General features: G+C 33.4%; 45 protein-coding genes and 1 tRNA gene (2 of these 46 cut by a window edge). 21 read left to right on the top strand and 25 right to left on the bottom strand.

Annotation, left to right across the window (positions count from 1 at the left end; all coding sequences use genetic code 11):
- Positions 1–1,191, bottom strand: partial view of a GEVED domain-containing protein gene (locus F0000_RS03480; protein WP_149623310.1) — the 5' portion only. It extends 1,797 nt beyond the left edge of the window; the window shows 1,191 of its 2,988 coding nt (coding positions 1–1,191); its start codon is at positions 1,189–1,191; the stop codon falls past the left edge of the window.
- Positions 1,192–2,553: 1,362 nt separating this feature from the next.
- On the opposite strand from F0000_RS03480, the gene F0000_RS03475 reads away from it, so the two are divergent.
- Positions 2,554–4,251, top strand: a complete 1,698-nt coding sequence (locus tag F0000_RS03475) for a T9SS type A sorting domain-containing protein (protein ID WP_149623309.1) — start codon at positions 2,554–2,556, stop codon at positions 4,249–4,251.
- Positions 4,252–4,443: 192 nt separating this feature from the next.
- Here the strand turns inward: F0000_RS03475 and F0000_RS03470 are convergent, their stop codons facing one another.
- The 5 genes from F0000_RS03470 to F0000_RS03445 form a co-directional block, all read right to left on the bottom strand.
- Complete coding sequence (locus F0000_RS03470; RefSeq protein WP_149623308.1) at positions 4,444–4,809, bottom strand: cupin domain-containing protein; 366 nt, start codon at positions 4,807–4,809, stop codon at positions 4,444–4,446.
- A gap of 17 nt (positions 4,810–4,826) precedes the next feature.
- Positions 4,827–5,219: a thioesterase family protein gene (locus F0000_RS03465; RefSeq protein ID WP_149623307.1), complete on the bottom strand. Its 393-nt coding sequence runs from the start codon at positions 5,217–5,219 to the stop codon at positions 4,827–4,829.
- Positions 5,220–5,622: 403 nt separating this feature from the next.
- Positions 5,623–6,978, bottom strand: coding sequence for a magnesium transporter (mgtE, locus tag F0000_RS03455; protein ID WP_149623306.1), 1,356 nt, complete (start codon positions 6,976–6,978; stop codon positions 5,623–5,625).
- Positions 6,979–7,064: 86 nt separating this feature from the next.
- Entirely contained in the window at positions 7,065–7,931 is an 867-nt protein-coding gene (gene rsmA / locus F0000_RS03450) for a 16S rRNA (adenine(1518)-N(6)/adenine(1519)-N(6))-dimethyltransferase RsmA (RefSeq protein WP_149623305.1), read from the bottom strand.
- Between the two features lie 227 nt (positions 7,932–8,158).
- Positions 8,159–8,470: a DUF4286 family protein gene (locus tag F0000_RS03445; protein ID WP_149623304.1), complete on the bottom strand. Its 312-nt coding sequence runs from the start codon at positions 8,468–8,470 to the stop codon at positions 8,159–8,161.
- Between the two features lie 2,085 nt (positions 8,471–10,555).
- Here F0000_RS03445 and F0000_RS03440 point away from each other — a divergent pair.
- The 3 genes from F0000_RS03440 to F0000_RS03430 all read left to right on the top strand — a co-directional run bounded on the left by F0000_RS03440 (position 10,556) and on the right by F0000_RS03430 (position 18,775).
- On the top strand, positions 10,556–13,585 hold the full coding sequence (locus F0000_RS03440) for a TonB-dependent receptor (RefSeq protein WP_149623303.1): 3,030 nt from the start codon (positions 10,556–10,558) through the stop codon (positions 13,583–13,585).
- A 29-nt stretch (positions 13,586–13,614) separates the two neighbouring features.
- Positions 13,615–15,150, top strand: coding sequence for a RagB/SusD family nutrient uptake outer membrane protein (locus F0000_RS03435; protein WP_149623302.1), 1,536 nt, complete (start codon positions 13,615–13,617; stop codon positions 15,148–15,150).
- A gap of 235 nt (positions 15,151–15,385) precedes the next feature.
- The gene (locus tag F0000_RS03430; RefSeq protein ID WP_149623301.1) at positions 15,386–18,775 is read left to right on the top strand and encodes a VCBS repeat-containing protein; all 3,390 of its coding nucleotides are present in this window, start codon (positions 15,386–15,388) and stop codon (positions 18,773–18,775) included.
- An 89-nt stretch (positions 18,776–18,864) separates the two neighbouring features.
- On the opposite strand, the gene F0000_RS03425 is transcribed toward F0000_RS03430, so the two are convergent.
- The 7 genes from F0000_RS03425 to F0000_RS03395 form a co-directional block, all read right to left on the bottom strand.
- Positions 18,865–20,658, bottom strand: coding sequence for a tetratricopeptide repeat protein (locus tag F0000_RS03425; protein WP_149623300.1), 1,794 nt, complete (start codon positions 20,656–20,658; stop codon positions 18,865–18,867).
- Between the two features lie 94 nt (positions 20,659–20,752).
- Positions 20,753–22,024 (bottom strand): serine--tRNA ligase, encoded by a 1,272-nt coding sequence (serS, locus tag F0000_RS03420; protein ID WP_149623299.1) that lies wholly within the window; start codon positions 22,022–22,024, stop codon positions 20,753–20,755.
- 170 nt (positions 22,025–22,194) lie between these two features.
- Positions 22,195–23,517 carry an HTTM domain-containing protein gene (locus F0000_RS03415; protein ID WP_149623298.1) on the bottom strand — a complete coding sequence of 441 codons (1,323 nt, stop codon included), beginning with the start codon at positions 23,515–23,517 and terminating at the stop codon, positions 22,195–22,197.
- Positions 23,514–24,446: a bifunctional riboflavin kinase/FAD synthetase gene (locus tag F0000_RS03410; protein WP_149623297.1), complete on the bottom strand. Its 933-nt coding sequence runs from the start codon at positions 24,444–24,446 to the stop codon at positions 23,514–23,516. Before F0000_RS03410 ends, F0000_RS03415 begins: the two co-directional genes overlap by 4 nt.
- A gap of 212 nt (positions 24,447–24,658) precedes the next feature.
- Complete coding sequence (pth, locus tag F0000_RS03405; RefSeq protein ID WP_188112010.1) at positions 24,659–25,297, bottom strand: aminoacyl-tRNA hydrolase; 639 nt, start codon at positions 25,295–25,297, stop codon at positions 24,659–24,661.
- A gap of 84 nt (positions 25,298–25,381) precedes the next feature.
- Entirely contained in the window at positions 25,382–25,990 is a 609-nt protein-coding gene (locus F0000_RS03400) for a 50S ribosomal protein L25/general stress protein Ctc (RefSeq protein ID WP_149623296.1), read from the bottom strand.
- 28 nt (positions 25,991–26,018) lie between these two features.
- On the bottom strand, positions 26,019–26,960 hold the full coding sequence (locus F0000_RS03395) for a ribose-phosphate pyrophosphokinase (RefSeq protein WP_149623295.1): 942 nt from the start codon (positions 26,958–26,960) through the stop codon (positions 26,019–26,021).
- Positions 26,961–27,108: 148 nt separating this feature from the next.
- On the opposite strand from F0000_RS03395, the gene F0000_RS03390 reads away from it, so the two are divergent.
- The 3 genes from F0000_RS03390 (at position 27,109) to F0000_RS03380 (ending at position 29,875) form a co-directional block, all read left to right on the top strand.
- Positions 27,109–27,190, top strand: a tRNA-Leu gene (locus F0000_RS03390).
- 1,404 nt (positions 27,191–28,594) lie between these two features.
- Positions 28,595–29,137: an RNA polymerase sigma factor gene (locus tag F0000_RS03385; protein WP_149623294.1), complete on the top strand. Its 543-nt coding sequence runs from the start codon at positions 28,595–28,597 to the stop codon at positions 29,135–29,137.
- Positions 29,138–29,875 (top strand): tol-pal system YbgF family protein, encoded by a 738-nt coding sequence (locus tag F0000_RS03380; RefSeq protein ID WP_149623293.1) that lies wholly within the window; start codon positions 29,138–29,140, stop codon positions 29,873–29,875.
- On the opposite strand, the gene F0000_RS03375 is transcribed toward F0000_RS03380, so the two are convergent.
- From F0000_RS03375 to F0000_RS03365, 3 genes are all read right to left on the bottom strand, one after another.
- Positions 29,859–32,705 (bottom strand): CHAT domain-containing protein, encoded by a 2,847-nt coding sequence (locus F0000_RS03375; protein ID WP_149623292.1) that lies wholly within the window; start codon positions 32,703–32,705, stop codon positions 29,859–29,861. The genes F0000_RS03380 and F0000_RS03375 overlap by 17 nt on opposite strands.
- Before the next feature lie 54 nt (positions 32,706–32,759).
- Entirely contained in the window at positions 32,760–33,419 is a 660-nt protein-coding gene (locus tag F0000_RS03370; RefSeq protein ID WP_149623291.1) for an aminoacyltransferase, read from the bottom strand.
- A 78-nt stretch (positions 33,420–33,497) separates the two neighbouring features.
- On the bottom strand, positions 33,498–34,067 hold the full coding sequence (locus tag F0000_RS03365; RefSeq protein WP_149623290.1) for a DUF3109 family protein: 570 nt from the start codon (positions 34,065–34,067) through the stop codon (positions 33,498–33,500).
- Positions 34,068–34,180: 113 nt separating this feature from the next.
- Between F0000_RS03365 and F0000_RS03360 the strand changes: the two genes are divergently transcribed.
- Together F0000_RS03360 and F0000_RS03355 are read left to right on the top strand one after the other, a co-directional pair.
- On the top strand, positions 34,181–34,753 hold the full coding sequence (locus tag F0000_RS03360) for a MarC family protein (protein WP_149623289.1): 573 nt from the start codon (positions 34,181–34,183) through the stop codon (positions 34,751–34,753).
- Positions 34,754–34,954, top strand: a complete 201-nt coding sequence (locus F0000_RS03355) for a hypothetical protein (RefSeq protein WP_149623288.1) — start codon at positions 34,754–34,756, stop codon at positions 34,952–34,954.
- Between the two features lie 691 nt (positions 34,955–35,645).
- On the opposite strand, the gene F0000_RS03345 is transcribed toward F0000_RS03355, so the two are convergent.
- The 3 genes from F0000_RS03345 to F0000_RS03335 form a co-directional block, all read right to left on the bottom strand.
- On the bottom strand, positions 35,646–37,223 hold the full coding sequence (locus F0000_RS03345; protein WP_149623286.1) for a S41 family peptidase: 1,578 nt from the start codon (positions 37,221–37,223) through the stop codon (positions 35,646–35,648).
- Complete coding sequence (locus F0000_RS03340; RefSeq protein WP_149623285.1) at positions 37,223–37,654, bottom strand: dCMP deaminase family protein; 432 nt, start codon at positions 37,652–37,654, stop codon at positions 37,223–37,225. Before F0000_RS03340 ends, F0000_RS03345 begins: the two co-directional genes overlap by 1 nt.
- 86 nt (positions 37,655–37,740) lie before the next feature.
- On the bottom strand, positions 37,741–38,325 hold the full coding sequence (locus F0000_RS03335; protein ID WP_149623284.1) for a HupE/UreJ family protein: 585 nt from the start codon (positions 38,323–38,325) through the stop codon (positions 37,741–37,743).
- Positions 38,326–38,545: 220 nt separating this feature from the next.
- Between F0000_RS03335 and F0000_RS03330 the strand changes: the two genes are divergently transcribed.
- The 12 genes from F0000_RS03330 to ureG all read left to right on the top strand — a co-directional run bounded on the left by F0000_RS03330 (position 38,546) and on the right by ureG (position 51,878).
- Positions 38,546–39,361, top strand: coding sequence for a mechanosensitive ion channel family protein (locus tag F0000_RS03330; RefSeq protein ID WP_149623283.1), 816 nt, complete (start codon positions 38,546–38,548; stop codon positions 39,359–39,361).
- Between the two features lie 990 nt (positions 39,362–40,351).
- On the top strand, positions 40,352–41,641 hold the full coding sequence (locus F0000_RS03325) for a hypothetical protein (protein ID WP_149623282.1): 1,290 nt from the start codon (positions 40,352–40,354) through the stop codon (positions 41,639–41,641).
- 8 nt (positions 41,642–41,649) lie between these two features.
- Positions 41,650–42,225 carry a HupE/UreJ family protein gene (locus F0000_RS03320; protein ID WP_149623281.1) on the top strand — a complete coding sequence of 192 codons (576 nt, stop codon included), beginning with the start codon at positions 41,650–41,652 and terminating at the stop codon, positions 42,223–42,225.
- A 39-nt stretch (positions 42,226–42,264) separates the two neighbouring features.
- The gene (gene urtA / locus F0000_RS03315; protein WP_368668066.1) at positions 42,265–43,581 is read left to right on the top strand and encodes an urea ABC transporter substrate-binding protein; all 1,317 of its coding nucleotides are present in this window, start codon (positions 42,265–42,267) and stop codon (positions 43,579–43,581) included.
- 214 nt (positions 43,582–43,795) lie between these two features.
- Entirely contained in the window at positions 43,796–45,445 is a 1,650-nt protein-coding gene (urtB, locus tag F0000_RS03310; protein ID WP_223148866.1) for an urea ABC transporter permease subunit UrtB, read from the top strand.
- 2 nt (positions 45,446–45,447) lie between these two features.
- Positions 45,448–46,527 carry an urea ABC transporter permease subunit UrtC gene (gene urtC / locus F0000_RS03305; RefSeq protein ID WP_149623279.1) on the top strand — a complete coding sequence of 360 codons (1,080 nt, stop codon included), beginning with the start codon at positions 45,448–45,450 and terminating at the stop codon, positions 46,525–46,527.
- Positions 46,524–47,279 carry an urea ABC transporter ATP-binding protein UrtD gene (gene urtD, locus F0000_RS03300; protein WP_149623278.1) on the top strand — a complete coding sequence of 252 codons (756 nt, stop codon included), beginning with the start codon at positions 46,524–46,526 and terminating at the stop codon, positions 47,277–47,279. The genes urtC and urtD overlap by 4 nt, the downstream gene beginning before the upstream one ends.
- 10 nt (positions 47,280–47,289) lie before the next feature.
- Positions 47,290–47,985, top strand: a complete 696-nt coding sequence (gene urtE / locus F0000_RS03295) for an urea ABC transporter ATP-binding subunit UrtE (protein ID WP_149623277.1) — start codon at positions 47,290–47,292, stop codon at positions 47,983–47,985.
- Between the two features lie 9 nt (positions 47,986–47,994).
- Positions 47,995–48,744, top strand: coding sequence for an urease subunit gamma (ureA, locus tag F0000_RS03290; protein WP_149623276.1), 750 nt, complete (start codon positions 47,995–47,997; stop codon positions 48,742–48,744).
- Positions 48,745–48,748: 4 nt separating this feature from the next.
- Positions 48,749–50,461 carry an urease subunit alpha gene (gene ureC, locus F0000_RS03285; RefSeq protein WP_149623275.1) on the top strand — a complete coding sequence of 571 codons (1,713 nt, stop codon included), beginning with the start codon at positions 48,749–48,751 and terminating at the stop codon, positions 50,459–50,461.
- Entirely contained in the window at positions 50,461–51,135 is a 675-nt protein-coding gene (locus tag F0000_RS03280) for an urease accessory protein UreF (RefSeq protein WP_149623274.1), read from the top strand. Before ureC ends, F0000_RS03280 begins: the two co-directional genes overlap by 1 nt.
- Positions 51,136–51,149: 14 nt before the next feature.
- Entirely contained in the window at positions 51,150–51,878 is a 729-nt protein-coding gene (gene ureG, locus F0000_RS03275) for an urease accessory protein UreG (protein ID WP_255452603.1), read from the top strand.
- 202 nt (positions 51,879–52,080) lie between these two features.
- On the opposite strand, the gene F0000_RS03270 is transcribed toward ureG, so the two are convergent.
- The 6 genes from F0000_RS03270 to F0000_RS03245 form a co-directional block, all read right to left on the bottom strand.
- Entirely contained in the window at positions 52,081–52,917 is an 837-nt protein-coding gene (locus tag F0000_RS03270; protein ID WP_149623273.1) for an urease accessory protein UreD, read from the bottom strand.
- Between the two features lie 778 nt (positions 52,918–53,695).
- Complete coding sequence (locus F0000_RS27600; RefSeq protein WP_188112009.1) at positions 53,696–53,833, bottom strand: hypothetical protein; 138 nt, start codon at positions 53,831–53,833, stop codon at positions 53,696–53,698.
- Positions 53,834–53,965: 132 nt separating this feature from the next.
- Positions 53,966–54,451 (bottom strand): lipocalin family protein, encoded by a 486-nt coding sequence (locus F0000_RS03260; protein ID WP_149623272.1) that lies wholly within the window; start codon positions 54,449–54,451, stop codon positions 53,966–53,968.
- A gap of 92 nt (positions 54,452–54,543) precedes the next feature.
- Complete coding sequence (locus F0000_RS03255) at positions 54,544–55,740, bottom strand: serine hydrolase (RefSeq protein ID WP_149623271.1); 1,197 nt, start codon at positions 55,738–55,740, stop codon at positions 54,544–54,546.
- A 329-nt stretch (positions 55,741–56,069) separates the two neighbouring features.
- A complete protein-coding gene (locus tag F0000_RS03250; RefSeq protein ID WP_149623270.1) occupies positions 56,070–56,699 on the bottom strand; it encodes a hypothetical protein in 630 nt (209 codons plus the stop codon).
- Positions 56,700–57,351: 652 nt separating this feature from the next.
- Positions 57,352–57,671: the final stretch of a DUF5916 domain-containing protein gene (locus F0000_RS03245; protein ID WP_149623269.1), read on the bottom strand. 2,416 nt of this gene lie beyond the right edge of the window; 320 of the gene's 2,736 nt are visible here — the last part of the coding sequence; the start codon falls outside the window, past its right edge; it ends in the stop codon at positions 57,352–57,354.

Raw genomic sequence — 57,671 nt, 5'->3', positions numbered from 1 at the left:
ATTTCTCAGTTCAATCCAGCGTATCCCAGAGGTGTCATTACCATCAACATCCACATTAAATGTAATTAGCCAGGAATTGTGATCTGCAAAAGATCGATAATTTGCTGCATATGATATCACTCCTCCAAGGGCATCAATTTTCTGAGTGGTTCCTGGTTGTTCTATATCTCCAGATCCGAATCTTGCAAACACACTGTCAAAAGGAGCTGTAGCCACTTCTAATGGTTGTGAAATTGTAGAATTTGCAGGGTTAGCAAAATCTATATCAATTTCCCATATTTTAAGATGATCTTCGGTGATAGCAGTACTCCAGCCATCATCTTGCAGATATACGATATATCCGGGAACATCAACAGGAAAGTCAAACCCTACCAGATTTGCAGGTTCCGGACTAAAAATTGTAGTGGGATTACGCCTAATACCAGGAAGATCGAAACCTATAATCTGAGGATCACTTCCACCTGCAATCATTACCTCTCTCTCCAATGCATATGTAGTATTACCGGATGCCTTGTTCGCTGTCAAATAATAACCATCTGGCCAGATAGAATAATGGGGGTAATCTGGAAAATCATCCAAAGGAAACTCATATACATTATAAGCACCTGTAGGATCAGGGGTATCAGACACAGCAATGATTAATGCATTATCTGATTTTCTAAACTGACTTACAAAAAAGCGATCTGCCAGATGATCATACAATATAATGGGATCACCATCATTATTTCCAGTGCCTAAAAAATCAGCTAGTGAAGTAGGACCTGCTAGTAAATTCCCATTTTTATCAAAAATTTTGATCGCTATATTTACTCCATGTACATAATGATTAGGACCTGCTGCTCCCGATGGATCTGGCGGCAATTTCCCTCCTGATTCATTGATATTAGTTCCTTCAAAATTTACAAGTAAATTTTTAGTAGCAAAAACTCCAAATTTTTGCTGTCTCGACGGATCCGGACCTAATGGTAGAGCGTTTTGATTTACTTTTTCATTTGCTCTCAAATTATTTGATACTATAGTTACCTCTTTTACACTTTTTGAGTGACCCTTTATTGTTGGGTACTCTTTAAATACTTTTGTTTTTCCTATAAAAGTACCTTTAGCAATACTAGAAGGACCTCCTGATTGTTGCGCAGAAATTGTAGTTACTATGCCAATTGCACATATGACATAAAAAAAGATTTGTCTCATTGAAAAAATTTAAATTCATTTATTTAATGGATAAAAAGCAGTTAAACGTTTTTGATGTAAACAAAAAATAAAGACTTTTAATTCAGGAAAAAGATTTTCCAGCTCCATATTATTATTTATAGAGTAAGAAAGCTTCATAAAGAATTGTATGTGAAAAAATTTGTTCTAATCAGTTAATAGTTTAATAATCTACATTACACCATTAGTTAAACGTTTATAAGAGCTTTAACCCTAGCTTTTTATTGAAATTTTAGTTCAAAAAGTGGTTCAATTTTTGTAATTGTGGGTTTATTTTTCAAGGCATAACTTCACTAAGTCTATAAAATCAAGATATTTATTACTAAAAAACAGTACTATTATTAAGGTTTTAACATTTTTAATACCTACTTATCATTCTTACTGTTTTGATATTTCTTTTAGTTATATTCTATTTTAAATCATCTAATTTGATCTTTATCAAAAAGTGTTACCTGTTTTATCCTGTTTTTTTAGTCACTTCATATAAATATTTTGGGGTATTCTAAAATATTTTCCTATCCTGGTATAGTAGTAAGTCCCATTTTTCAAATGAAATTAACTACTAAAATCATTTCTTCTTATTTCCGTTTACCGTGATGCTATCTAAGGCTGGTGTAATTATAAATTTTATTCGCTTTTCATTTTTAGTCCTATGAAATGTAAATGAACACTTATTAATTATTAAGAACTCTTGTATTTAAAAAGATCAAAACCCTTAGAAAAACCAATGTAATTACCATAATTATCTTATTAATACATTCCAGATAAGAGTAAACTATCTCAGGGCAATCCCACGAGGCATGTATTGAAAAAAAAATGATTTCGAGGCAAGCCTCCATTTAAATCTCGATTATCGAGTAAAATCACTATGTAATCAAAAACACAAATACAACGAAAACCATCTACATCAAAACTTTCTAACCGTGTTATATGCAAAGCATTGAAAAATCGTCAAATTAAGGATTTATATTTTAACTAAAAAAAAGTAATCTTAAGACTACTTTTACATGTGCCATAAATGAAATTAAATATTAACGAATTTTAAATATTATTCAATTTTATAACATAATTTTTAATATAATTTCATATAAAACTATAAAAATAAAATTATTATGCTTCTTTAAAACCCTTATAGAATATAGGTTTTTAAATTTAATTTATAAATTTTATCCTTTTTTTTTGTATTTAATCTATTTTTTTCAGTAGATTTGAAATCAACATTTTACGTTAAAACCGTAATAAAAATACGTTATTTAATTACTAACCCAGAATAGAATTAATCATCACAAACTCAATTTAACTCTCCACACTACAATATTCTATTTCTAATAATTCATCATAATTATGAAAAATAATTACTTGTTAAGTGTTTTTTTAATTTGCACCTGTCTTTTTACCTTTGGGCAAGATTGGTCAGGAGTTCCTATTCCTGCCAACGCTGGATCAGGTAAGCAATGGCAATTACAATCCAACTTTTCTGACGACTTCAATTATAATGGAAAAGGGAATGCTAACTTTACTAATAAATGGGTAGATTACTACATGCCTGATCCGGGATGGCCTGGTCCGGGAGAAACCAATTGGGTAACCGGGAACTCTAATGTTTCTGGAGGATTTCTAGAAATAAGAGGAACACAGGGTTCTGGAAGCAAAGTAAACTGCGGTGTTATCTCTTCTAAAACCAAGATAAAGTACCCAGTCTACATGGAAGCCAGAATTAAAGCATCTAATATATTAAATTCATCCAATTTCTGGTTACTGAGTCAAAAAGACAATAACAATCCAGGCTGGTGGCAAGAACTTGATATTCTAGAAGTGTATGGTGGCGATACAAATCAATTTTTCAGTAAGCAAATGTCCACAAATTTTCATATCTGGAAATCAGGAAACGATCATACATATCAAACGTTTTTTAAAGTTAATCCCAATCAAAGTCTAGCTCAAAATCCTTATTGGAGAGACGGATTTCATACTTTTGGATGCTACTGGAAAAGCCCTACTGATATTACATTTTATATCGATGGAGTCCCTACATCAAAAGGAGAACATTTTGTTGACGGGCGATACAAAAATAACTTAAACGGTAGTTATAATCAGGCAATATTGCAAAATCCAAACCCGAATGTATCCTCCACTCCTCTAAACAAAAGTCAGTGGGAGAATCAAATTACCAAGGAGTTATTCATTATTATAGATACAGAAAGTCATCACGGAAGACCTATTTCTCCATCTTATGATCTAAATAACTCAGCAAAAAATGTAATGCTCATAGATTGGATTCGTGTTTATAAACCTGTTGCTTCTTCTGGCGGCGGCGGTAATAGCGGTAATCAAATTATCTCAGACGGAACATACTACATCACTTCCCCTCAGAATTCTCAACGCTTACTTGCTCCTTCTTGGGCTAATTATAATGCTCGTATGATCAATCCAGGTAATTATAATGATCAAAGATGGGTATTCATACACCAAGGAAACAACGAATACACAATTAGAAATTCTGGTACAGGAAGATATTTACAGGTAGATAATTCAGCCTGTACTAACAATGCAAATGTATCTACTGGAACTAGCTCTAGTGGCAATAACAGAAAATGGAAAATTGCACAAAACGGAGGTAATTATTCGATTAAACCAGTGCATTGTAGCAACCTGGGAATGGATAGACACAATGGAGCAACAAATGCTAATGCACAAATATTCTGGTTCAACAGCAATAGCAATAACGAAAAATGGAATATTCAATTCTATTCTTCTGCTAAAGCATCTGGATCAGACGTTACCCCAGAAAGCTTAGCCAATGGAAAAGTAATGCTATATCCAAATCCTGCGAAAGATATTCTTAATATCTCTCTCGGAAATAGTTCAACATATAATTCTATCCAAATAATTGATATGCTAGGTAAGGTTCATCAAAAGCAAACCATAAACAACTCTGATTTTAGCGGACAATTAAAAATAGCGAATCTAAATGCTGGAATATATTTTGTCAGACTAACAGGAGATACCGAAAGTAAATCACTGAGATTTGTAAAACAATAAATACTTAGGAATATTCATATAGTACTAATAGTAAAATAGTTTGAAAATCCAGTAGGTTATTGCTTACTGGATTTTTTACTATAAAAGATTACTTTTCAGAATTTTTAACTTGATTTACCCATATCTAAACTCTGGGACAAGTAAAATACTAAACACCACACACAGTTATACAAAAAACATACTTAAAACCTTTTAAATATCAACATACTGCGAAACAGTTCGTTCAGTACTAGTTTCTCCTGTATGCTTGGTAGTTGCTTTTTCAAATAATAAAAGATGGACCTCTTCTCCATCTTTTGCAGAAGGACAGTGCTCTATCCCTTTTGGCACTACAATAAGTTCCCCAGCTTCAACTTTTACCGTTTTATCTCTAAACTTCATAAATAGTGTGCCCTTTATAACCTGAAAAAGTTCATCTTCCTTTTCATGTGTGTGCCAGACAAAATCTCCTGATATTTTTGCTAGATATACCTGATTATCATCTATGGTAGCAATCCTATGAGGATGCCACTGAGCATCAAATTTAGATAACTTTTCTTGAATATTTATTGCTTTCATATACTATTTTAAACATCTCAAAACAAGGTAACAATTTCATCAGTAATCCTGGCAGGTCTTAACGTTTCTTTATAGAGCAAACACCAAGAGGTCTTTGCAGAAACAATTACCTTCTTAGTATAGGTATTTATTATTTTTGTATGCCGCTCACTTTTCACCCCGCGGTAATGATCAATCCAGGTCTGGAGTGTAATCTGATCCCCTTCAAACGCCGGATGATAATACTCTATAAAATGACTCAACACTACCCACACATAAGTATCTCTCATTTTTTGAGATGTTTTTTCTTCCCAATGTTCTTTAGCAATATCTTGAACCCATTGTAAATATTGCACATTATTAACATGGTTGATGTCATCAATTGCAGATGCTGGTACTATAATTTGAGATTCAAAAATTTCTGTTTCCATAGCTGATCAAATTACCGATTTTATAGTCCTTGAAAGTAGCAAAAACGAAAATAAAAAAACGTTAAAACTGCTATAGACTAAGGACGTTTGATATATATTTACCTTACTAACTTAAAAACAAATAACACATGAAAACAATTTTTTTCAACATTGAAGGTATTAAGGTTCTTACCAAAGAAAGCCAACGTCAAATCAAGGGACTTGGAGGAAACGACTTATCCTTATGCGGCTGTTCTTGTAGTGGATCCGTTACTGGTCCGTCCTACTGTAATACAATTCATGCTTGCCCGCAAATTTATACCTGCCTACAGACTTCTTAGCACCTGTTACCGTCATATGATTTTGGAATTGCAAATATCGTATGACGGTGTTTTCCCTAAATACCTCTCTCTTTCACCCGTACTCAGAAACCCAGAATCAACTTTGCTATATAGAAAAATAAAAAAATTCCAAAAATATCATTACTGGTGGTTATAAAAGGTCCTGTAGCAATTGCCGGATCAATACCTCTTTTATCTAGTACTATCGGAACAAATGTTCCAATTAGTGCTGCCACTATAATAACACACATAAGCGCAACAGCTATGGTTATACTAAAGAAAATATCATAGTTCATGATAAAACCAAAAATAATAATGAGTAGCGCCAAAGCAATACCGTTGATAAGACTAAGGCTTATTTCTTTTAACAACCTACTCAGGAGACTTCCTTTTACCACATTATTTGCCAAGCCTTGTACAATAATCGCAGAAGACTGAACTCCTACATTTCCTGCCATTGCAGCAATCAAAGGGGTATAAAAAAAGAGGCTTTTATTTTTAGGATCAGTCATTAATTCCTCAAAACCTTCCATAATAAACACACTCCCCAGCCCTCCAAAGAGCCCAAGTATAAGCCAGGGCAGCCTTGCTCTTGTTAATTCCCACACATTATCATCTGCCTCTACATCTTGTGAAATACCCGCAGCCAATTGATAATCTTTTTCGGCCTCATCTTTAATAAAGTCTACCATATCATCAATAGTCACACGACCTACCAAAATACCATTATCATCAATTACGGGAATAGCTTCTAAATCATATTTTTGCATAATTCTCGCTACCTCCTCACCTTCTGTATCTACTCGCACAAAATCTACCTTAGGAATATATACTTCACTGATATGAGTTTTTGCCGTAGCAGTCAATAAATCTTTAAGAGATAATCTTCCCTTCAGCCTTCCCTCTTTATCCACTACATATATAGAATGTACTCTGGTAACATTTTCTGCTTGTCTACGCATTTCCCTAACACAGCCGGCAACCGTCCAGGTTTCTTTTACCTTTACCAACTCTTTTGCCATTAAACCACCTGCCGTATCTTCCTCATACTTCAGCAATTCTTTAATATCTTCTGCTAATTTCTCATCTTCAATTTCAGCAATAACTTTTTCTGCTCGTACTTCTGGAAGTTCTGCTACTATATCTGCAGCATCATCAGTATCCATCTCCTCCAATTCTTCTGCAATTTCCTTTATCGAAAGGTTTTCCAGAATACGTTCACGAAAATCATCTTCTAACTCCATCAGGGCTTCTGAAGTCTTTTCGCTATCTAAAAGTTTTATTAAATATGTTGCCTGGGGTAAGTTGAGTTCTTCGAGTATCTCTGCAATATCAGCAAAATGAATTTCACTAAGCATTTCCTGCAAATGAGCATCATCTTCAATTTGTATAAATTGCTTTACTTCATCAATAAGTTCATTGGAAATCTCGAATGACATAGGATACTTATTTATAGATTTCTTTGCAAACGCCCACAAAGATAATCAAAGAATTGAATTGAGTTTTATGATAGCGTTAAATGAAGCTAGCCCTTTAGCTTTTCAATAATAGAGGTTAACTCTATAAATTGAGTGACACTTAATTGCTCTGGTCTTTTAGACAATAAATCCATCTTTCTTATCTCATCTGATAACTGAAATGTTTTCAAACTATTTCTCAGTGTTTTTCTACGTTGACCAAAAGCTGTTTTTACAACTGTAAACAAAAGTTTCTCATTACAAGACAATGCATAATTAGTTTTCCTAATCAATCTTAGCACGCCGCTATCAACTTTGGGAGGAGGGTTAAAAACATCAGGAGGCACTGTGAACAAATATTCTGCATCATAAAACGCCTGTGTAAGAACTGACAAAATACCATATGCCTTACTACCATGCTTCTCACAAATACGCTGAGCAACTTCTTTCTGGAACATCCCAGTAAACTCAGGAATCTGATCTCTGTTTTCAATTGTTTTAAAAAGAATTTGGGAAGATATATTATAAGGAAAGTTACCTGTAATCGCATAAGGCTCTTCACCAAATAATGTTTTTAAATCATATTTAAGAAAGTCGCCTTCTATGACCTTAAACTTCATTTTTCCCTTTCTAAGTTCAGGGTACTCCAAAGCAAAACTTGTAGTAAGATATTCGATAGATTCTACATCCAGATCCATCGCAATAAGATCTACATCTTTTTGTAAAATATATTTAGTCAGCACACCCATTCCTGGACCAATCTCTATTACATTCTTATATCCATTCAATGTCAAGGTATCACCGATATCTTTTGCCACCATCTCATCCTGAAGAAAATGCTGACCTAAATGTTTTTTGGCACGTACAGCCGTTTCAGGATATGTTTTCCTATCTTTTGATACGCTATGATGATGTTTTTTAAATTTGGAAGACATATAATTCGGGATTAGTTCAATTGCTTTTTAAAATAGTATTGTTAATCTTAACCTCTCTTATGATTTAAAAAAAAATGAAAATTTTAATCTATTATCCCACATAAAACAGTGAGACTCACCTTATTTTTTTTACTCACCCCAATAACAATTCTATCATAGAGTATACCAATAATGATGACATCCTGATAAAAGAGAACCTAAAAAAACAAAATTAGCAGATAAAATCTTTAATATTGTTCGCTTATAATTTCCAGTTCAGTTCTAAAAGCTACAAATTTACCGACAAAACGATTGGTTTTTGCTTGTAACTCGATAGCGTCTTCTTCATAATAACGATCCAGAGTCTCCTTACTATCTGTTGTGTATTGTATAGAATATGTATATCCTCCCATTTCTTCTTTTACCAAAACCCTTGTCATCAGGGCTTTACTAAACTTTTTTGTCGCTAACATATCAGGAATATGTTCATTTTTCATCCAATCCAACCACATATCATGAGCCGTTTCTTCTATATTAACTGTAACATTATATATATACATTTTGTAACTATTAACAATTTGATATCGCAAAAAAGCAAAGTTACGAAGAAGTAAACTACCTCGGGGCAAGCCCGCGAGGCATTTATTGAAAAAACATTTTGATTTCGAGGTATGTCTCCTTCAGCATTTAAATCTCGATTATCGAGTAAAGAGAATTAATTCTATACTAGGCTGCAATTAACCAAAAACTCGATGAGTCCCACGTGCATCAGTTTGAATGAAGTTCTGATAAGGCTTTGTACTAAAAAAAAGTGTTTTTGGGTTTAAAAACTATTCTTGCCACATTTCCACTTTGCAAAAGTGCCGTCATTAATTTATGATTTAACTTACTGTATTACAATTAACATTTCCAATTCTTTCGCCTTTCTGATAAAATTTTTGCAAGATATCTCGAATTGATGGTTTTTAATCTTCTACATGAATAATCTAACCCATAACCCAGATTATTACTGTCTCCTACAACTTGGTTGTTACATGTCTACTGTAGCAAGAAAACCAACTATGATTTTTAATTTATTACATCACTTCTGGTTTTAAAAAACTCAAACAAAAAGCAGCTATTTTATTTTGAAATACAAACCAAAAAAAATTACAATTAGAGATTTTAAATCAAAATTGAATTGTAGTATCCATAAAAAGTTACCCTAAAACATGTTTGCTTTTGCTGAGAAAATATAAATAAGTCAAATATTGTTTTTTTCAAAAATATTGGTCATACTAACCAATACTCAAAGAGCAATTCGCTACGAAGGGATTATTCTGCAAAAATCTGAATACTAAATTTTGTTAAAAAAAGAAAATCAATTATATTTTTTTCAATCCAATATGAACAAAAAAAGCATTAATTCATCCTTTAACAGATTTAACTTTTAATTTTGAATTCATAGTGTTTTTGATATCAAAAAAAGCTTTATTTTTTTTCTTTTTTAACAATAAATCCAGAAAAAAACCTTCTTTTAAAGCTTTGTTATAACCTCAATTTAATCTAATTGTTAAATTTTACTCTTCTATCACAATAAAAATATTTTTTTAACAAATCCGCTTACACTATTGATAAATAAGGGTTCCACATACTTTTATAATGGTGTTTTGGTAAAAAAAAAATAATGTTCAGTTAAAGTCTAGTTTAAATTAACCGTCAGAAATACGCGGGATGCTTATGTTTATATTACGAAACCAATAATTTTTTAAGATTAATCTTGCTGAATCAGCTAAAAGATACTTCCTAAAATCCATTTATTTTAGAGAACTATATATTGCAATGATTTAGCTGGATTTTTTATTTAAAAAATATGAATTTGTTTTTAGGGATTTCTATGAAACAACTGTTTTATATACTAAATACAGCATCTTAAAACTTAAACATAATGATCTCGGAAAATAGGAAATAAAAATGATTATAAATAACTAAACTAGGAATAAATATTTTAACAATTGTTGAATCTAGTGTTATTGTTAAATATTCTTAAGGCATCTATTAAAAAAGAAAATTACTATATACATATGTAAAATCTTAGAAACAGTATACGTATTAAAATCATCTGACAAAAATAATTCATAAAATGAAAATTTCAACCTATTAAATCCATAGCATTATTTAAAGAAATATCAATCAAAGTTTTAGGACAAAAATTTCTAATATTAAAAAACTTAATAGACACATTCTATACTCCAAAAAACAAAGTACATAAACGCTGAGATCTTAAAGTATTAAAAAGACAAAAAAAATAATAATCATAGAACTTATTTTCGAGTTTATAGCGAATTTAATGAGAATTATGTATTTTAGAAAAATTTTTCATAAACAACATAAAGCACATTGTATGATCAAAAAGTACATTTGATGATTTACCCTCTGAAATCCAACAAACTATGACAGTATTTTGTATTATCAAATTTATTCACCACTAATAATTAAATAATAAATAAATGAATGACTATGTAGATAAAATGAATTGATGAAGTTTCGTAAAGTTAGCAGTAAAAATATTGAGAAACCATTAACGTAAAAAAAAAGAGGGTTTTAGAAATATCCCAAAAAATTTCTTTTAAGTTTAGAAAATAACTAAAATCATACAATAAATTATGAGAGAAAAACTATTTAAGTGTACTATAGGAGGACACTTTATGAAAGGAATATTTATAATGTTGCTGTTTAGCCACCAGTTGTATGCACAACAGACAGTAACCGGACAAATTGTTGATCAGAGCAATATTGGAATTCCAGGCGTAAATATAGCCCTTCAAGGAAAATCAATCGGTGAAATAACCGATTTTGATGGTAATTTTAGTATCAATGCGTCCCCAGAAGACGTCCTGGTCATTTCCTACATTGGATATATAACTGAAAAAATTACCGTGGGTAGCCAAACTAATATATTCGTACAATTAAAAGAAGATGTAGCAACTCTGGATGACGTAGTAGTAATTGGATATGGTACCAGAAGAAAAAGTGATCTTACAGGAGCCGTATCACAAGTAACCGCAAAATCCTTTGAAAGCCAGCCAATTACTCGTGTAGAAGAAGCTATACAAGGTAGAGCCGCTGGGGTAACAGTAGCCAGAAACAACGGTGCTCCCGGTGCAGGTGTAAAAATAAGAGTAAGAGGTGTTAATTCTATTACTGGAAACAACACTCCTCTTGTAGTTATTGATGGTATTTTTGGAGGAGACTTAAGAACCATAAACCCTAATGATATTGCTTCTATAGAAGTACTTAAAGACGCATCTTCATTGGCAATCTATGGATCTAGAGGTTCTAATGGTGTTATTTTGGTAACGACTAAAAAAGGTGCTGGAAAAACTAAAATAAGTTTAGAACACTTTACCTCCATATCGGATGTTTCTAGAGAAGTGGATGTGCTTAGTTCAGCAGATTTTGCAACACTAAAAAACAGAGATTTATTAGCTGTAGGAAGTCCAGCTAGATATACGGATGAACAAATTAGCGGTTTTCAGAACAATCCTATAGACTATCAAGATGAATTGTTTAGGACAGGAGTTAGCAACACCACACAAGCATCTATAAGTGGAGGTGATGAAAAATTTAAATATTTTATCTCTGGTAACTATACCGATCAGGAAGGTATTATACTTTCTACCGGCTATGAGCGATATTCTATACGATCGAATTTTAACGCAAAGATAAATGACAGACTAAGTATTGGTCTAAATTTGTTTGCCAGTAGAGAAAGTTTCCTAAACAATGTAGATTCTTTTAACCGTTTTAAAGGAGGACTAGTTTTAAGAGCACTTACTTGGGATCCAACAGTTCCCGTACATGATGAAGACGGTAATTTTATTTTGACATCAGATATCGCTAATAATGGTTTTAATCCAATAGCAGCGCTATTGAGAAGTCAAATTGAAACTGTTAATGATCGTTTTAATGCCAATTTTGACATTAAATATAAGCTTTTAGATGGGCTTACCTATAACTTAATAGCTGGTGCTAATACTTGGAATAGTGCCACCCAATCTTTTAGAGTAGAAGGAGACACTTCTATTCCAGACTCTAATCATACCTTTATCAACTTTAATGCAGGCCGATTCACGGCATTTCAAATAAGTAATATTATAAACTGGAAAAAAAGCTTTGGTGACCATAACTTTGATATAACAGGAGTATATGAATTTCAAGGGGACGAAGGCACAAGTAACGGATATTTTACTAACGATGTTTTAGCTGGAGGGTTTTTCCTTTCTGATAATGGAGACCAGTTGAGAGAAAACTTCTTTAATAACAAAGGAGTTAACTCAATTCAGTCGTACTTAGGTAGACTGCAATACGATTTCAACAAAAGCTTATTTTTGACTGCCTCTATTAGAGCAGATCAATCTTCAAGATTCTCTGGTGACAACAGAACAGGGTATTTCCCTTCTGCTGCTATAGCCTATAGTTTCAACAACATGAGTTTTATTGCAGATGGAAGCACTTTTAGTAACTTAAAATTTAGAGGAGGATACGGAGAAGTTGGAAACCAAAATGTCCCAGGTCCTGCAAGGTTCGCTTTATTAGGAAATGTATCTGCTTCTGGAGATGGAGTGGGTGTCGATAATGGAGTAATATCTACTCAAATAGGAAACCCAGATTTAAAATGGGAAACAACAACGCAATTCAATGTAGGATTAGACTTAGGTTTTTTGAATAACAGAATTGATATAAGCGTAGATTACTATCAGAAAAACACGATTGATCTTCTGTTGCAAACCAGAGTTGAAAATTCTGCTTTCACTAGATTCGAAAATGTCGGTGAAGTAGAAAATAAAGGTATCGATTTTTCTATTTCTGCCGACATCATTGATACTGATAATTTCACCTGGAATTCTAACTTTGTAGTTTCTCACGTTAAAAATGAAGTTATAGAATTAGATGATGGTCGCAATCAAATTATCGGAAATATAACATCTATTGATGGAACGACAAATGCGCTGAATGTAATTGAGGTGGGGCAACCATTAGGGCAATTTTATGGATTGACATATTTAGGTACCTGGAAAAGCACAGATGACATCCCTCTTAATGACCAAGGCACTGCTATTGCTCAACCAGGAGATGCAAGATATCTTATGGATGAGAATGGTGATAATGTGTTTGGTGGTATTGGAAACGGTACTCCTACACTAACCTGGGGATTTAACAATACTTTTGACTACAAAAACTGGAATTTAAATATCTTTGTTCAAGCAGCACATGATTTTGACGTATATAACCAGGTAGAAGGAGCATTGAATGGAGGAACAGGAGATTTCAGAGATAATTTATCTCCTAACAGTTTTAATGCGTGGACTCCAGACAACGAAACTGAGATTCCTAGAGCAGGTAGTACTAATCTTTTAAATTCTTCACGTTATATAGAAGACGGTAGTTATATTCGATTAAGTAATGTAACTTTGGGATATAATTTCGGAAGTTTTTTCAAAAATTTGGACAGCGCACAGGTATATGTTAGTGGGCAAAATGTATTCTTAATAACAGACTACAGTGGATATGATCCTGAAGTTACTTCTAATCCAGTACAAGGCGGCAGCAACGCAGATGTAGGTTCTGGAATTAATTTAGGAGCTTTTCCTAATCCAAGAACTTTTACTTTAGGAGTTAAATTAGGATTTTAAAAAATAAAAACAAATTAAAAATATTAAAAATGCAAATAATACAATTTAATACAGTTTTGAAACAGTTATCTGGATATGCTGTTTTCTTAATAGTGTTTAGCATGCTATTGCAGAGTTGTGCTGATTTGGATCCCAATATTGAAGAATTCACTGAAATACCTGGGAAATATGAAGATATCATTGATGCACAAGAAGGTATAACAGGAGTTTATAATCAATTATATAGCGCGACTAATTTTAACGACGCCTATGCTCCGTCTTGGGGAGGGGATGATATAACAACAAATTTCGGAGCCAATAAAGAGGATTTTAGACAATTTGACCAACGAAATGTAGAATCTACGAATGCTCGTCTCAATAATAATTGGAGAAATTCATTAAATATTATTAATAATGCGAACATCGTTATCGACCGTGCAAATGATTTGGTTGGTAATGATACTGTGGATCAACTAATATTAGAAAGAATAATCGGAGAAGCCTATTTCCTAAGAGGGATGATATTTCAACATCTAGCAAGAATTCATGGAAGAATCATACTTCCCATAACAGTTGACCCTATCATATACTCGTCTTTATCTTCACAAATAGAAGTATATGAACAAATCGAATCAGATTTTTTAGAAGCAGAAAGCAGACTTCCTGATACGAATCCAGATTCTGTAACTGGAGCAACCAGACCTAATAAAGGATCTGCAAGAGCATTGCTAGCAAGGTTATATATGGATTGGGCAGGTTTTCCCGAACGTGACACTTCTAAATATACAGATGCTCAACAAAAAGCAAGCCAGGTAATAAATAATAAAGGCGCTCATGGTTTTGAATTGGTATCTGATTTTGGAGATTTATGGAAAGTAGAAAATAGATTTAATACAGAGGGTGTATACACCATTCCTTATTGCAACGCTTGTGGATTAGGAAATTTCAAATATGGAATTCTAGGGTTACCTGGTGATTTAAGTGGTTGGCAAGAATGTCTAGCAGAAATCAAATTCTTTGAAGATTTCCCTGCCGGACCAAGGAAAGAAGCTACGTATAGAACAGATCTTGAATGGGAAAGTTTTAATGATCAAAAGAATCCTGTATTTGCAAAAATTACGGGTCCAATCGGAGATTTAGCACCGAGAGCATTCTTAACCGATAGAAGTGATTTTTGGATACGATATGCAGAAGTATTACTTATTTATGCAGAATCCTCTGGACGATCTGGAAATGTTACTCCAGAAGCCTGGGAAGCCCTGAATATGATTAGAAGAAGAGCAGAAGGACTACCATTTGCTACTCCGGATCCTAGCGTTGATCTCACTACCGGTGATATTGCAGAATTAGCAGTAACAGAACGTAAATGGGAGTTTGCAGGAGAGTTTTTACGCTGGTATGACTTAGTACGATTAGAAAGAATAGAACAAGCACTAGGAGACAGACAACCACAAGTCTCTATAGACCCTGCTACAGGTTCAATAATTGATGAACGTAATCCAATTTTGGGGAGCTTAGGAACAGATAACTATTTTGCTCCTATTCCACAAGCAGCGATTGATGACAATCCTAATTTGGGGAATTAAGATATTTTTTGAGTTAATCATAACTCTAAACGGGAAGATTTAAAAAATCTTCCCGTTTTTTATATCCTAATATTTTAGGAGACTTATTTTGATAAGAATAAAAAATTACGGATTTTAGAGCTTAAATCTTGATTATCCGTATGTTTTATTTCAGATTCCTAAATAGAATTATAATTATCTATATCCTGAAACAAAATATATCGAATACATATAGCTTTTAATAAATCACACTATGATGTATAAAGTAAAATTATCTTTCTTCAATTCTTTTATAAGAATATCTCTTTATTTCATCTTTTCTGTGCTTTTTGCTTTTTGCTCAAAATCGGAAAATGTAACGGATATTGAATCCGTAACAGAAAATACAAAAGAGGAAAAACTCTTTTCCCATGTTCCCTCCTCTCAATCCGGAGTAGATTTTAAAAACACCCTCATAGAAACCATCGAATCTAATTATTATGAATACATGTACACCTATATAGGCGGAGGAGTAGCATCAGCGGATTTTAATAATGATGGATTGATCGATCTTTTTTTTACATCAAACAGTCACGACAATAAACTATATCTTAATAAAGGGAATTTTGAATTTGAAGATATTACCCAAAAAGCAGGAATCCTGAAAAGAGACGGTTTTGACACAGGGGTAACTGTTGTTGATGTAAATAATGATGGGTTTATTGATATTTATGTATCTCGCGGGGGCTGGAAAGATGAAGATAATAAATTTGCCAATATGTTATATATCAATAATGGAGATCTCACCTTTTCAGAAAAAGCGGCATCTCTTGGGTTGGCAGATACAAATCGTACAATTAATACAACCTTCTTTGATTATGACAATGATAATGATTTGGATGCTTATGTATCCAATACACCAGACATTACTGGTAAAGTTAAAATAGTAGATATCCAACGTGTACAAAAGGATAAAAACAATCTAAAATTAAAAGGGAATGATCGGTTATACGCCAATGATGGCACAGGGCATTTTACAGATGTTTCGGATAAAGCTGGTATTCTTCCTGATATCGGCTTTGGTTTAAATCCACAAGTTGGCGATCTTAATGATGATGGTTGGCTGGATATATACATTTGTAATGATTTTAACGTCCCCGATTTGGCATATATCAATAATCAGGACGGTACTTTTAGAGATGCCAAAGATGAACTATTCAAGCATATGTCTTTTAATAGTATGGGGAGTGATATATCAGATATGAATAATGATGGTTTATTTGATCTAATGACGCTGGATATGAATCCCGAGGATTACATTAGATCCAAAACTACCATGGCAATGACCTCTACCGAAAGCTTCGAACAAATGGTTGCCAATGGATATCATTATCAATATATGCATAATATGTTGCAACTCAATAATGGCAATAATACGTTTAGTGAAATCGGTAACATGTCAGGAATTGCCAATACTGATTGGAGTTGGTCCATATTATCTGCCGATTTTGATCTGGATGGTTACAATGACATTTATATTACCAATGGCGTCTATAGAGATGTAATTGATAGAGACAAAAATAATGAGATCCTGCAAACACTGAGAATTAACCAGAGAAAACCTACTCCAGAGGATTTTTTAAATTTCACAAAGAAATTACCACAACAAAAACTTACTAATTATTTTTTTAAAAACAATGGAGATCTTAGTTTTACTGACACCTCAACAGAATGGTCAAATATGACACCTACATTTTCTAATGGCGCTACCTATGCTGATCTTGATAATGATGGTGATCTGGATATCGTAGTTAACAACATTAATGAAGAAGCTACGCTTTTAAGAAATAATTCAATCCAGTTAGAAAAAGGAAATTATTTAGAAGTTCTGCTTGAAGGCCCAGGTAATAATAAGCATGGTATTGGAGCCAGTGTAACTATGCATTTTACAAATGGCACCAAACAAGTGCGTCAACATATAAACACAAGAGGATTTTTATCATCGGTTTCTAATAGATTACATTTTGGAATACAGAAAGAAAACACAATTTCTGAAATAGAAGTCTTATGGCCCGATGGACACCAACAAATAGTATCAGATGCAAAGCCCAATCAACTGTTAACCATATCGTACTCCAATACTGGAGAGACAAAAAAAGAAATTGCAAAAAACAATAATCAGCAATTATTTAGTAAAATAGCTTCTCAATACACTCATATCGACCCTTATTTTAACGATTACAACCTACAGGTACTACTACCTCATAAGCTTTCACAAACTGGTCCTGCAATAGCCAAAGCCGATATTAACAATGATGGACAGGAAGATATCTTTCTGGGTGGTGGACATAAACAAGCTGGACAGTTATTAATAGGCAGAAAAAACGGATCTTTTTCATCCATCAAAACAATAGACTTTGAAAAGGACAAACGTAGAGAAGATATTGGCGCTTGTTTTTTTGATGCGGATAATGATGGTGATCAAGATCTATATGTTGTAAGTGGTAGTTATGAATTTGCAAGAACTCCAAAACTTCTACAAGACAGATTATATCTTAATAATGGTAAAGGGAAATTCACTAAAACACAAGAAAAACTGCCCAGCATGCCTTCTGCAGGATCTGTAGTTGTTGCTAGTGATTATGATAATGATGGAGACATGGATCTGTTTGTAGGAGGAAGAGTAATCCCTGGAAAATATCCATACTCCCCTACTAGTTACTTATTAATAAACAACCAAGGTACTTTTGCTATCGGTAATCAGGAATTTGCTCCTGAAATCACAAATGCAGGAATGGTTACTGATGCACAATGGGTCGATATTAATAATGACAACTCCTTAGATCTTATTATAACCGGAGAATGGATGGGTATTGAAGTATTTATTAATAAAAATAACAAATTAGTCAAGGACGAGGCATATCAGATGTTATCCGAGCAAACGGGCTGGTGGAATAAGATTCTGGTTACAGATATTGATAAAGATGGAGACAAAGATATTATAGCTGGCAATCTGGGACTTAACCATAAATTCCATGCGACTAATGAAAAACCTTTTCATATTTACACAAGTGATTTCGATTTTAATGGGGTAGAAGACGTTATGCTTGCTAAGTATTATAATGACAAACAGGTACCAGTAAGAGGCAAAGTTTGTATGACACAGCAGATGCCTCATCTGGCAAACAAAATACCTACGTTTAATGAGTTTGCTAATAAAGATTTAACAGACATTGTAGGAAAACGCTTGAAAACTGCATTGCATTATGAAGCTGTAGAATTTCGGTCTGGAATTTTTATCAACGATGGAATTAATCAATTTAATTTCGTGCCTTTTTCATTAGAAGTACAACGATCTCCAATCAACAGTATCGTATTTCATGATTTTGACGGAGATAATATTAAAGATTTAGTATTAGCCGGCAATAATCATTTATCAGAAGTAGAAACTACCAGATCTGATGCAGGAATCGGATCCTATCTAAAAGGTATCAGCCCTGGAGAGTTTACGTACATAGCAAATACAAAAACTGGTTTTTACGCTGATAAAGATGTACGAAATATACTGACTATAAATTATCCGGATTACACATTACTTTTTGTTGTAAACAATAATGATCAACACGATCTATATAGAGTCAACCAACAATCTCTTTATTTGCCATAAATTGACATTTAAATCATGAAAAATATCGAAAAGCAAATCAGTCAGGGCTTTCGAAATAAATAGATAAACACAATAACAAGAAAAAAATCTTAATTAATTGCATCTCCTCGTAATGTCCTATATTTCTTTCTGGCATTAACAAAATAGATACTATCCGCATGATTAAAAATCAGCTTTTCATATAACTCTTTAGCCTTTTCTGGTTCTCCCAGGACATTTACATATAATTCTGCAAGCCAATAATATGCATCATCTACAAGTATATCTTCATTATAAAACTCAATGATTTTTAAATAATTAACCTTTGCTTTTTCGTACTGCTTTTCTTCTTCATATAATTTAGCCTGTCTCAAAAAAGTTTCATCTTCTATTTTCTCTCCTCTATGTTTTGTGAGTATTTCCTGATATTTAGCAATCGCTTCTTCATTTTTATTTTGAAATGCTAATAAATCTGCTTTTGCAAAAATCTTAAGAGCGGTTTGTGTAGAATCTTCTAATGAATTATCGCTGATGATTAAACTAAGCTCCATAGCATCATTTGCTATCAATTGAGAAGTCGAAGATTTCAGGACATCTAATTGAGTTTGCGCCCAGGCAAAATCCCCTTTATAGTAACTGGTTTTAGCTACTTTAAACCTTGCATCCTGAGCCAGGAAATTATTTTTAAGTGCGTTTTGCACTTGGGTATAGTAAATAAGAGCTTGATTAAATTTTTGATCTAATACCAGAATATCTGCAATTTTCATTTTAGTTCTCGAAGTCTGAAATCTTGATAATTTCTCCCCTTTTAATAACCGTTTTAGAAAATTAATAGCCTCTGTTTTTTTGTTTTCATTAAAGGCTAGAAAATGAGCATAATCAATCTGCAATCCTATTGTCTCACTAGATTTACCATACGTATCAAAAACCAGATTATACTGCTCATTAATCTTCTTATACTCACTTTTATCGGCAACATCTGTTTTTGCCTTAAGAATTATTTTATGAGCCGTAAGTTTTATATCACTAGAGGCATCTGGAGCTTGTAAAATATAATCTAATATTTTAGTTGCCGATTGTATATCTTTTTCGCCGATTGCTATACGCGCTAAACTTATAATCCCACGTAATCCCTGATCTTCTTTTCGCTTATAGATTGCTTTTTCTTGCACAAAAGCTTTTTTAAACTCTTTTTGCTGAACAAAAAGCCAACTCAGAATTTCATTATAAATAATATCAGGGTTTTGTTGTAGTTTTTTTATCAGTAATTTTCTGAAAATAACATTTGATTCATTCAAAGGATCGTCAGATAGATATCGGCTAAAATTTCGTTGGACAATATTTTTATAATTGGGCTGTAGCTGTAGTAATGAAAGATAACTATTAAACATTTTTTCTAATTTACCTTGTTCGCCATATATTTTTGCCAATTGCAAATTAAAATTAGAACCCGGATTAGATGCCATTCCTTTTTCATAAATCAAAGCAGCCTCGTCTAGTAAATTATATTTTTCGAATGTTTGTGCGAGCGGATATGCCTGATTTACATCTTTATTACCAAAACTATCTAGAACCTTGTTATAATATGCTTTAGCTTTTTCGGTATTACCCTGCACTTCATAGTGATGACCCAACTCAACCTTTAGTTGTGCATTTCTAGGTCTCCTTTCTATTTGTTTTTTTAATATATCTTCAGCCTCAACAAATTGCTCTAATTGCTGATGAGATTCTACCAATCCCAAAAGATAATTGATCCGATTTGGATTTCTTTTATATAATTTTTGATACACAGACAGCGCTTTTTCATATTCGCCCTGATGCATATAATTTTTTGCCAGTTGTTCGGATTGACCAACTACTGGAACAGTAAGAAGAAATATCATTAACAAAAGAATGGGGCGCATTTTACAAGTTTTTTTGTAAATATAGTAAAATGCGCCTTATTTTGTTGTAGGGTATTGTTAAACTGTATTTAACTATTAACGAACCAAATAAGAATCAATCAATATACTCAAACCCGCAATAAGGGATCAATACATCTGGTATTTTGATGCCTTTAGGAGTTTGATAGTTCTCCAGAATTCCTGCAAGTACTCTAGGCAATGCTAATGAGCTACCGTTTAATGTATGCGCCAATTGGTTTTTTCCATTAGTATCTTTGAATCTTAATTTTAAACGATTAGCCTGATACGACTCAAAATTTGATACAGAACTTATCTCTAACCAACGATCCTGCGCTGTAGAGAATACCTCAAAATCATATGTCAATGCTGCAGTAAAACCAATATCACCCCCGCAAAGACGTAAAATACGATATGGTAGTTTCAGTTCATTAAGAATTTCTTTTACATGATCAACCATTCCATCTAACGCCTTATAAGAGTTTTCCGGTTTTTCGACACGTACAATTTCTACTTTATCAAATTGATGAAGCCTATTTAATCCACGTACATGCGCTCCATAAGAACCTGCTTCTCTTCTAAAACAGGGTGTATACCCAGTACAGCAAATAGGTAACTCTTTTTCTGTCACCAATTCATCTCTAAACATATTGGTAACAGGTACTTCTGCGGTAGGAATCAAATATAGATCATCTGCTGTTACATAGTACATCTGGCCTTCCTTATCCGGTAATTGCCCCGTGCCATAGCCTGAAACTTCGTTAACAAGGTGCGGAACCTGATACTCTCTATATCCAGCAGCAGTATTTTTATCTAGAAAATAATTAATCAAAGCACGCTGTAATCTGGCTCCTTTTCCTTTATAAACAGGAAATCCAGCACCTGTAATTTTGACACCTAGCTCAAAATCAATAATATCATATTTCTTAGCTAATTCCCAATGTGGCAATGCTCCTTCTTCCAGCACAGGAATATCACCTTCCTTAAATATTTCTTCGTTATCATCTTCACTTTGCCCATTGGGTACAGAATCATGAGGAATATTAGGAATGGTATACAAAAGATTGACAAGCTCTTCCTTAATTTCAGGAAGCTTTTCTGAGAGTTCACTCATGCTTTCTTTTATTTTGGAAGCTTTCTCCCTTAAAATACCTGCCTTTTGTTGCTCTCCATTCTTAAAAAGAACACCAATCTCTTTGTTCAGCTTATTCGAATCTGCTTTGATGTTATCAAGTGATGTCTGTGTGGCTCGCCTTTCTTCATCTAGATTAATTACTTTTTCCAGCACTGGTGCAGCATTAAAATTTCTTTTAGCTAGTGCGTCAATATAATTTTCTTTATTTTCTATAATTTGTTGTACTAGTAACATGATATCTTTTTTGGGCTAATTCACCTATTTATTAATAGTTCGGACTATCTACTTGATCTCTGAAAAAATACAGAGAATTTTGCAATACCTATATCGCAATTAAGAAACAAATTTAAATAAAAGCTTGGTTTTAGGAAGGAGTTATAAGAATGAATTTCAAAAAAACATATCTACTCATTTTCATAGGTAATTATCCAGGGGTTAGTTGTAAAATAATTCCAAGCTACACTAGCCAAATCAACTTCGGGGTCAATCAGAACTTTGCTTTCTTTGCCATTTATAGAGACTTTACTTTTTACATAGATAGCTACGTCTTTTTCCTGATTATTATACTCTTTTTTGAGTCGCTGAGCAAATTGCCACATAGCATCGGGTTTTGTAGAGACTAACCGAAGTTGCTTTTTTGAAAGATATTTATTTTTATCTACTCGTTTTCTCTTGGCTTTGGGGTCATTTTTATCAACAATATAAAAATTGGTATATCCCGATCTACCTCTTAACATCATACGCCAACTAAGTTTATGTCCTTCTTCTGTCCATAATACATCTCCAGGAATAAACCAATGCCGTATCGGTAGTGATATTTGTATAATGAACCATACAAACATTAGCGGGATCAAGATTTTTTTATAAGAAGGCACTGCTATTTCATTAGCTGTATAAAATTCTTTTTTTTTCATAAAAACATGGTGTATCCTTTCCTTAGAGAAAAAGAACACACTAAATGCTAAGGATAAATATGGAAAAATACCTATCTGAAACACAATAGAATTAAATAAATGAAAAAATATACTCACACAAAAGGCAGTCATTCTTGTTTTTCTCCAGAGTAACAGAGGAATGATTAGCAAATCAAATAAAATTCCAAAATATGTAATGAATACGTGGATCCAGTGTTGCTGCAACAGTGTACCAACAATAGGGTAATTTATTCTTGATGCCATTAAGTTTCTGGCAACTGTATAATCCAGCCAATCGGGATACAACTTGGCTACAGAAGCATAGGTGTATACAATCCAGAGTTGTATTATAATGATAAGGACGCACCAGCGAGGCATCGATATTTTTTTTAAGGATGGATTTAGTTTTACATCAACAGAAAAATAGTTTCCAGCCGGTAGCATGCTCATAAGAACACACAATAACAATAGCAGATAATAATGATTATTATAAGATGATTTTTGCATATAGTACACTCCTGCCCAAAGTATTGTATAGGCTATCATGCTCCATCTGTATTTATATCCGATCATTACCAAAACTCCAAAAACACCCATTAAAGCAAAATAATAATACATGCCATTTCCTGGAAGGGGTTGCAAAAAATCAAATCCAATAAAATTAAAGGTAAATTGCGGCTCAATCAGTGTTCTATGCACCCATCCTGTCATTATGGCTCCAAATGACTCTGCAGCAATAAGGAAGCCAAAAAAAATTCGAAAAATGACTAAAGCACTGTTGTCTATATATGTAAACAACCAACGATTGATCATAGTATGGAATTTATATATTCCCGAGAGAAATTTTCATCTTGTTGCATCGCCATTTTTAAATCTTCTACAGAATCAAATTTTTTCTCATCTCTTATACGTTTTAACATTTCAATTTGTATTTTCCTGTCATACAAGTTAAAAGAAGCATCAAAAAAGTGAGTTTCTATCGTTTGATGCGTGCCATTTACTGTGGGGTTATTACCTATGTTCATCATCCCATAACAAGTTTTATTCTCAATCTCGGATTTTACAATATATACTCCTTTTTTTGGAATTAACTTATAGTTCTCCTTTATATGCAAATTAGCAGTAGGATATTCCAGCGTGCGTCCAAGCTCTTTACCTCGTACTATTTTCCCTGTCAACATAAAATTATAACCTAAGTACACATTGGCCTTTGTAATATCTCCGTCAAGTAACGCTTCTCTGATTTTAGTAGAACTCACAGCTACATTGTCTATATCCTGCTTAGAGATCTCTTCTACAGTAAAATCATTTTGGATACCATATGACGCCAGGTCTATAATATTCGAATTACGATTTCGACCAAATCTATGATCATACCCAATAATTACATGGCGCACATTAAGTTTTTCGACAAGCATTTTTTCCACATACTCTCCTGCACTAAGACGTGAGAATGCTTTAGTAAACGGATGAATGACCAAATTATCTAATCCCGTCTTTTCTAGTATCTGTATCCGTTCATCAATGGTATTAATAAGTTTAATATTCGTGTCTTTTTGCAAAACCATTCTAGGATGAGGAAAAAAAGTAAGAATAACTGATTCCAGGTTATTTTGCATTGCAGCTTCGACTAGCTGTTCGATTATTTTCTTATGTCCTATATGCACTCCATCAAATGTCCCTATAGTTACTACCGATGGTATTTTATTATCGTAAGTATCTGCGTCTGTATAGCGTTTCATCCTATTTTATTTATTGATTTTGTAAAAGTCAGATGAAAATTACTGAAGATCATTTTGATCTATATTGATTTGATCTTTATATCTCATGGTAAGAACTGTAATTTTGGTAAAAATATTCTATGCTCAGGGTAAAAATTATGCTTTGCCACATTTAATTAGAATAGTATAGTTTATACAATATAAAATTAAACAAATGTTGTGAGATCTACTACTTATTTTCCGTTAAAGGTATTCATCGTATTTGCTAATCCTGCCGTAGTAAAGGATTTGACAAGTTCAATCCCCTTGTCTAATCGCTCTGGCATAGCGGATTCTTCTTCAGAATTCCATTCTCCCAATACATAATCTACCTGCCTACCTTTACTAAATTCTGCACCTACTCCAAACCTAAATCTACAATATTTAGAAGTATTTAACTGAGCTTCGATATCTTTAAGACCGTTATGACCACCAGCACTTCCATTAGCTTTTAATCGTATTGTCCCAAAAGAAAGATTTATATCGTCTGTTATCACTAGTAAATTTTCAATGAGAATTTTCTCTTTAGTCAACCAATACCTAACTGATTTCCCACTAAGATTCATATACGTATTTGGTTTTAATAAAAGAATCGTCCTTCCTTTATATTTATAAGTGGTTAAATCTCCTAGTTTTTCAGTTTCAAAAGTCAGCGATTCTGAATTTGCCAACGCATCCAAAATCTTAAAACCTACATTATGACGTGTATTAGCATATTTTGGTCCTATATTACCAAGACCTACAACAAGAAATTTTTTCATAAGATCTTCTCGAGTTTCTTCTTTTACGATTGTATGTTGTTTAGACACTAATTTTCTGAATACAGAAATCATAACAACTTAAGTTTATCACAAAAATAAAAAAGCATCCTGAATAATTCTCAGAATGCTTTTTTTATATAATTTTTTCAAAAAAGATTATGCTTCAGCTTCTGCAGTAGCTTCTGTATTTTCTTCTTCGTCATCACTGTCTTCAACAGCATTACGAGAAGTTCTCACTTGACATACTACTGTATTATCAGGATGTAAGATTTCAAAATCTTCAGCGGCTACATCTGTTACATACAGTTTGTTTCCAATTTTAAGATTTGTAATATCGCCCTCGATAAGATCAGGAAGCTTAGAAGCTAATCCTTTTACCTTAATTCGACGCAAGTTAAAACGTAACACACCTCCATTAAGCACTCCTTTTGCCGCTCCGGTTGTTTTAAATGGAAGTTGAACAGTAATTGGTTTATCATCAAATATCTGAACAAAATCAATATGTAAAATTCTATCTGTTACCGGATGAAATTGGATATCCTGTAGGATCGCATTTAATTTTGTACCATTATCCAACTCAATTACCACGGTATGAACGTCTGGAGTGTACACTAGATTTTTAAAAGCGATTTCTGGCGCTGCAAAGTGTACAATAGTGTCTCCACCGTAAATTACACAAGGTACCTGTCCAGCATTACGTAAGGCTTTTGTTGCTTTTTTGCCTACGCTTTCTCTTTGAGATGCATTGATTGTTAATGATTTCATTTTTAATATATTAATTAATAGTTATTATTTACATTACGAATTTAGAACTAATTGATTGATTATTATGAACTCTATCCATAACATCTGCAAATAAATTTGCACAACTCACTACTTTAATCTTTCTACTTTCTCCTTTTAAAGGAATAGAATCAGTAACAATTAGTTCTTCTAATTTTGATTTTTCTACTCTCTCATATGCATTACCTGATAATATAGGGTGCGTACAAATTGCTCTTACACTTTTTGCTCCTCTCTCCATCATAAGATCTGCTGCCTTTGTCAGTGTTCCTGCTGTATCAACCATATCATCAACCAATACCACATTCTTACCCGTTACATCTCCAATCAACTCCATATGCGAGATTACATTTGCTTTTGCTCTTTGTTTGTAACAGATTACAACATCGCTCTGTAATGCTTTTGAGTAGGCATATGCCCGCTTAGAACCTCCCATATCAGGAGATGCAATCGTAAGATCACTTAGATTCAACGATTGTAAGTGGGGAAGAAATATAGTTGACGCAAATAAATGATCTACCGGTTTCTCAAAGAATCCCTGAATTTGATCTGCGTGTAAATCCATGGTAATGATTCTCGTCGCTCCTGCAGTTTCAAGCATTTTAGCAATTAATTTTGCTGCAATTGGTACTCTTGGTTTGTCTTTTCTATCCTGACGTGCCCACCCATAGTATGGCAAAACCGCTGTTATATGCCTTGCAGAAGCTCTTTTGGCAGCATCAAGCATTAACAACATTTCCATTAAGTGATCCGATCCTGGATGTGTAGATCCAATAATAAATACTCTAGACCCTCTTACAGATTCTTCAAAAGAAGGTTGAAACTCTCCATCACTATAGGTTGAGGTTATTACATTACCTAATTTAGACCCATAAGCCGAGACTATTTTTTTTGCTAATTCCGTACTTTGACTACACGTAAAAAACTTAGCTTCTGTAATTACATTAGGCATAGAGGTAAATTATTGTTTTATAATGAGTTAAATCTTTTCCTAAAAACAAGGTGCAAATTTAGAAATTTATTTCAACTCTGACTCTTATTTTATTACTTATTTTATAGCTCTAGTAAAAAAATAATTATTAATTTTGCCATCCGTTACTGCTCAAGTGGTGGAATTGGTAGACACGTTGGATTCAAAATCCAATGTCGCAAGACGTGCGGGTTCGATTCCCGCCTTGAGTACTAGAAACCCTGATAAATATTTATTTGTCAGGGTTTTGTTTTTATTTAAGGGCAACGAATAGGCAAATTTCGAGAATAATCCATAATCTGCCTTGATCCAGTTTTTTCTCTGATTCTATATTTACAAAACACTACTGTACCTGTATAGGTATAAAAAAAACGATCCCCAGGTTAACTACTCCTGAGGATCTAATTGAAACTTAATTATAATATTTAACACAAACTCAACTTATATATAATTATGAAGGTTTCAATCTCATTATTTTTATTTGAATAATATAGTATCTACTTTGTAACATCTGAAAAACATATTCATTTCTTTTATTATATAAACAAATAACTTCAAAAATACCCTAATTAAATTACGGCAAATTTTTCAATAAAACTCAAAATAATTTTTCAGAACTATTTAGTTAGGGTCAAATTCATTTACACAAATATCATTAGTAAGATACATCCTTACATTTGAAAAAAATATCTTGATATAAATATAATAACCCTACAAAATTATCGTATGTCTAATCTCCCAAAGAAGAATATACTTACATAATAACTTTAGTTTTTTCTAAAGATTGTGTTATTACAGGTAAAATCCCAATTTTACCTTATGAACAAACCTTATTCTGTAGATGAATTTTTGACAAATTGTGTTCAATTTTTGAATATAAAAATGGTGGTCTAGCAGATTGGTAGGAAAATAAATATTTCATTTATTAGGTTTTAAGATGGTTAATCCTTTTTTGTGGTCTAAAGGTACTTGTTTTTAAGGAAAATTCCCCGGTATTTTAAAAAAATAATTAAAAATGATTTTTACATAATCCAACTTATATCTTATTCTGATTTTCAAATCTAAATTTAGAAAAAAGTTTAAACCACTCCGGTACATCAATAATAAGAGTGCACATAGTATTTCTTATTTACGATTTATATTTTGAAGTATAAACGAAAAGAGCAAATTTTAATGCGTAGTTTCAAATCATAATATAGTATCAATGACTATTTTCTTATCCAATTTTTTTTTCAGTTTTAATCGTTTTTATCCAAAATAGCACTTAAGATTATTGCGCCAAATACACTACAAATCAATCCACTACCTCCTATTTGGTTAGTTTTAAATTTCCCTTAGTGACTGTCTATTTGGTTTTATCTGTTTGTGTATTTCCTATAAAAAAGGTTAACTTTAATACCAAATAGTATCTATAATATGCTTTGAATTTGCTTATTTAAAATTTTTTATTCGTTGTTGTTTACATAAAAAAAACAATACTGCAGATAAATAAAAAATCAACTTTTAGTTAAAATATTTGCTAAAAAGAATGTTTTGTTTTGATGAATTCAGAAGCATGAGTACTTTAATAAAATGGGAGATAAAACTAACCTACTACCCTAATCAGGTTATCAAGTATGAAGGAAGAGCTTTTAACGTTAAAAAAAAGCCATAATCAGGCACTGGAAAAAATTTATAACGAGTATCGCAGTTCTTTTTTGCAATTTGCAAAAAAATATGAGCTAGATCACGATTCAGTAATTGATGTATATCAAGATGCATTTATAGCATTGAGGGAGCATGCTATACAAGGAAAATTAGATAATATCAAAAGCTCAGTCAAAACATATTTATTCAGTATAGGAAAATATATGATCTATGATCTTTTAAGAAAACAAAAAAAAACCATTCCTTATGAACATTCTGTGGAGTTTAAAGAAACTGCTGATGAAGAGTTTTTTTTTGAAGAGCCAGAATTAACCTCTAAACAGCAATTGCTGAGACAATATTTCAAGAACTTAGGAAAACGTTGTCAAGAAATGTTAACCTTGTTTTATTATCGCGGACTAACGATTGACGAGATTACAGAAAGCTTGGGCTACGAAAACAAAAACGTAGTAAAAAGTCAAAAATCACGTTGTCTGAAATCCCTAAAGGAATTAATTAAAACCCCCAGCTAAATGGAACAGGAAGAGCGAATCGATAAATACCTGAAAGGAGAACTTACCCAAAATGAAAAGGATCAATTTGACGATTTATTAAAAAATGATCCAGCATTCAGAAGCGATGTTACCCTCCTAAAAGACTTAAAAGTAGTATCAGGCATAGAAGATAGAGAAGAGCTACGAAAAAGCATGAAAACTTTTGAAACTAAAATTGATACGAAGGAAAACAAGGTAATCTCCTTATTTGGAAAGTACAAAAAAATACTCGTAGCCGCTTCTATACTGCTCTTGGTTGCGATTGGAAGCATTACTTTTTTACGGCCATTCGCTCTGGACACCAATAAACTTTATGCCTCTAATTTTGAACCTTATAAAAACGTAGTTACTCCGATAATTAGAGGAGAAAATACAGAGGAAAATGAAGTCATGGCATTTGCCTCGTACGAGAGTGAAAATTATAAACTGGCAGCTGCTCAATTTGAAACCTTATTCGAAACCACAAAAAGACCTTATTTTTTATTATACCAGGCAAATGCTTTGATGGCAATTGATGATGCTAAAAAAGCTATTCCTCTTTTAGAACAACACATAAAATTAAATGATCAACTGGCAGAAAGAGGAAAATGGTATCTTGCGCTAGCCTATTTAAAAGAAAAAAGAAAAAAAGAATCTATTGCAATACTGAAAGAAATAATCCAAAAAGGAGTTTTTAAAAAAGGATCTGCAACACAACTACTTAAGGTTTTAGATTAATTTTTTTAGATTTTCTTTTCTTGTAAATAGCCACTATTAATGGAATAAGCAGTAGTAACCACCAATATATATATGTATTGCCTGATGTTAATGAAGAAGTGTTTCCCGAAATTATAAATCCTGACCAGTAGTATGGATGTGTTAGCAATTCATCATCTACAGAAGATAAGTATTTTAATTTCGCATTTCTAAGTGCTGCGTCCTTTGGGGATGCATTACTCAGGTTCTTATAAAAATTACCTATTAATTTTGAAGTTGTTTGATCATTAATTTTCCATAATGTGGTTACTAATGAACGAGCTCCGGCATAGTTAAAACCCCTGGCCAGGCTTAGCATTCCTTCTCCTTTTTGTAGTTTTCCTAATCCAGTTTGACAGGCACTTAATGTCACTAAATCTGCATTGATATTATACGCATATAAATCTTTTACATACAAAAGATTTTGTTCTTTTGTTGTTGCAAATGCTAAGTATGAATAATCAGGGAATTCATCATTTGCTGCAGCATGTGTCGCAAAATGAAGGATATTATATGCCGCACTATTACTAGTAAAGGAATGTAGTGAAGCTTCCTGCCCGAGAACCGCTTTACCATTAAAATATTCGGTAATGGTTTTTGCCTCTTCAGTATTGTAAAGTAATGGCCCGAACTTCGTTCTATTATTTACCTCTCTGTGTCTTCCTTCAAAAGTTGGAGCATATGCCAATACCCTATTCTCATCCTCTTTGTGATTTGTTAATTGTTCCTGCAATAAGGTCGCAGAATTACTATAACTTATCTGGTATTCTTTTATAAGATACCCTCCTGATGTCTCTGCAGTAGAAAGCGCTTCAAATGGTACATAATTCAATATATCATCTGGTATGATAATTAATTCTTTTGATGTGATTCCCTGCAGTGGTTCTTCTAACAACTCTTTATACAAGTAATTACCTACCTCATATATAACAGGTAAATCATTAATATCCAACACGGATACTTTACTATAAAATACTTCTATACTATTCTTGATCTCAGCCCCAAAAGGTATTTTATAAAAATTAGCATCTTCTTTTTCTGATGTAATTAGGAAAAGATAATCTCCAGAAGAAAAGTAACTAAACAGCGCTTTAGTATCTCCTAATATTTCTTGTAGGTTCTCCAGTTTTACCACACTATTATTATATTTCAGATCATAATATTTAGGATATTTCTCTTCAATATCCGTAATAAAATCATAGTATTTGTTTTTGAGTTTAAAAAGCGAATCAAAAACTACTGTATTAGACTTCTGATTAAATAATTTTTTTTCCAAATGAATGATTTGGGCTCTGTATCGCTGTTCTTGATCTATTATTTTTTCTGGAATATTACCAAATGAACTAGCTTGAGCACTTCTGGTAGCTTGAAGAAGAAGTATACTTTTACTTTTCTCCATAAAATGAAATGCGTCTGCAATATAATTGACATCATGGGTATCCTTATATAAGTTATACGCAATGGCAACCATAGTATGAAAAGCAGGATACATATCAGAAATCAGAAATTGTTTATCTACTTTACTCTCAAACTCTGGTTTTAACACATCCAGAACAGCTATAATAGTATAGGAAGTCGTCAATGCTATTTTTAGGTTTTCTACATCACTGTTTTTTTCATACAAAACTTGCAAAGTTTTCAGTTTTTCTCTGAGTATTTTAATGAGTTCTATTTTTGATGACACTTTTTCCGGAGTAGGGTTCTCAGTAATATATTCACTCTCAAATGTCGAAGACAACTGCATCAATGCCTTTTGATATTGAACTAATGCTTCTTTTGGCTTTCCTATTTCTACATCCAACTTACCCAAACGAGTATAGGCTTCTGCAATATCCTGATGTTTTTGATTGCCGCGATAAGTTTGTGTTTTAGACAGGTAATCCTGATAATAGGTATACGCTATATCATACTGTTTGTCTGCAAAATAAATATCTCCATATAAAAGAATTGCCAATCGTTCAAAAGCATCATTTTCTGAATAATACAGCTCACTTTCTTTTAAAACATCGATAGCTTTAGGAATACTATCCTGAAACAAGTAATTTCTTGATAAGCGCTGATATGTAGAAAGAAGATTATTTTTAATTCTAGGATTATCTTTTAGAGATATGTATAAGGGAAGTATTTCTCCCAATATACTATTGGCAACGGTATAATCTTCTTCATTCTCAAAAACTGCTGCCAATCTCCCTTTGGTACCTGCGATTCTTGCGTGTGAATTTCCTATTTCGTAGTTTTCTCCTATCAACAGACTTTTCTTATAGAAATCTTTTGCTGATTTATTTTTACCTGTTGCTTCATTAATTGAAGCTAAATAATTATACGTACTAAATAAAAGTGTTCTATCTTCGATAGTCAAGACATCTAATTCAGATTTTTCTAACAGATCGATAAGTTCTTGAAAACTAAGCTTAGCAGTAGTATAGTTTTTAATTTTATAGTGATAGTTCCCTTTTTGGATTAGAAAATTTTTGACATACACAGATTTATTCATAAGCGTATCTAAGCGCTTGTCATTTTTGAGAATTGATGCCATTAGGTTTAAATTCTTTTCGAATGAAACTAAATCATAGTGATAATCCTCAGCATTAATAAGATAGAGTAAATTGGATAATTTCCATTCTAAATCATCAATTTCATATGAGAGCTCCAAACTTTTTTCAAGGTATTTATGAACACTATCATTATGCGAGTATAAATAATAACTCCCTTTATTAAACAACTCTCCAATTTCAATCAATTTTTGTTCATTTTGTCCAAATGAAAAGCACGTAATACACAATGAATATGTAACGAATAAAAATTTATTCATAAAAAAAGCTTTCTAGAAATTAGAAAGCTAATTTACGCATTATCTATCAGTTAGTTATGGATTTATCACCCCATTTAATGAATAGGTAACAAGGTCTTGAATAGGCTCAAAAAACTTTGTTACCTGAATTGTTACATCTCCTTGAAAATTAATTGTATCACTCAGTGAAAGTGAACTTAAATTGGTCCCCATAAATGAATCTAAGCTTCCCAATTCTTCTAGTACCTCTTGATTTTCTGAAAAAACAGTAATTGCATAATTTTCTGTATTCCCCAAAAGAACAATCTCTCTCAATCGAGTTAAATCCAGCGGTAAAAAACAACTACATGGACTAGGTGGAATAGGAGGAGGTGGTATTCTAGGGACTATGCCTACTAATTCTTCATTCCCAGAAATGAGGCTAATTTGTTCATTAAGAAAATTAATCTGATCAGTATTTGTTGCTCGTTGTTCCTCTAATTCTATTAACTGAGCCTGTAAATCCTGGTTATCCGGATCACCTTCTAAATCTGCCTGCACAGATACTATATCTTCTTCTATAAGATCATCCTTTCTACTTAGAAATAGCAAATGCAAATCTTGCTCTAAGAATACTCCTGTTTCTTCGGCATCAAGAGTAATAACATTTATAACATCGTCATCGTCTGAGCAACTTGTATATAAAAATACAACAAGTGTCAATGGTATAAGCCATACTTTTTTTAATGTTTTCATGTGAATTATTGTTTTGGTTTTCTTGTTAGTAGAAATCAACACAAAAAGGTCAACATCTTATCACATAAAAATATAAAATTATTTTTTAAGGCTTTCTGCTACTTTTTCTAGCTCCATATACCAATCTTCACCAAACTTTCGAATTAAGGCTTGCTTTACGAACTTATAAACAGGTATTTGTAGCGACGCCCCCAAAGTACATGCATCATCACAAATCTCCCATTTATGATAATTCACGGCGGAGAACTCTGTATATTCCTGCACTCTGATTGGATACAAATGACAAGAAATAGGTTTTTTCCAATCTATTTCTCCTTGATTATAGGCTTCTTCTATAGCACACAATGCTGTTCCTTTTTCATCAAAGATCACATATGCACAATCTCCTCCATCAATTAGAGGTGTTTCTAATTCTCCCTGAGCAGTTTTGACATAAACACCTTGTTTCTCAATTGCATCAATTCCTTCTTTTCTTAAATAAGACTTGACCATCGGATAAATTCTCTCCAGTATTTGAGTTTCTGATTCTTCTATAGGCGCTCCTGCTTCTCCATCAACACAGCAAGCTCCTTTACAGGCAGAAAGATTACAAACGAAATTTTTTTCGATAATATCCTCTGAAACTATGGTTTTTCCTAATTGAAACATAGTGCGAAGATAATTTTTATACACGAATAATTTTTACAATTTATTAGTCTTTTTATAATGCTTGTATTAAGTAAAGTCTGTTTACTTTTGCTAAAAATCAAAATTAATACGATATGCATTTTGATATAAAAGAAATATTGACAGCGAGTATGATTCTTTTTGCGGTAATAGATATTATCGGAAGCATCCCAATTATTATCGATCTTCGTAAAAAGGTAGGACATATACAAAGTGAAAAAGCTTCTATTGTCGCAGCTATTTTAATGATTGTTTTTCTTTTTGTAGGAAAAGAAATGCTTACCCTTATTGGTATTGACGTCAATTCTTTTGCGGTTGCCGGTGCTTTTATTATATTTTTTATTGCATTAGAAATGATTTTAGGTATCCAGTTATACAGGGATGATGAACCAGAAACGGCAGCAGTCGTTCCACTTGCTTTCCCTCTAATTGCGGGAGCAGGAACTATGACTTCTATCTTATCACTAAGAGCAGAATATCAACCCATTAATATAGTAATCGCCATAATTATCAATATCATTTTTGTTTATATCGTATTAAAATCTTCAGGTAGAATAGAGAGGGTATTAGGAAAACAAGGAATCAATGTGATCAGAAAGATATTCGGAGTAATTCTGCTTGCGATTGCTGTAAAACTATTTGCTACTAATATTAAAGGACTTTTTTAGATGAAATATTTTATTTATCTACTTATTATTATCGGACTGGGATTAATTGTATATAATGCAACTGTTTTAAATTTTGATAATCTTCTTAATGGGGATAGCAAAACAGCACTTATTAGTATTCTGGCATCTGCGTGTGTGATCGTTTTACTATGTATTCTTCTTGTATCCAGAGAAATACAAACAAAACAGAAAAAGTATTAAGTCAAAAAAAATGACATTTATCAAGCTATAAAAGGTATGATAAAACACGTAATAACAACCGGTGGCAAAGATATGACTGCCAAAATCATAAAAAGATTATGTAATTTTCTATAAACCAATGCTCTTTTTAATAGCTTTTTAAGTTTTACATCTTCCGTGTTTTCTATGTGATTTCTAATTAAATCTCTAGATACATATGATGAGTCTACTAATATTTCATGATCTAAAAAAATTGAAGCGCTGTTATCCAATAGCCTAAATGCTACTGCCACTATAAAGAAAAAAAGTGGAGAGCAAATCGCAATTGCTATCAAATATTCTGTTAACTTCAACATTTCTTGAGACTTCTCTTCTTTATATTTTATTTAGTTTGTTAAGGGAACTATGCTTTTAATGACAGCTAGCAAAAAAAATACTGCGAAAAACATCATAAAAAAATCATGTAGTTTTCTCCATAAAAGTAGTCTTTTTAATGATTTTTTGAATGCACAACCGTCTTTTGTCTTCTTAAGATATGTTCTTATTGTTGATTTTGAAACATAAGAGGATTCTACAAAAATTTTATTCTTTAGAAACACTGATGCACTACTATCGGTAAGTCTTAGTAAAATTCCTATAAAAAAGAAAAGGAAAGAGACTACTACTATGAAGTCGGTATCTACAAATGCGAACATTATATTCTAAATTATCATTATTGAGATAACGACAAGACTTTCTGAATCATCTTATCATCCTCATTTATAATCTTTTCAAAAGCACTAGTTCCAAATAACTGTTGCGCCATGATAGCTTTCAAATATTTTTTTAACTGGTCTCTGTAATCATCCAGAATAATATCAATACCTCCTTTCTTGGCATACATCAAAAAACCATCAGCAAAATCTTCATCTATATTTATTTCTGTTTTAAATTGCTCTTTAGACAGATTATTATAAAACGCTCTCTTTTTATCTAACTCTTCAAAAACATATCCGCCCATACGCCCTGATCTAAGCAAATAATTAAGTGTTTCTCCTACTCTGGTAGTATCCTTACTTACAAAAATATCTGGTATTATACCTCCCCCACCATACACAATTTTGCCTCCTGGAGTTCTGAATTTTAATGAATCCGCTACTTGTATACTATCAGCATTTTGTAGTTCTCCATTCTTATAACGCTGTAGATATTCATTAAAATATTCCTTATTCCCATTACTATAAGATTTTTGGATAGAACGACCCGTTGGGGTATAATATCTGGAAATGGTAAGTCTGATGGCACTACCATCTCCAAGAGACATTTCTCTTTGTACTAACCCTTTACCATAAGATCGCCTTCCAACAATAGTTCCCCTATCATTATCTTGTATTGCTCCGGCAAAAATTTCGCTGGCAGAAGCAGAATTTTCATTAATTAAAACATATACCTTCCCCTCTTCAAAACTTCCATTACGGGTAGCATAATTATTTTCGATAGCACCCTTTTTATTTTTAGTAAACATAATGAGGGAATCATCCTTTAAAAATTCATCAGCCATTTTTAATGCAGGAGCAATAAAACCACCTCCATTATCTCTGAGATCTATTACTAAAGTATTTGTTCCCATATCCAACAGGGAATCCAGCGCAGTTTTAAATTCTCTATAGGTCGTTTCTGCAAATCGATTTACTTTTATGTAACCATACTTATCATTCAGCATATAACTGGCATCCACACTTTTTAAGGGTACGCGACCTCTCTTGACCACCACATCAAATATTCCTTTTCCTTTTCTATATACCTTTAATTGAACCTGACTGTTTAACGCTCCCTTTAGCTTATTTGCCAGCTCTTCTCTCCTTAATCGTTCCCCAAAAAGTGTATCCTTATCTGCCATAAGAATTCTATCTCCAGCCATAATTCCGGAACGCTCACTTGGACCACCTTTGATCGTATTAATTACAGAAATAGTATCTCTATATTGATAATAGCTCACACCGATTCCAATAAAATCTCCCTGCATACTCTCTGTTATCCCTTCTAATTCTTCTGGCGGAATATATACAGAATGTGGATCTAGATTTTCCAGAATTCTATTGACAGTAACATCTACAATACTATCTGTATTGATATTATCTACATACTCATAATCTATATAATCTATGAGCCGGTTTAGCTTTTCTTTTTTTGCATTATATGAAAATAGTTTAGCAGATGGATTACTAAAATCGAGTTTACTTCCTAAAAAAACTCCTGCTCCCATCGCCAATCCTATAAATAATGGTAAGTATTTTTTTGAATAACTCATTAATTGTCTAAATCTGTAATCTTCTCTATTTCTACTCCTGCTTTTTCTAAAAATACCAGTCCAGCGTCATCTTTATACCCAGACTGATATACAATGCGCTTAATTCCTGCCTGATGGATTAGTTTGCTGCACTCCTTACAGGGAGACAGTGTTATATACAAGGTAGCTCCTTTACACGACTGTGTAGAAGATGCTACTTTAGAAATAGCATTTGCTTCTGCGTGTAATACGTACCATTTTGTATACCCTTCATCATCTTCGCATGGATTTTCAAAACCTGTAGGGGTTCCATTGAATCCATCAGAAATAATCATTCTATCTTTAACAATAACCGCACCAACTTTTTTTCTTTCACAATGAGATAATTTACCCCACTCTCTGGCTATTCTCAGATAGGCTTTATCATATTTTAGTTGTTTCTTTTTCGGCATACACTAACTAATTGGATTATATTGATATTAATCAAATACGAAGATATTATGACTATGTGTCAAATACAACCCTAACTGACAATTAATTACCATATCCTGTTTGCTATTATCATTGGAATAACCATACCTATGACTATAGAAGAAATAACTAATATCCAGTCTCTTTTATTAAATCTAAAAATAGTCTGTATAATAAAACTCAGAATCAATACTACCAAAACAACTATAATTTGTGCTATTTCGATTCCAACAGCAAACTCAATTAAGGGTAAAATTTTAGAATCAACATTACTACTTACAGCCTTAAAAAAACCTGAGAACCCTAGTCCATGGATAAGCCCAAAAAAAATGGTAGCCGCATACAACACTCCTATTTTATTTTTATTAGCTCCTTTTCCGGCTGTAAATACATTAAATACAGCACCCACCAAGATAGTCAATGGAATCAAAAACTCTATTAATCTGGAATTTACAGATACTACACCATATGTTGCCAAAAAAAGTGAAGTTGTATGTCCTAAAGTAAACAATGTAACAAGTACCAAAATTCTTTTCCAACTATCAAAAGTATATGCAACAGTTAATATGATTAAAAAAAGGATATGATCATAGGCTTTCCAATCCAGCACATGAGTTAAACCGAGCTTTATATAAAGCCAAAATTCTGACATATTTTCATGATTTTTTGAGGTTGGACTAATGTACAATTAAAATTGGAGAACCTTAAAAACTTATAGAATTCTTATAAAATGTTTATGAAAAAAACACCTCTCAAAGAACTGAATTACCATTCATCGATATTCTTACTATTATTAAAATAGAACTAATGCTTTTTTAGCTTAGAAATTCTTAATTTTAAAATTCACAAAACATTAACTTAAAAATTTGTTTATGGATATCGAAAAATGGTGGGACAAAGGTCTTGAATTTATTGTGGATTTTGGTCCCAAAGTTATTGGTGCTATTTTAATTTGGATTATAGGCTCCTGGATTATCAAAAAACTAATGAAAGGTGTATCAAAAGTTATGTCCGTCAGAAACTATGATCAAAGCTTGCAAAAATTCCTAACTAATTTACTCGGTTGGGTTCTTAAAATAATGCTGATATTAGCAGTTTTGGGAACTGTAGGAGTAGAAACTACTTCTTTTGCAGCTATCCTCGCTGCTGCTGGTCTGGCCATTGGTTTGGCATTGCAGGGATCTCTTGGCAATTTTGCCGGAGGAGTACTCATTATGATTTTTAAACCTTTCAAGATTGGTGACCTTATAGAAGCTCAAGGGATTATTGGGGTTGTCAAAGAAATTGAAATCTTTACTACCAAATTATCTACTCCAGACAATAAGGAGGCTATTATTCCTAATGGAACATTATCCAACGGAAACATTATCAATTACACTTCTCAGGGAACTCTTAGAGTTGATCTTACTATTGGTATTGGGTATGGTGATGATATTAAAAAAGCAAAAGATGTTATTATGAAAGCTCTGACAGACAATCCTAAAGTATTAAAAGACCCAGCTCCTACTGTAGCTGTCAGCGAATTAGGAGACAATGCCATTAATCTGGTAGTAAGACCTTTTGCTGATGTAGTAAATTATTGGGATGTTTATTTTGAAGCTCTTGAAGATTCTAAAAATGCATTAGACGCTGCTGGCGTCTCTATTCCTTATCCCCAGCGTGATGTACATATCCATAACGTAAAATAATAAAACTCAATCTGTTTTAGAAATGCTGTTTGTACTAGTACAAACAGCATTTTTTTATGAAGTGATTTATACTTGTTTCAGTATAATACGATTTGTGATTAAAAAATTCGTATAAATTCATTGAATTATTTTTTCTTTATGCAAGGCAAAAAAATCAAGCATAGCTATAGCTACGGTTTATTTTTTAAACGAAGTAGAAAGGAAAAAGAAACGATGAATATGCGAAATTTTTAGTTATAAATCGTATAACTCTAGATTATAATCCAATATTTTTCTTCTTAATAAATATTTAGGATGGTGCGCAGCAATCAAATAACTCGCTGTAAAATCTTCACATAAGTATATTAATTTATCGACAAATTATAATACAGGCAATACAAATTCTTACTCCATAGGATATATTATAAATCAGCATTTAACATCTTCGCACGGTCTGCTCTATCAAGCAGAGAGACCAATAGGACAAATATTATATGATTACAACAGAAAGTATTTAATACTAAAGTAAACTACCTCGGGGCAAGCCCACCTTTAGATTTATTCAATTATTGATTCCAGAAACCGATTACTACTTCTCCTGTTTGGATTAAAGCGGATTAAATTCATACTTCAAAATCTGCGGTTCGGTTCTCTAGTCCATAGGTATCGAGTAAAGATTTTGTTATTTTTTGATCAGTCTCCAATTTTAGCTATGGTTTTCACCTTTTTGGAAGACTCTGAACAGTACTTATTAGTAAAAACATAAGGTTATAGATAACTTTTACTTTATTATAATTCTAAAAATACCCCCTTTCTATAGACAAGTACGTAATTTACGCTATTCCCATAAGTATTTTTTTATGAAATTCTAAAAAATATAGATAAAACAAGCTTAAACAAAAGGTTTGAAATACTTAATACGTAGTTTTATATACGTACTAGTACTTATTTTTATAATACACAATTTTCAAAAATTGATAATAAAAAATTAACCAGCAAAAACACCAAAGCATGAAAAAAAATTTGAAGAGTACTTTAACTATATTATTTAGTATAGTTACATATTTTGGTTATTCACAAATAGTGTCGATTAACAAAAATGCTGACATTAAACTTTTTAGAGAAATCCCAAATTTACATCCTGTTAAAAAAAGCAGAAAAGATACCGTCGCAAAAAAGAAAAAGTCTTTTAAACCATCTATTCAGGTAGGTTCCATAGTCCATATGTTTGCTTCCTATCAACAAAATGGTTTTGGTCCAGGTGGTAATCGCGAGACAACTGGAAATGATCCAGACGGATGGAGCAAAGATTTTAATTTATATCGAGCTAGAGTTTTAGTTGGAGGTAAATTATCCAAAAACGGATCTTTCTTTTTAGAAACCGATTTACCATCTATTGTTGGTAGAGGCAGCGGTGACAGTAAAAATGTTAAAGTTTCCCCCATAATATTGGATGCACAATATGAACACACATTCGGTAATCATATGGTCATCGCTGGTTTACAATTGATATCGCACAATCGTAATGGTTTACAAGGGGCTGCAGGTTTGATGGCCAATGATTTTACATATTTTCAATACCCATACAATCTGTTTGCGGATCAACCTTTGCAAGGAAACTTTGGTCGTGACTTAGGGATTAACTCCAGAGGGTTCTTTTTGGACGATAAATTAGAATATCGTTTTGGAATTTTTACAGGTAGAAATACAGGTGAGTTTGTAAACGACGACCCTGCTTTACGATATGTAGGTAGACTTGCATATAACTTTTTTGATGCCGAAAAAGATTATTATTATGCTGGTACAAAGCTTGGTTCTGGAAAAACATTAGCACTAGCCGGTGGTTTTGATTTACAAGGAACGTATCAAAATTTCGGTTTGGATTTGTTTTTAGATATACCCGCAGGTGCTGCTGGCTCCATTACTGCTAATGCTGCATTTTCAGCTATTACGGGTGGCACTGATACCACAGGAACTTCATTTGCAACTCTGATTCCTAAGCAAACTACTCAATTTTTAGAATTGGGATACTATTTTAACAAATCAAAATTGCAACCTTGGATTCGTTATGAAAAACAGGGTATTGATGCCGATGGTTTAGTGCAAACCGGAGGAATTCCTGTAGATGCATTTAATGATCTAAATACGGTCACTGTTCTTGGAGGAGGCCTAAATTATTGGTTTGCAGGATATAATACCAATATCAGATTATCATACACTACATGGAAACAAGAAAATTCCCTGGGAGATAGCCAAACACAAGGTCAGGTTTGGTTACAAACACAATTCTTTATTTTTTAACATAACAAATGACTGCAACAACACTGTTTCCAATATTCCTGAGTCTGGTACACTGCCTTGAGACAGATCATGTATTGGCTGTAGCTACGGTTTCTGCAAAAGAAACAAAGGCTAAATCACTTTTTTATCAAGAGGTTACCTGGGGAATAGGACATTCAATTCCCATCATTCTCATAGGAACGCTATATATATGGTCAAAGATTTTCATATTAAGAGATATGCCATTTAGCCTAGAAGTGATCGTAGGGATTGTACTTATCGTTGCAGGAGTTTTTAAACTTACTCGTAAACCAAGATCAGAAAAATTAAACAACCATATAAAAGCAATACTTTTAGTAGGGCTTTTACACGGACTAGCGGGTTCTTCATCTGTAATTTTGGCTCATACAGGAACGCAAACTTCTGTCGCTACTCAAGTACTTTACTTTTTTGGGTTCTCCATAGGTTCCATGACAGGTATGGGAATAATTAATTTATTTCTAGGCAAAATTGAAGGGCTGCTCGCATACATCAAAAAAATACAGTGGCTGATCCCAGTGCTTTCTATAGGCTATGGACTGTTTATGATATACAAATTTAGCTAACATTAACTATATAAAATTAATAAAATGACTATTAAATCAATACAAAGGAAGACATTGCATTCATTCACTATTATTATATCCGGTGCATTGTTATTGGCGTCTTGCGGAAAAAAAGCAAAGACAGAATCAACTGCTGAAGAAGCAGAAACACCCACAACTGCAGAAGTGGCACCTATCAAAATCGGTGTATTACATTCCTTGAGTGGTACAATGGCAATTTCAGAAGTATCCTTGAAAGATGTGGTAGAAATGGCTGTAGAGGAAATTAATGCTGCAGGTGGTGTTTTAGGAAAACCATTAGAAACTAAAGTAGTGGATCCTGCTTCTGACTGGGATTTGTTTGCAGAGAAATCAAAAGAATTATTGATCGAGGAAAAAGTGTCAGCCGTATTTGGATGTTGGACCTCTGTTTCTCGTAAATCGGTATTGCCCGTATTTGAAGAAAATAACGGATTGTTATTTTATCCTGTACAGTATGAAGGGGAAGAATGTTCTAAGAATGTAATCTACACGGGAGCTACACCAAACCAACAATTGATTCCTGCTGCAGAATATATGATGAGCGAAGAAGGAGGTGCTTATGAAAAATTCTATTTATTAGGAACAGATTATGTATTTCCGCGTACCGCAAACAAGATTTTGAAGGCCTTTTTATTAGCAAAAGGGGTGCCAGAAAAAAATATAATCGAAGAATACACCCCTTTTCATCACCAGGATTACCAAACGATTGTTTCAAAAATCAAGAAGTTTTCTGCAGGTGGAAAAGCGTGTGTTTTGAGCACAGTAAATGGCGATTCAAACGTACCGTTCTATAAAGAATTTGCAAATCAAGGATTAACCGCAACAGCATGTCCTATTATGGCTTTTTCAGTTGCTGAGGATGAATTAAGAGCCATGGACACAGAATTTTTGGCAGGTCACTTGGCAGCTTGGAACTATTATCAATCTCCATCATCACCCGAAAACGACAAATTTGTAAAGAATTTCAAAGCTTTTTGTGCTAAAAATAATTTACCAGGCGGAAACGCTCGTGTAACTGATGATCCAATATGTTGGGCATATACAGGTGTGTATTTATGGAAACAAGCTGCAGAAAAAGCAGGTTCTGTCGAAGTGGACAAAGTACGTCCTGCACTGTACGGTATGGAATTTAATTCTCCAGGTGGTCTAGTAAAAATGGATCCTAAAAATCATCATTTGGCAAAACCAGTTAAAATAGGTGAAATAAAAGTAGATGGGCAATTTGATGTGATTTGGGAAACGGAAGGTTTAGTTGATCCAGAGCCTTGGTCAAAATACACTTCTCCTGACAAAAGTTGTGACCACGTAAATCGCGGAGGTACGTATACCAAGTAGCTATGATTGAATTACAGTAAACTACCTCGGCAAGCTCACGAGGCATTTATCAGAAAAAAATATTTCAATTTCAGGGCAAGCCAGAGCGTTTAAATCTCGATCATCGAGAAATAGTCAATTCTCCCTGAAACGGCTATCCAAAAAAGTAAAATTGAAGAAATCAATTTTCCAGATAGCCTTTTATATTAAAAAACCTTTTAACCAACATCGAATAATGGCAACAAAAAGAGTAGCTAAAGTGATTAGATTCCTGGTACTATTAATTCCTCTCATTTCGTTTGCTCAAACAAATAATGATATTCGTTTACTAATGTCTCCAGACAAAAACATTAAGTCCGAAGCTTTCTCTAGATTATTGACAGCAAAGAAAGTAACAACTTTTCCTGTTTTAAATGCTATTAACGGCAAAAAACTTTTTACGTATAAAGACAACCTGGTAACCATAGGAGAAAAAAACGGAACATCAGATAAGGTCACTTATAAAGTTTTGCTTCTTTTCCCTGAAATAAAAGTACTAAAAGATGCAAATGACAAAGCGTTAAAAATACCGATGAGTGAGCTAAAGGCTATAAAATTTTCTCGTAAAGAGCGGCTTAGTATAATACCCTTGTTACCCCATATCAATTTAACTTCTACCGATAAGGATCTAAGAAAATTAGCGTACACACAGTTTCAAAATAAACCGCAATTCGATAATCTCCCTATTTTAGAAAAAGCATTTGCCAAAGAAACAGATATAGAATTAATGCGTTTTGCCAAAGAGACCATTATAGCAATCCAATTACAAAACGAAAAAAGTGCTGAAAAACAGCTGTTGCACATCAAGAATCTCAAAGAAAACAAAGGTGATAATACTGTTTTTTTACTAAACGACTTTTTAGAAAAGAATAATGACATAGATGCTAAAGTCGAAAAAAAAATAGGTCAGGCTGTCACTAGTCTAAACGATAGAGCAACCCGTATTGATTGGATTCAAAACCTATTTAGTGGATTGAGTTTAGGCAGTATCTTAATTCTTATTGCATTAGGGCTATCCATTATTTATGGATTAGCAGGCGTCATTAATATGGCACATGGGGAGTTTATGATGATTGGTGCTTATACGACATTTTGTGTTCAGGAGATTTTTAAAATGATCAGTGGCGGTCCACTTAGTGATGCCTTCTTTTGGTGTTCTATACCAGTAGCATTTCTGGTTTCTGGAGTTTTTGGATTGGTCATTGAACGTTTAATCATCCGTAAATTATATGGAAGCCCACTCCAAAGCCTTTTGGCTACCTGGGGCGTTAGTTTAGTTTTTATACAATTGGCACGCACCGTTTTTGGAGATTTGACTTCAGTAAAAGCTCCTGCCCTACTATCTGGAGGCTGGCATGTAGCGCCTCAACTGGTATTGCCTTATAATAGAATTTTTATCATCATCATTACTGTTGTAATGATCATACTCACATTTTTATTCCTGTACAAATCAAGGTTTGGTTTACGAATACGATCCGTAACGCAGAACAGAAACATGAGTGCTTGTTTAGGTATTTCTACTAAAAAAATTGATGCGATGACTTTTTTCATAGGTTCAGGAATCGCAGGAATCGCAGGCTGTTGTATGACATTGATAGGCAATATAGTTCCCGATATGGGACAAACCTATATTGTAGACTCTTTTTTAGTAGTAGTTACTGGAGGAGTAGGTAATTTAATGGGGACTATTGTTGCGGGATTAGGAATCGGTCAGTTTACCAAAATACTGGAACCAATATTCCACGCCGTGTATGGTAAAGTAATCATTTTAGGGATCATTATATTCTTTTTACAATTTAAGCCCAAAGGATTATTTCCTCCTAAAGGCAGAATCGCAGACGATTAATTATGAAAGCAATTTTAAAAAACAAGTCGTACGACTATATTATTTTCCTGGCATTATTTCTACTCATACTACCACTGGGCAACATGCTGGGAATTATTTCCGTGAATACCATTTCATTATGGGGACGGTATTTTTGCTTTGCCATCGCTGCTATTGGATTGGATATGTTGTGGGGATATACAGGGATTTTGTGTATGTGCCAGGCATTATTTTTTTGTATGGGTGGTTATGGAGTCGCCATGCATATGTTACTTTCTTCCTCAGGAGAAGGCACTTACGGAAAAGCAATTCCGGATTTTATGGTCTGGAATCAAGTAACCGAGTTACCATTTTTTTGGGAGCCGTTCCATTATTTTCCTGTAGCGATTATATTTGCCTTACTCGTACCCGCATTATTTGCTGGTATTTTTGGCTATTTTATTTTTAGAAGTAGACTCAAAGGTGTTTATTTTGCCATCATCACTCAAGCATTGGCACTAGCTATGTGGTTGATTTTTTTGAGAAATGAAACCATGCTCGGAGGAACCAATGGGCTTACTGATTTTAAACAACTTGCAGGACTTGATCTAACGGCATCCTCTACAAAACTGTTATTATATTTGGTTTCCTGCATGGCCCTAATAGGTGTTTATATTGGTTCCAAAAAACTAGTAAATTCAAAATTCGGAAAAGTATTGGTTGCGATAAGAGATAGTGAATCCCGAATTAGATATACTTCTTATGAAATAAAAAATTACCAGTTGACCATTTTTATAATTGCAGCAGTTATTGCGGCAATTGGCGGAATTTTGTATGTGCCACAAACAGGAATTATAACACCAGGACGTATGGATGTAAAAGCCTCTATAGAAATGATTATCTGGGTCGCTCTAGGCGGTAGAGGAAAATTAAAAGGTGCCGTTTTCGGAACACTATTGGTCAACTTTTTATACAGTATTTTTACCTCAGCACTTCCCGGTTCTTGGCTTTATGTCATTGGTATTTTGTTTATAGTTACCGTGCTTTATCTAGATCAAGGTATCATAGGCTTACCTCAACAGCTCAAAAAATATTTTTCAAAGCAAAAATCAGCAGAACTATGAGACCGGTAAGAAAATTGATATTGGAAGCACATAACCTAAAAGTAGCTTTTGGTGGTGTACAAGCATTGAATTTAGATTTATTTAAGTTAGAAGAAAATGAACTTAGAGTAATCATTGGTCCCAACGGTGCTGGAAAATCCACATTTATGGATTTAATTTGCGGAAAAACTAAAGCTGATTCTGGAAAAATATTATTTCAAAACGAAGAAATTTTAGGAAAAAAGGAAGTGGAAATTGCTCAAATGGGCATTGGTAGAAAATTCCAAAAACCTTCTGTATTTGCTAGCTTATCTGTCAATGATAATTTGCTATTGGCCTATCAAATGCCCAAAGATGTTTGGAGTTCCATTCGATTCAAAATAAATTCTGCTGTAGTGGATCGGATTCATGCAGTGGCCAAAAAAGTTGGTTTAGAAAATTTTTTAGAGGTAGAAGCCGGAGGATTATCTCACGGTCAAAAACAATGGTTAGAGATCGGGATTGTCGTTATCCAAAACCCAAAACTAATGCTTATCGATGAGCCTGCCGCAGGTATGTCTGATACAGAAACGTCCAAAACAGGAGATTTAATTTTGAGTCTGGTAGAAGATCATTCGGTAATTGTTATAGAACACGATATGAATTTTGTGGAGCAAATCGCTATAGAAAAAGTAAGTGTTTTGGTCGCCGGAAAATTACTTACGGAAGGTTCTTTTCAGGAGGTAAGAGCAGACGAAAGAGTGATTAATAGTTATTTAGGAAAAGTAGTTTAAACCTACAGAAATGGTATTAGAAACAAAAAATATTACTGCTGCCTATGGAGAAAGTCAAATACTTTGGGGAGTAGATATAAAAGTACAACCCGCTACTATTACGACCATTATGGGGCGTAATGGGGTCGGAAAAACTAGCTTATTAAAAACTGTCATTGGTTTATTAAAAAACTCAGAAGGTGAGATCATATATGAAGGCCAGGACATTTCGAAATTAGCACCACACAAACGGGCGAAATTAGGAATTGGATATGTACCACAAGGAAGGGAGATTATTCCAAAACTTACCGTATATGAAAATCTAAAATTAGGGTTAGAAAGCACCAAAGAGGATACCATCCCCGAAGAGGAAATTTATGAGTTGTTTCCTATTTTAAAAGATTTTAGAAAACGTTTAGGCGGAAATTTAAGCGGTGGTCAGCAACAGCAATTAGCCATTGCACGTGCCATTACAGGACGACCAAAACTGTTATTACTAGATGAACCAACCGAAGGAATTCAGCCTTCTATAAGTCAGGAAATAGCAAAAATTTTAGTACGTTTAAAAAAAGAAAAAAACATAGCCACCTTATTGGTGGAGCAAAAGATAGATTTTGCAAAAGGAATTACGGATTACTATTATTTTATGAATAGAGGAAAAGTAGTTGCAGAATCTAAAGCTTCAGAAATAAGTGTGGAAGAAATAAACTCGCACAATTCTATATAAAAATAGCAGATGAGACTTACACCAAGAGATATTGAAAAATTAATGCTGCATCAGGCAGGCTTTGTAGCTCAAAAGCGCTATGCCAGAGGGTTAAAACTAAATTATCCAGAAACTATAGCGCTAATAAGCACACAACTGCTAGAACTCATACGAGAAGGATATGCAGTGGCAGAATTAATGAATCTGGGAAAACAAATTATCGGCTTAGATGATGTGATGGAAGGCGTCGAGAAAATGATCCATGAAGTACAAGTAGAAGGAACTTTCCCTGACGGAACCAAATTAGTGACTGTACACCATCCGATTTGTCAAAAAAATATCACCAATGGCTTAGCACTCTATGGATCTGGATTAACAAAAAGTGAACAAAAAATTGAGGTGGATAATAGCTCTAACAAACATCCAGGGAATTATGAAGTGCTAGATGAAGAAATAGAGTTAAACCAAGGACGAGAGACCATATCACTTTTGGTAATAAATAAAGGAGATCGACCCGTCCAGGTGGGATCCCACTACCCCTTTGCAGAAACAAATCAATGCTTAGAGTTTGATAGAGCGATAACATTAAAATATCGTTTAAATATTCCTGCGGGAACCGCTGTCCGTTTTGAACCAGGAGAGGAAAAAGAAGTCGAACTTGTCGAAATGGCAGGAGAAGTAAAAGTATATGGAGGCAATGCATTAATCAACGGAACCATTGAAAATCGAGAAGAAGAAATAATAGCTACTATGAAGCAGCAAAACTATATACAATCATAATCTTATGAGTAAAAAGATACATCGTGATGCCTATGCAGATATGTATGGAATCACCACAGGAGATACATTGACGTTAGGAGATACCAACCTCCAAATTAGTATCGAAAAAGATTTTACGATTTACGGTGAAGAATGCAAGTTTGGTGGAGGAAAAGTACTGAGAGATGGCATGGGGCAAGCCACAGGCATCAATCAAGAAGATGCATTGGATTTAATTTTTACCAATGCCATTATTATTGATTATACAGGAATCTATAAAGCAGATATAGGTGTCAAAAATGGACGAATTCATGCTATCGGAAAAGGAGGAAATCCACATATTATGCCCGGTGTTCATCCTGATATGGTTGTAGGAGCCACCACCGAAGTTATTGCGGCAGAAGGAGCGATTGTAACGGCTGCGGGAATTGATAATCACATTCATTACATATGCCCACAACAAATGGATGAAGCCATAGCCTCCGGCATAACTACCTTTATTGGTGGTGGCACAGGCCCGACCACTGGAACGAATGCGACTACTTGTACGCCAGGAGCTTTTCATATAGAAATGATGCTAAAGGCAACGGATCACTTTCCCATGAATTTTGGTTTTTTGGCCAAAGGGAATTCATCTCACTCCAAAGCTTTAGAGCAACAAATAGAAGCAGGAGCTTTAGGCCTAAAATTACATGAAGATTGGGGATCTACACCAGCTGCTATTGATACCTGTTTAAGTGTTGCTGATAAACATGACGTACAAGTATGTATCCATACAGATACCTTAAACGAAAGTGGTTTTGTAGAGGTTACCAGAGATGCCCTAAAAGGCCGAACGATACATACCTATCATACCGAAGGTGCAGGAGGTGGGCATGCCCCAGATATTATCACCCTATGCGGAGAATCGAATGTATTACCCTCTTCTACAAATCCTACCAGACCCTATACCAACAATACGATCGATGAACATCTGGACATGCTTATGGTATGTCATCATTTAGATAAAAATATTCCTGAAGATGTGGCTTTTGCTGAAAGTAGAATTAGAGGAGAAACAATCGCCGCCGAAGATATCCTGCACGACATGGGTGCTTTGTCTATGATTGCTTCTGATTCTCAGGCAATGGGGCGCGTTGGAGAAGTTATTTGCAGAACCTGGCAAACCGCTCATAAGATGAAATTACAACGAGGTTCTTTACCCGAAGATAAGGATACAGGAAGTGATAATTTTAGAGTAAAGCGTTACATTTCTAAGTATACTATTAATTCTGCTTTAGCCCACGGTTTTGCTCATGAAATTGGTTCTGTGGAGATTGGAAAATTAGCGGATCTAGTTCTTTGGAAACCTCAGTTTTTTGGGGTCAAACCTGAATTAGTCATCAAAGGTGGGGTTATCGCTCAGGCACAAATGGGAGATCCCAATGCTTCTATCCCTACACCCCAACCTTATTTTTCAAGACCAATGTTTGGGGCTTTAGGAAAAGCTGTTGGGGATACCTCTAGAGTATTTGTCTCAAAAATATCCTTAGAAACGCTAGAAAAATATGGTTTGAGTAAAAAAGCCGTAGCCGTAAAAAACTGCAGAAACATCAGTAAAAAGGACATGCATTTTAATGATGAATTGCCTAATATAAAGGTAGATCCAGAACGTTATAAAGTAACGGTTGATGACGTCCATTTAACATGTGAACCTGTTAGCAAAGTCCCTTTAGCACAATTATACCATTTATTTTAATGAATAATTTAATACAGTTATTTCAATTAGTAGATTCTTCATTACCTATTGGAGGTTTTGTCTACTCCATGGGAATGGAATCGGCTATAAAAAGTAAATTATTACAAAATGAAGAGGACCTAAAAAGGTACTTAGTTGCATATACAGACCAATTGATCTCCTTTGAGTTTCCTTTTTTAGAAGCAGGACATACAACCGCAAACAAAAGCGAAAAATGGACGGCAATAACCACAGCATATCAATCGATGCTAATGAATCCTAATCTAGAAAAAAGTGCTTTAGTTTTGGGTAAAAATTGGACACGTTTATTGTATTCTTTGTACAAAACAGATGAAATTAATCGTCTGAAAAAACAATTAAAAGAGCAGCAAATACCAGTGTACTATACAATCGTTTTTGGGATGTTTATGTCCGTGCTCAAAATCGGCAAAGCAGAAGCGCGATCCATGTATTTGTATGCTGCATTACGAGATCAAATTACAGCGCTGACACGTTTAGGAATCGTTGGTCCCATGGGTGGACAAGGTCTGCTAACCTATGTGTTAGAAAAAGCGAACGAAAAAAACAACCTGTATCAAACAGTCCCTTACTACAGCGCAACAAAATCAGCCTATATTATGGAGATTGTACAATTAAATCATCATAAAATATATTCAAAATTATTTCAGAACTAATAAAAAACAAGAAAATGTTATTTGAATTTCCACACATATTGCAACACAAAATGGATATGGAAAATCCAGGAGTGTTTTCGCACCGCGAATTTATAAGAGAAGATAGAGATTTTAGTAAACGTCCCTTTACCGTTGGTATTGGGGGACCTGTAGGTACTGGTAAAACAGCATTGATTCGTCAATTATGTATTGCACTGCGCGACAAACATTCGATTGCCGTGGTAACGAATGACATATTTACAAAAGAAGATGCCGAATTTTTGACTAAGAATAAAGCGTTGGATCCAGAGCGCATTGTGGGTGTAGAAACCGGAGGATGCCCACATTCTGCAATTCGTGAAGATGTTTCTGCAAATATCCATGCGCTGGAAGAATTATACAAAAAATTCCCTGATATTGAACTACTCATTGTAGAAAGCGGAGGTGATAATCTTGCAGCGCATTTTAGTAGAGAGCTAGCGGATTATTCTATTTATGTAATCGATGTTTCTGGTGGAGATAAAATTCCACGTAAGGGTGGTCCTGGAATTACACAGTCTGACTTATTAATAATTAATAAAATCGATTTAGCCGAAATTGTTGGTGCCGATTTGGAGGTAATGGATCGGGATTCTAAAAAAATGAGAGGTGATGGACCTTTCGTTTTTGCTAAAGTGAAAGAAGATTATGGTCTAGATACTATCATAGCGCATATTTTTCATGCCAAAGCACACGCTCAGGAAGAACCGCATCACCATGATTAGGTAATTCGACAAATTAAACCTGGATTATACAATTGAAAATCTATTTCATCTGTGAGCTACTGCAAATACTAACGCTACGCTGCTTTTTTGATTTCACTATAACGTTGTTACCTAAAATCAAGAAAAAACCAGTATTTATTGTATCTCAAAGCTTCATAACGAAGTTCTATTGTATAATTCAGGTTAAAATTAAAAGAAATACTTAATATTTTCTTTCTAAATGGTCGTAATTCAGTAATTCCGGATTCGCTAAAATTTGTGAAATCATAGTTACAACTTTTTTGAGAGGGGTAATTTTTTCAGCACTATACCTCCCCACCAGTGTATCGTCATTAATCCGAGTTACATTAGATTGAATACTGGTAGTATCATCAGTTTCATCAAGCTCGGACAATGCTTTTCCTATAAGCTTTACCTTAGTAGCGCCTTTATTCCCAATTAAAAAAATATTTAAAAAAGAAGAATGATTCCCAAACATCCCTGGTGAACGTACATCCATACTTTCTGGAGTAATTTTAAAATTATCCCATAATACTGTCCGTTTTTCGATTGTAATTTTTGTGGAAGTTTCAAAAGTTTTAAAAGCAAAAGACTCCCCATTAGCTGTTCTTCCTGCAGAAAACCAATCTATAAAAAGTAAAACACTTTCTTTCTCGAGCGCAATCGTATTTTCTTGAACAAAATTTCCGCCATTATGCATTACCAAAGGATCGTTAAAAAAAACGTGAAACGCGTTTTTCTTCAGTCTTATTTGTAGTTTTTGCTTGCACTGTATTCCATTACTTTCATAAACACGAGTATTGGCTTGAGAGCTTATAATTGAGGTTGTATTCTGATTGCAAACCACATCAAGTTTGACATGGTCTCCTTCAACAAAACCTCCCCCATAACTGGTTAACATGCATACTCCTGTCTGTTTTTGTGATTTAGGGTTTACAATTTTCAACGGTTTTTTACTCAGCTGCTCCGTAAGGATCGTTTCATTATTATGAAAGTCAAAAGTAATTTTGGAGGCATCAGTTTTTAAGTTCGTAGTCATTCGGTAGTTGAAATTGAATTTAAAGAAAAAAATGAGGTATTTATTCTAAACAAAAATATCATTATTGATAAGGATTTACATCAAAAAGCAAGACTAATTTTAGGACTGTTTATACCCGAGCGGGGATATTGAGAGCTATGCTTGATTTTTTTGCCTTGCATAAAGAAAAAATAATTCAATGAATTTATACGAATTTTTTAATCACAAATCGTATTAGAACCTGATTGGCGGAAAGACAAGGCTGAAGAGTTAATGAATTGATTAAAAAATTTATCCTGAATTAATTGAAGGAATTGAATATAAGGCTCTTTCCTATGGAAATGGTTCGAAAAACATCTTCCATATCAATGCTCAAATGACATATGTAAGTTTATATGTTGGTAATATAGACAAAATTGAAAACGCAAGAGAACTATTGAAAGAATTCAATATGGAAAAAGGATGTATTCGAATTAAAAAAAGTATTAATCTATCGGAAACGAAAATTGATTTTTTTTATTGAGAAAGTAATGAAACTTTGGGAAAAAGGTGGAAATACTGACAGCTAATGTCGAGTAGGTAACAGGCAATTTCACCCTTAAATCTCTTACATCACCGTACGCGATAGTCTCCCATCATACGGCTCTTCAAGACCTAGGCTTTGTGTTTATCCTAACAAAATCCACAGAATTAAGCAAATCATCCTCCGTAGAGTTGTAAGTATTAAAATGCCCTTGCTAACCCCTTTGCTCGGCTAAAGTTTCCCACAGCCTCCTTGGAAACGTTTCGCTACTAAGGGTTAATCCGCCACTCCTTTTGTATATCCTTCCTCTTTGGCTTGCCCTTCGGAATTATACCTTTCTCCCTTAAACACTACAAAAGAAGTTTCTCCTGTTCCATAACTTAGCAGTACGTAAAGCCGAATATCCGACCACACTGATTACTTTTAAGTAGCAATTTTAAATCCGCATTGGTACAAAAACTATTTTGAAGAAGCCTTGCTTATAAAAAATAAAAAGCACTGATCTCCTACATAGATCAGTGCTTTTTATTTTTTATAAAATTTCTGTTATTTTCTCATAAACACAAGATCTACTTCTCCTATATCATCTAAGGTATCAGAGAAAGAAAGTGTGGTTTCGGTTAATTCTATTACAACTGTTCTGGGATCGCCATTTGCAGGAGTAAAAGTCAATGAAGTATCATCCAATGTCCAAGTACCTTCCTGGTTTAATATGGTACCTGTACATTCTGCTGTAATAACTGGCGGAAATGATGTTAAGTCAGCATCTACATCTACATCTGTTACCTCTTGATTATATGTTTCATCTTCATTTACAACAATTGTATCTTCAAAACAAGGTAGTTCTTCTAACACATTTGAAGAAGAAGTACCATCCATATCCAAATCCAGAGGCAACGCACCTGTAACAGAGATAAGTTCCCAGGTACCTACCAGAGAAATTGTTGGATCAACGGGAGTATCATCATCCGAACTACAGGACGTAAAAATCAGTGCTAATAATGCAATAAAAAGAAAAAAATTGGTTTTCATGATTTTTGAGTTTTAATTAAAACGTTTTGTAGCAAATCATTAGTATACACAACATCTATATATTTTTATCTGTCAGTTTTCCTGGTTACGCCTTAATTTTTTGTAGCATCCACAAAAAAGTCATAATAACTAAGAAAAGTTGGAATTACAGGACCATTAAAAGGATTGGGACCATTAAACAATACGCAAATCCCTATCTTATTTTTTGGATCTATCATTAACTGCGTCTTATATTGATTTACATTGCCTCCGTGATAGATAATAGTTCTTCTTCTATAGTCCAGAACTCGCCAACCTTTAGCATAATATGAATCGGTAACACCATCCCACAAATTAACATATGTTGCTTTATTACTAGTACAAATCACTGGATTAAAAATATCTTTCAGACTACTATCAGAAATAATGTCTGGTCTATTTCCCAATAAAACCTTTAGATATTCTGCCATATCAGAAATAGAAGCATTGATACCTCCTGCAGCAGCTACATTATAATAGTTTTTATGTAAACGGGTTAATGAGTATTTTTTTGAATAATGATTCCATTTATGAGGTAAGGCCACATTTGTATTATTTTTGATATTATGATAAGAACTAGAGGCATTTTTCATATTCGCAGGAATAAACAATCGTTCACTAAGGAGGGTTTCAAAAGAAGTCTCAGTTTGATTTTCCATTATTTTTTCGATGACAGAAAAAGCCGCGTTCTGATATTCATAATCTGTCCCCTCTTTTGCGACTACTCCACTTTTTTTAAAACCAGCAATAATAGTTGTTAATGGCAGGCCTTTATGAATCAACCGGGAATTTGTGTATTTATATAAACCTGATGTATGGGATAATAGATGATTCACTGTTAATCTATCGGCCTGCGCCTTATCGCGCAAATCAAAATTATACACAGACTCCTTTATCTGTTGATCCCAATTCAATTCCTTATGATCTACCAGATTACCAGCAAGAACAGCAGTCACTCCCTTAGATAAGCTAGCAATCCTAAATACAGTATTGGTATCTACTGAGTCTTGAGTATGTATCTTTTTTACACCAAATCCTTTCTTATAAATCACTGTAGAATCTTTGACAATTACAATCGCCGCTCCCGGGCATTCTGATATCTGAAAATTAGTTCTAAAAAACTTGTCATAGTGTTCTAAGAAAAAGGAGAGTGAGTCTATCGCTTCCTCTACAGGTTTTTTTGATAATACTACAGCTTTCTTCTCTGGAGTTTTTGAAGTAGTACACCCGACTAACAAGCAACTAATATATATTCTAAACAAGTATTTCATACAAAAATCAACTTAGTAGTTGCAAAATACAAGTAAAAGATAAACCTAAAAACTTTTTAACCTGGATTATCCTAAAATAATAGATATTAAAAAGCAACTTTTTTATTCAGTAATTTCAAGTTCGATATACCCACACTACAAAAATTGACTTTGAATAGTATCGACAATAATTTAAAAAAACTCATTCAAACTTTTACTATAGTTTTTTAAACTAAAAATTCGAATGAGTTGGGTATAAAAAAAGTTTTGTTTAATGATTAGAAAAAAATTAAATTGACTACAAACAACAACTTTTCATAATCGTTTTATTCTAGCTCCAATAACCGTTATCATCTTGAGGTAAGTACCAGTTGTATGCTACTGACCCTGTTATTAAATCTTGAATTAGCTCCTGTAAATGCGATTGTTCTTCTGTTTCCGAAACTTAAAATAGTTCCCAGCACATTTTGAAACCTAGCTCTATCATAAAGATTAACAGAATCAAGTATTCTTACATCTGATCCTGCAAACCTGACAGCAGAAATATTATTATTCCAGAACCTGCCTAAACCTCCTCTGAAATTTATAGTTCTGGCTCTATTTTGAAAACGATCTCTTGATGTAAAGACTCTACTTTTCAAACTTCTGCCACCATTCGTATTATTATTAAAAATAAACTGAATACCTCTAACTGCTTTTTGCATTTGTTGTGCGCTAAACAAATCTGATTCTTCCATGGTATCAAAAAGATATACATTGGTATCATCATCCATTACCCAATGTGAATTTTCTAAAACATTGCTATAAGCCTGTTCAAATTTTTCTTCACCTTCAAAAGATTTACCTTGGTAATGAAAAATTAACTCTGATTCATCATTAAATAAGGTTTCTTCATTTTCTAACTCTTCATTAGAGCAACTTATAAAAAGTGATGTAATGAAAAACAAAAATAAGCCGTTTTTAAAATTAAAAATTTTCATATTAAACTGGTTTTAAAAAATTAATAAATATTTAGATTATATATATACAACAATCTAAAACTTGTTTCCCCTAATAACAGGAATATAAGTTTTCACATTTTATAACCCAAATTACCAGTAAAATGAAGAGATTACTATGATTCAAAAGTTATTCTATCTATAATTTAATCTCTAAATATTGTAATTCTTGTATCATACATTCGAGGAACTTATAACTCGAGATCACTAGGGTATAAAAGCATTTTTAGAAAAATATCCATAGAATATCCATCAAATTAAACGAAATTTTAAAAACACAAAACTTACTAGCTATAAGGTTTGGAAAACAAATTGATTAATTAGCGTCTGGTCAGAGATACAGTAAAATCTATAGATAAGTAAGGTGTTATACGATTTATAACTAAAAATTTCGCATATTCATCGTTTCTTTTTCCTTTCTACTTCGTTTAAAAAATAAACCGTAGCTATAGCTATGCTTGATTTTTTTGCCTTGCATAAAGAAAAAATAATTCAATGAATTTATACGAATTTTTTAATCACAAATCGTATTATACTATCTGTTTTAGAAACACTCAAATAAGAAAATAGCAATTTCTTGTTTAGACAAAAAAATAAGCAAAATTTGAAAGGGTATTTTTAAACCGGAATTGAATTATAAAACAAACCTATATGTTGCTTTGATCAAGAAAGTGTTTTCTGGTTGTTGGTCTAAAATCTGATTATCTAAACCCCTAAACAGATGATCTTTGGGGTCACCTGAGCCCGTAACACCTTGTGACCACACCAGAAATATTTCTGAACCTGGAATATATTCCCAGCGCAATACCAGATTAGACCGAAACTGGACAAATGCAAAATCAGGATTATCAATTGTATAATCTACCGATCCATCTAAATCCTCATCTATTGAATATTGATCATCTGCAAAGGAAATCTGGTTATTATTAAACAATGTTATCCGGTTATCAAGAT

Source organism: Aquimarina sp. RZ0 (assembly GCF_008370685.1).
In the GTDB taxonomy this organism is placed as follows: Bacteria; Bacteroidota; Bacteroidia; order Flavobacteriales; family Flavobacteriaceae; genus Aquimarina.
Note: the sequence above shows the minus strand (reverse complement) of the source record. Positions and strands in the feature narration are given on the sequence as shown.

Bases quoted from the DNA above. Each gene is read 5' to 3' on its own strand.
- F0000_RS03335 (WP_149623284.1), bottom strand. From the start codon at position 38,325: ATGTCAGAATTTTGGCTTTATATAAAGCTCGGTTTAACTCATGTGCTG.
- mgtE (WP_149623306.1), bottom strand. From the start codon at position 6,978: ATGTCATTCGAGATTTCCAATGAACTTATTGATGAAGTAAAGCAATTT.
- F0000_RS03330 (WP_149623283.1), top strand. From the start codon at position 38,546: ATGGATATCGAAAAATGGTGGGACAAAGGTCTTGAATTTATTGTGGAT.
- F0000_RS03385 (WP_149623294.1), top strand. From the start codon at position 28,595: ATGAAGGAAGAGCTTTTAACGTTAAAAAAAAGCCATAATCAGGCACTG.
- F0000_RS03445 (WP_149623304.1), bottom strand. From the start codon at position 8,470: ATGTATATATATAATGTTACAGTTAATATAGAAGAAACGGCTCATGAT.
- F0000_RS03345 (WP_149623286.1), bottom strand. From the start codon at position 37,223: ATGAGTTATTCAAAAAAATACTTACCATTATTTATAGGATTGGCGATG.
- F0000_RS03475 (WP_149623309.1), top strand. From the start codon at position 2,554: ATGAAAAATAATTACTTGTTAAGTGTTTTTTTAATTTGCACCTGTCTT.
- rsmA (WP_149623305.1), bottom strand. From the start codon at position 7,931: ATGTCTTCCAAATTTAAAAAACATCATCATAGCGTATCAAAAGATAGG.
- F0000_RS03470 (WP_149623308.1), bottom strand. From the start codon at position 4,809: ATGAAAGCAATAAATATTCAAGAAAAGTTATCTAAATTTGATGCTCAG.
- F0000_RS03280 (WP_149623274.1), top strand. From the start codon at position 50,461: ATGAATAATTTAATACAGTTATTTCAATTAGTAGATTCTTCATTACCT.
- F0000_RS03340 (WP_149623285.1), bottom strand. From the start codon at position 37,654: ATGCCGAAAAAGAAACAACTAAAATATGATAAAGCCTATCTGAGAATA.
- F0000_RS03415 (WP_149623298.1), bottom strand. From the start codon at position 23,517: ATGATCAATCGTTGGTTGTTTACATATATAGACAACAGTGCTTTAGTC.
- F0000_RS03260 (WP_149623272.1), bottom strand. From the start codon at position 54,451: ATGAAAACCAATTTTTTTCTTTTTATTGCATTATTAGCACTGATTTTT.
- F0000_RS03360 (WP_149623289.1), top strand. From the start codon at position 34,181: ATGCATTTTGATATAAAAGAAATATTGACAGCGAGTATGATTCTTTTT.
- pth (WP_188112010.1), bottom strand. From the start codon at position 25,297: ATGATTTCTGTATTCAGAAAATTAGTGTCTAAACAACATACAATCGTA.
- F0000_RS03440 (WP_149623303.1), top strand. From the start codon at position 10,556: ATGAGAGAAAAACTATTTAAGTGTACTATAGGAGGACACTTTATGAAA.
- urtC (WP_149623279.1), top strand. From the start codon at position 45,448: ATGAAAGCAATTTTAAAAAACAAGTCGTACGACTATATTATTTTCCTG.
- F0000_RS03410 (WP_149623297.1), bottom strand. From the start codon at position 24,446: ATGAAACGCTATACAGACGCAGATACTTACGATAATAAAATACCATCG.
- F0000_RS03365 (WP_149623290.1), bottom strand. From the start codon at position 34,067: ATGTTTCAATTAGGAAAAACCATAGTTTCAGAGGATATTATCGAAAAA.
- ureG (WP_255452603.1), top strand. From the start codon at position 51,150: ATGTTATTTGAATTTCCACACATATTGCAACACAAAATGGATATGGAA.
- F0000_RS03370 (WP_149623291.1), bottom strand. From the start codon at position 33,419: ATGAAAACATTAAAAAAAGTATGGCTTATACCATTGACACTTGTTGTA.
- urtB (WP_223148866.1), top strand. From the start codon at position 43,796: ATGGCAACAAAAAGAGTAGCTAAAGTGATTAGATTCCTGGTACTATTA.
- F0000_RS03255 (WP_149623271.1), bottom strand. From the start codon at position 55,740: ATGAAATACTTGTTTAGAATATATATTAGTTGCTTGTTAGTCGGGTGT.
- F0000_RS03325 (WP_149623282.1), top strand. From the start codon at position 40,352: ATGAAAAAAAATTTGAAGAGTACTTTAACTATATTATTTAGTATAGTT.
- serS (WP_149623299.1), bottom strand. From the start codon at position 22,024: ATGTTACTAGTACAACAAATTATAGAAAATAAAGAAAATTATATTGAC.
- F0000_RS03435 (WP_149623302.1), top strand. From the start codon at position 13,615: ATGCAAATAATACAATTTAATACAGTTTTGAAACAGTTATCTGGATAT.
- F0000_RS03430 (WP_149623301.1), top strand. From the start codon at position 15,386: ATGTATAAAGTAAAATTATCTTTCTTCAATTCTTTTATAAGAATATCT.
- F0000_RS03425 (WP_149623300.1), bottom strand. From the start codon at position 20,658: ATGCGCCCCATTCTTTTGTTAATGATATTTCTTCTTACTGTTCCAGTA.
- ureC (WP_149623275.1), top strand. From the start codon at position 48,749: ATGAGTAAAAAGATACATCGTGATGCCTATGCAGATATGTATGGAATC.
- urtD (WP_149623278.1), top strand. From the start codon at position 46,524: ATGAGACCGGTAAGAAAATTGATATTGGAAGCACATAACCTAAAAGTA.
- F0000_RS03250 (WP_149623270.1), bottom strand. From the start codon at position 56,699: ATGAAAATTTTTAATTTTAAAAACGGCTTATTTTTGTTTTTCATTACA.
- F0000_RS03320 (WP_149623281.1), top strand. From the start codon at position 41,650: ATGACTGCAACAACACTGTTTCCAATATTCCTGAGTCTGGTACACTGC.
- F0000_RS03400 (WP_149623296.1), bottom strand. From the start codon at position 25,990: ATGAAATCATTAACAATCAATGCATCTCAAAGAGAAAGCGTAGGCAAA.
- F0000_RS03465 (WP_149623307.1), bottom strand. From the start codon at position 5,219: ATGGAAACAGAAATTTTTGAATCTCAAATTATAGTACCAGCATCTGCA.
- F0000_RS03395 (WP_149623295.1), bottom strand. From the start codon at position 26,960: ATGCCTAATGTAATTACAGAAGCTAAGTTTTTTACGTGTAGTCAAAGT.
- F0000_RS03355 (WP_149623288.1), top strand. From the start codon at position 34,754: ATGAAATATTTTATTTATCTACTTATTATTATCGGACTGGGATTAATT.
- urtE (WP_149623277.1), top strand. From the start codon at position 47,290: ATGGTATTAGAAACAAAAAATATTACTGCTGCCTATGGAGAAAGTCAA.
- ureA (WP_149623276.1), top strand. From the start codon at position 47,995: ATGAGACTTACACCAAGAGATATTGAAAAATTAATGCTGCATCAGGCA.
- F0000_RS03375 (WP_149623292.1), bottom strand. From the start codon at position 32,705: ATGAATAAATTTTTATTCGTTACATATTCATTGTGTATTACGTGCTTT.
- F0000_RS03380 (WP_149623293.1), top strand. From the start codon at position 29,138: ATGGAACAGGAAGAGCGAATCGATAAATACCTGAAAGGAGAACTTACC.
- F0000_RS03270 (WP_149623273.1), bottom strand. From the start codon at position 52,917: ATGACTACGAACTTAAAAACTGATGCCTCCAAAATTACTTTTGACTTT.